Raw genomic sequence first — 49,519 nt, 5'->3', positions numbered from 1 at the left:
GGTTCGCTGGGTGGAGCGTGGACTACTTGCACCGCATCTCGAAAGCACTCGTCCAAGAAGCCATCGAGAATGAGTGTACAGCGATTGCGTTCGAGAACCTGAAACATATCAGGAAGCGCATCTCGAACGCCTCAAAGTTCCAGCAGTGGGCGTTCAAGGAACTGCAACGCCACGTCGAATACAAGGCCGAAGAACACGGTATCGACGTGGATGATGTGAATCCTGCATACACGTCTCAACGGTGTAGCCACGGCGAATGTGGGTTCACGCATGAAGATAACCGAGATGGTGACGAGTTCGAGTGCCTGAAGTGCGGGAAGCAGTTGCACAGCGATTACAACGCCGCTCGAAACGTTGGGTGGCGTCTTATCCAGCACTGGCTCAAGTCTGGTGCTGGACGAGCCACGAGTCAACTGGCTCTGAAGTCAGGGACAGTGAACGCGAACGGTCGGTTCCGACCTACTGCGCTTCGCAGTTAGAGCGGGAGTCCACTGACAAGCCTTGGGGCTTGACCCCGAGGCAGTTGACCGGAACGGGGTCTCGAGGATAAGTTTCAAGACCGGAGGGTGAGAGATAACGGTAATTGGTGACGCGCGTGAACGACGAACAGGTCGTTGGTAATCCCGACGAGGCCGAACGAACGCCCGGCGGATCCGAGATCAAATCTGACGAACGGGAGGCCCTCGAGGCGGCTGGTATCGATCCCGCCGCGGTCGCGGCCAAGGAGTGTTCGTATCGGACACTGTTGGACGACGGCGTCGACGAGTCGACCGCGGATACGCTTCGAAGGCGCTTTTCACTCCCGTGGTCGTTCCAGACGGACGGCGACCTGGATCGCCGGTCGGACGAAGTGCGCGGACTCGGCGAGGCCGAACGCGCCTGGGTCGCGGCGAGCGAGGGCGACGGGTGGCAGGCGTTCGACCACACGAAGTCTCGCGCAATCGAATCGGCAGACGAAGAAGAGACGGAACGACCGTGGCCGCGTCCGACGCCGGTTCGGACGGTCGCAGGCGTCGGCCCCGACGACGCGGAGGAACTCGCCGAGGCCGGGATCATCTCGGCAGAGCGGTTGGCGACGATCAGCGCCGCGGAAGTCGCTCGTCTTCTCGATCTCGACGTCCTCCACGTTCGAACGTGGCGGTACAACGCACGCGAACTGATCGAGTAAGCTGGCTCGTCGTCTTCTGTGAGTAGCCGGATCGCCCTATCGGTCCGTCAGCGTCGTACAGTAGTTGCCTGTGAACTCGTTTACCGACAGAGACTTACCCGACAGAGGTGTACGTGGTATCGATACGCATGTGTAACCGGTTCGAGAGCTGTTCGAACGACGGGACGTATCAACTCGTCCTCGAGAACCGGAACACCGGCATGGAGGTCGTCGAGTACTACTGCAAGGCGCACCTCGTTTTGCGGGTCTGGGAGGTCGAACGTGACGACGTACTCGACGTTCGTGATGCGCGAGCGCTCTGTGCGACATCGGAGGCCGACGACGCGGCGTCGCCGGTCGAACCGTCGGTCGATTCCACGGGAACCAGCGAGTGATCCACACCGGGATGGCGCGCTCCCAGGGAGCGCCTGCTCGTCCGGAGTGCTGTACCGACGTGTGTCGGTGCGACCGCGACCCGTTCTGCGATCACGCCGGAACTGACTGACGGCAGACGGTCTGACCTACGAGCTCCACGCCTCGAACGATCGGTAGATCTCCTTCGAGAGATAGCGCTCGCTCGAGTCGGGAAAGACGGTGACCACCGTCTCGTGAGGCGTCTCGAGTTTGCCGTCGGCGATCGAGCGGGCGACGCGTTTCGCGGCGACGCTCGCGGCGGCAGCACTCGAGGCGACGAGGTGTCCCTCCTCGCGGGCGAGCCGTCGGAGTTCGTCGTGTGCCTCCCGGTCCGAAACCGAATAAACGGCGTCGACGAGGCCGGGATCGAACAGTTCGTTGGTGTCGGTGTCGTGGGTGCCGATCCCTTCGATCTTGTACTCGCCTTCCTCGCGGTCGTCACCGAGGAGTTCGCCGTAGAGCGATCCGTGGGGTTCGACGGCACCGACGTGAGTGTCGTCGTGGACCTCGAGGGCGTAGCGAGCGAGTCCCATGAGCGTCCCTGCGGTGCCACAGCCGGCGACGACCGCGCCGACCTCACCGTCGAGTGCGTCGTAGATTTCGGGGGCGGTCGTCTCGTAGTGGGCTTCGGTGTTCAACGGGTTCGAGAACTGCTGGGGAACGACGGCGTCGTCGAGCTCCGCGGCCAACTCGTGGGCGCGATCGATCGCTCCCCCCATGCCGGCGTCGGTCGGCGTGTTGATGATCTCGGCCCCCAGTGCGTCCATCAGCTGTTGTTTTTCGACGCTGAACCGCTCGGGGACGACGAAGATGGCCTCGAGCCCGAGTTGCTGGGCGGCGATCGCGAGGCCGATCCCCGTGTTGCCCGCGGTCGGTTCGATAACGGTACCGCCCGGAGAGATTTCCTCGCGCTCGAGCATTCGCTCGAGCATGTACCGGCCGATTCGGTCTTTGACGCTCGCGCCCGGATTGAACGACTCGAGTTTCGCGTATATGCGGACTTCGTCGGGACCGTCGTGAACGCGGACGAGCGGCGTCCGTCCGATCGTCTCGAGTACCGAATCCAACGGTCGCTCGTGAGTCGTCATCGTCCTGGCAAATGTTGCCACTATTGTTAGCTCTTGCTGTTGTCTTCGACGGCCGGGAGCACAGAATCGATCCGTCCGAGCAGGTGACGGCGGGGTGTGAGTCCGGTAGTTAGCCGACAGCGAGAAGGCGAGTCGGCGACGCGGGCGATTACGCGACAGTATCCGGCAGAATCCGCTGTCGACGAGAGCCGACGGCAGCCGGATAGACGACTCTCGCGTCGTTCCTGGTGTTACTCCGCAGAAGTGGCTGTTTCCGCGTCCGATCCCTCCGTGCTTTCACCTTCGGCTTCCGTGATAGCGGCGTCGCCTTCGTCGTCGGGTTCGGCCTCGAGTTCGGCCTCGTCGATCGCGGCGTCGGCGAGGATCTGTTCGCCGTCGAGACCCTGTTCTTCGGCGATTGCGACCAACAGCGCCCGCTGTTCGGTGAGCTGATGATCGAGCCGTTTGACCGTCTCGTGGGTGTCGTCCATCTCCTCTTCCAGTCCGATGATCCGCTTTTGGAGTTGCTGTACCTGCTTGTACATCGCCTCGGCTCGATCCGAGAGTCCCTGGATCTTCTTTGCGGTGCTTCCGAGTCCCATGTTCGACAGAAGTATCGGGCGGCTAATGGGCCTTTTCCTCGTCCGCGCTGTCGTGGTATCGAGCACCAGTAGTACAGTTCCACCCGTCGGCCGATGGGTGAACCCGAACGACGGCCATCGGTTTCACCAATCAGTTCGGGGTTAGACCGCCGCTATCCGCCGTCGTCGTTGTCGTTCGCCAACCGATCGGATCCGGTGGGCTCCCCCTCGAGGACGGAGTCGGTCGCCTGGACGATATCCGAAGACGGCTGAACGCCGACTTCGTGCCACCGCTTTTCGCCGGCTTCGTCGACGACGATCGTCGCCGGATAGCCGACGACGCCATAGCTGGCAGCGAGACTCGGAGAGGAGTCGTACCCCACGTACCAGTTTCCGCCCAGGTCGGCCCACCACTCCCGAAGGTCGGCTTCCGGCATGGTTTCGGGAGTCTGGTAGGTGATCGAGAGGACGGTCACTCGGTCGCCGTCTCGCTCGAGGAGCGTCTCGCGTGCCTCGGCGAGGTGGGACATCTGTGCCTGACAGTTTCCACAGCCAGTGACGAAGAACATCGCGACGGTGACGCCGTCGTTCGGGACGGTAACGGTGCCGGCGTCGCTTCCACGGGCGTCGATCGTGCTGATCTCCGGCGGCCCCTGATCGTCTTCGTCCGGTTCATCGTCGTCCGACGATCGATCCTCACCACCGAACGTCGGCACACCCCACCGGACGACACCGCCTCCAGCTGCGAGCACACCGATACTCGCGGTTCCAGCGACGAGTTCTCGTCGCTTCATCGTGGATTTCCCCCTGGTTTTGGGGCCCAATTGGCGTTCGGAGAAGACGCCCGTGACACGACGCCATCGACGGAAACGTCCCGTCTGGCGTGCCGATTCGCGTGGTGGGCGGCTCGGTCGACCCGCGGCCGATCCGTTGGGCCAGACCAGTTGCCATGTCGGTCCCCGCTCATACGACATCCTACGTGACGAGCTACAAAGACTTCACTGGTACGAGAGGCGAACGGGTCGTTCGCGACCGGTTCGATCGTGAGTTCCGACACACTAGTCGTCGGAACCAGGCCGCGGCGGTCCGTTTCGAACGTAGCGATTCGATGGACAGTCGTAGCGGACTCGATGACGGGTGATAATGGGGACGGAGCCATGGAGCGTGTGACAGGGATCCACGGCTCCGTGTACCCGTACGTAATCCAAAACTAAAAGCACACCACACGACCGCGCAGTGCGAGATACGCCGTCGTAATTCAGTAACGGCGTATCGGATCGACGTATCGATCGAGATCTGAGGAAAGCCACCGCCGTCGCCGAGACGGCGACTTTTTCACGTTTCGGCCCCGAACCTCGACCGATTCACTGTGGTCGTCGTCACTGCGCTTGCGGGTATCGTCTTCGGTCTCGCTCTCGCCTCACCACCGGGACCGATGAACGCGATCATCGCCGAGGAGAGCGTACTTCGCGGATGGTCTTCCGGGTTTCGTGCCGGTCTCGGCGCGATGCTCGCCGACGTCCTCTTTTTCGTGCTCGCACTCGCCGGCGTCGTCGCCGTCGTCGATTCGTACCCTGCGGTTCGGCCGCTCCTCTACGTGGTCGGCGGCGTCCTCATGCTGTACTTCGCCGTTGGCGCTTTCGCCGAGGCCAGATCCGCTACGTCGTTTACCGACGCCGGCTCCGCCGACTCGACCGGCTTCAGAAAGACGTTCGTCCTCTCGCTGTCGAACCCGTATCAGATCGGCTTCTGGCTCACCGTCGGCGTCGGCCTCCTCGAGCCAGGACACCTCGATGTCCTCGCGTACGCACCCGCCGTCGGCGACCTCCTCGAGGGGACACTGGTCGTCCAGACCGGATCCCCGACGCTCCTGGTCGGGCTCTTTGCGGGGATCGCCGTCTGGATCGTCGCCTACCCCGCCGCGCTGGTCTCGGCGGGGCGTCGCGTCGACGCGTTTGCGCCGGCGGTCGCCGCACTCAGCGGGGTCGTACTGGTCGGATTCGGACTCGTGTTCCTCGCGATGGGTGCGGTTCGACTCGTGTGATACGGGGACATCCGCCGTTATCTGTCCGAGTCGTCACTCGAGTCGTCCGCTTCGCCGGTCGATCGATTCGAATCGGTCACCTCGTCCCATCCGGTCGACTCCTCCCAGGTTGACGGACCGCTCCAGGTCTCCGATCCATCGCCATCGGTGCCCGACCTGTCGGATCGCGTCTCGCCAGGGTCGTCCGTTCGGCCAGACGAATCCGTCGACCACTGCGAACCGCTGTCGGTTCCGTCCGTTCGATCGCTGCCCCACGTGGGGTCGTCGCTACTCGTACCGTCGGTGCGGCGGCGGCCGTCGTGAGTGCGACCGCCTGTCGAAGTCCCGCGGTCCGACCGAACCGCGCGGCGTTGGTCCGGGATCAGATCGAGGCTCCCGTCGGTGTCGCCGAGGATCAACAGCGCGTAGTATCGGACGTAGCTTCGAACCGGCGCTTCGACGAACGACCTGATGTAGAGGTAGACGAGGTAGGCGACGATCCCCGCTACGCCGACGAGAATCGCGAGGCCCTGGTCGCCGTCCAGTAACATCATCGACGGAAGGCCGAACACGAGCAGGCCGATCATCGAGACGAAAAAGCCGCCGATGGCGAACACCACCCACAGACAGAATCCGATCACCCACGCGACCGCGAGAAAGGCAGCGGTCCCGCCGACGTTCGACCGAATCGTCGCTGCGACGGTTCGCCAGGCCCCGATCGGCCCGCGATCCTCGAGAGCCATTACGGGAACGACGAACGCCGTCGTCAGCGTGTAGACGACCCACAATACGACGTATCCGAAAACCCCGACGAAGAGAATCGAGAGGATGAGGGGAAACGCGAGATCTCCGATATCACCGACGTCGCCGAACACAAGCGCCAGGAGAACCGGGGTCGCGATCGCCAGAAGCAACGCGGTCCACAACGCCGCACGGAACAACACCAGCCACAGTCCGTGTCGAAGGTTCGCGCGAGCGTACCGGCGAACGTGAATCGCCTCCGAGCGCAGCGACTCGAGAAAGACGAACTCGAAGAGTGCGGAGAGATATCTGAACAGGACGAAGGCGGCGAGCCCGATGGCTCCGAGCAGGTACTCGATCGGAATCCCCATCGGCCCCTCGGCGGAGTAGATCGCCATCGTCGGATCGACGTCGAACAGCTGCGAGCCGAGCTCGATACCGCTGATGAGAAGAACGACGAGTGCGATCTTGAGCCATCCGGTCGCACTGAGCGAACTGAGATACCGTTTGGTGACGTCGAAGGCGTCACTCAGATTGTCCCCGGCATACATGTTGGTAATCGAACTAGTGCCTGCTTGCAAGTACTTTCTGATACTCCGTCAGGTCACGGTACCGACTGGCCAGCCCGGAGCGAACCGCTCAGCCGAAAAAACACCGCCGGATGCGCTCGAACCCGGAAAAAGTGAGGCTACCGTGAGCCCCGACTGAGCGGCCGAAGCGTTACCCCATAGCGGCGATCTCGTCCTCGAGCCACTCGCGGAACCACTTGACGCGTTTGAGCCGCTGGTGGGCGATGCTCTCGGCGGTGTCGCTTCGAACGCGTGAGGCCGCGTCGTAGCCACGTTCGAGGACGCGTTCGATCATCTCGTCTGCGTCCATATGGGTCCGTGCCTCGTAGCCCATCCGCAACAACATCAACGCGGTACCGTTGGCGCCGATCTTGTCGAGCAGATCGGCCTCGATGAGACACTGCGTCTCGAGTGCGAGATCGTTCAGGTTGCCCTGGTAGGAGTGGTGTTCGATCGCCTGACACACCTGGTCGATGAACGACTCGGGGTACTCCGAACGCGACTCGAGGTACTCGCGGGCGACGCGAGCACCAGCCTCGGCGTGGAGCTCCTGGTCGGCCTCGAGTTTGGCGACGTCGTGAAAGAGCGCGGCGACGCGAGTGACGTCGGCGTCGGCACCTTCCTTCCGGGCGATCTCTTCGGCGAGATCGACCACGTTGAGGATGTGGTTGTGCCGATACTCCGCGGAGTGCCACGGGTACCACCGCATGCGGCCGCCTTCTTCTTCTTTCCCGACGCTCGCCGCAAGGTACTCGAAGACGAACGCTTTCATCTCTTCGAACTCGGTATCGGGTACCCTGTTTTCTTTTATTTCGACGCCCACGAGAGATCCCTCCGCAATAGACGAACGATAGTCATTGACTAATTGTTCGGTAGTTTCGCTCTTTAGCCTTTGGTTCGGTATACCGACGGAGTCGATGACTGTCAACATATCTAACATTACCCGCCGGTTCATCGGTTTCGACGGTGAAAACATGTTTTCACGGACCTGGAGTTCCGTTAGAGTCAAAGAGACGGCCGTAAAACTGTGTGTATGAGCAACGATCAGGGAGCGATCAGGTGTCTCGTCGCGAAGGTGGGACTCGACGGCCACGATCGGGGGGCTCACGTGGTCGCCCGCGCCTTCCGCGACGCTGGGTTCGAAGTCATCTACTCCGGGCTGCACAAGGCGCCCGACGAAATCGTTCAGGCCGCAGTTCAAGAGGACGTCGACGTCCTCGGTATCTCCATTCTCTCGGGTGCACACGACACGCTCGTCCCGAAAGTCATGAACGGCCTCGAAGAGTACGACGCCAAATCCGACACGCTGGTCCTGGTTGGCGGTGTCATCCCCGAGGAGGATCGAGACGACCTCTACGACGAGGGCGTCGCGGCCATCTTCGGCCCGGGAACGTCGATCGAGGAAACCGTCGAGTTCGTCCGCACGAACGCACCCGAACGATGAATTCGGACGACGACGCGTTGCTCGAGGATCTCCTCGCAGGAAAATATCGGGCGCTGGCTCGCGTCATCTCGAAGATCGAGGACCGATCGACCGGCTATCGGGAGCTGGTCTCCGAACTCTACGCACACACCGGGGGTGCCGACGTGATCGGGATCACCGGAAGTCCCGGCGCAGGGAAGTCGACGCTCGTCGACAAACTCGCCGAGACCTACCGTGAGCGGGGTGAGACGGTCGGTATCGTCGCTATCGATCCCTCCTCGCCGTTTACCGGCGGAGCCGTCCTCGGCGACCGGATTCGGATGGCCTCGACGGTCGGCGACATGGACGTCTTCGTCCGCTCGATGAGCGCCCGCGGGACCCTCGGCGGACTCTCGACCGCGACCGCCGACGCCGTCAAAGCGATGGACGCGTTCGGCAAAGACAAGATCATCATCGAAACCGTCGGCGCGGGCCAAAACGAGATCGACGTCGTCCGTACTGCGGATACGGTTGCCGTCCTCGTTCCACCCGGATCGGGCGACGAGATTCAGACGCTCAAAGCCGGCATCCTCGAGATCGCAGACGTGTTCGTCGTCAACAAAGCCGACCGTGACGGTGCCGACCGGACCGTCCAGGAACTGCGCGAGATGATCAGCCTCGACGACGGCGGCCAGGGTCACGGCTCCGATCCATCGGGCCACCACGGTCCCGGTACCGGCGTCGGCCACGGAACCGACACCGACTCGAGCACTGCCGTGGACGACGGAACAGTCGAGGAGTGGACGCCCCCGATCGTCGAAACTATCGCCACGACGGGCGACGGGATCGACGCGCTCGTCGACGAACTCTCTGCCCATCGGACCTACCTCGTGGAGTCGGGTGAACGCGCTACGAAGGCCCGAAACCGCTACGCGGAAGAGATTCGAACCCTCCTCAGAGAGGACGTACACGCGATACTCGAGGACGAACTCGAGCGCGCCGGCGGGACCGACGAACTCGCCGACGCCGTCCGTCGCGGCGAGACCGACCCGTACACCATCGCGGACGAACTGCTCGATCCCGTCGAACGCTGTCTCGAGGAACTCGACGTCGAGGGTTCAGGCGAGCCGTGAGCGTCGGCTATGCCGGGCGCGAGAGGAGGTCGTCAACGCCGTTTTCGATCGGTCGACCGTACATCTAAGAGCGTCGCCAACGAACAGCCGTCGTATGAAAGTTCGAACGCTTCTCGGCGCAGCCGCTGGTGCCGTCGGCGCTGCCGTGGTCGGAAACCGCCTTCTCGCGAAACGCGCAGGCGACCTCGAGAACCCGCTTTCCGGCGTCGAACGGACGTTCCGATGGCGCGGGATCGAGGTGCGCTACACCGTCGCCGGCGACCCCGACGATCAGGACGTGCTCTTGCTCCACGGAATCCACGCCGGTGCGAGCAGCAACGAGTTCGAACCGGTCTTCGAACGGCTCGCCGAACACTACCACGTCGTCGCGGTCGATCTCCCGGGATTCGCCCGGTCGGAGCGTCCGCCACTCGTCTACTCGCCGACGCTGTATGCGGAGTTCGTCCGGGATTTTGCGGCGGACGTCACCGACGACCCCGTCGTCGTCGCCTCGTCGCTGACCGGCTCGTTCGCAGCCGATGCCGCGGGCGAAACCGACGTGACCGCACTCGTGTTGATCTGCCCGACCGACGAGACCGCGCCGGAACGGCCGTGGCTTCGCACCCTCGTTCGGACGCCGATCGTCGGCACGACGGTCTACAACCTGCTCGCGAGCAAACCTTCGATACGGTACTTCTACGACCGGGACGGCTACTACGATTCCGCAGCAATCGACGACGCCAAAGTCGCCTACGCCTGGAAGGGCGCTCATCAACCGGGTTCCCGGTACGCGTCTGCCTCCTTCGCCGCCGGAACGCTCGACCCCGACGTCGACCTCGCTACCACACTGGCCGAACTCGAGGTCCCGACGACGCTCGTCTGGGGTCGGGACGCCGAACTCGTTCCGCTGCGTGAGGGTCGGGACCTCGCGGAGGCCGCCGACCTAGAGCTGGTCGTCATCGATTACGCGACGCAACTTCCACACGCCGAACACCCCGAGACGTTCGTCGAGTATCTGAGCGCGGGGCTGACGAGCGCCGAGACCGACGTCGGAGAGTAACTGCCGTCTCTCGTTACACCGGCTCGAGGCCGAGAACGCGCTCGTCGGTCGTCTCGGAGATCGTAACTTTGGGTTCGACCTCGAGTCCGTTCTCGACGGCGTCGGGGTCGAGACCGACGATCTGTCCGGTGATTCTGACCGAGCCGAAGTTCGCGATCGCCGTCGCGTACGGTGCGTCCTCCTCGAACGCAGGTGTCGGAACGTGTGTGACGGTGAACGTCTCGATCTCTCCGGTTTCGGGGAGATCGACACGTTCGAGATCCGTCGAACCGCAGTCGACGCAGACCCGTCGCGGTGGCAACGACCCGTGCCCGTTCGGACACTCGAGGTAGAACGCGTTGCCGTCCTCGACGGCGTCGAGCCACTCGTCGTAGCCGGCGTCCTGTACGCCACGCTCGTCGCTCATGCAACCACCTCCAGCGTCCGCGCTGGCGTCATCGCTTTCGCCTCGCTACGCTCGCTCATGCGACCACCTCCAGTACGTGAACGGTCGCACTGGCGACCGTGCCACCCGCATTGTGGGCGAGGCCGGTCGTCGCGTCCTCGACGTGCTCGCTGTTCGGGTGTTCTCCCGCGAGCAACGACGCCACCTCCGCGATCTGTGAGGCGCCGGTCGCGCCCACCGGGTGACCTTTCGCTTTCAGGCCACCCGAGAGGTTGATCGGCGTCTCGCCGTCCGCGGTCGTCCGGCCGTCTCGAGCGGCCGAGATGCCTTCGCCCACTCCCTCGATGTCGAGAGCTTCGATCGCGAGCACCTCGGCGATCGTAAAGCAGTCGTGGACCTCCGCGACGTCGATATCGCCTGCGCCGACGCCGGCGTCGGCGTACGCTTCCTCGCCCGCTTTGCGGGCTGCCGGCGAACGAGCCAGGTGTTCGCGGTCGTGAAGTGCCAGCCGGTCGCCCCCTTGCCCCGTTCCGGTGATCGCGACCGGAGCGTCGAGGTCGTTTTCCTCCGCGTACGCCTCGCTCGTCAACACGAGTGCAGCGGCACCGTCCGAGATCGGACAGGAGTCGTACAGACCGAGCGGCGTCGACACCCACGGCGCCTCGAGGGCGTCTTCGACGGTGATCGCGCTTCGGTACTGGGCCTTCTCGTTCGGCAGGGCGTTCTCGTGGTTTTTGACCGCGACGTGTGCAAGATCCTCCCGATCGCCGCCGAACTTCGAGAAGTACGCCTTGGCCATCAGCGCGTATGCACCCGGGAACGTCATCCCAGCCCGGACCTCCCAGAGGTCGTCGGCGGCGATCGCAAGCGCCTCCGTCGCGCCCGCTGTCCCGAGGTTCGTCATCCGCTCGGCACCCCCGACGAGGACGACGTCCGCTTCTCCGCTCCGAATCCGATAGACGGCGTCCCTGACCGCGACGCCGCTCGAGGCACACGCCGACTCGTATCTGGTTGCCGGCGCACGGACACCCGCGGCTTCGGCCATCAGGGGTCCCTGGTGGCCCTGGTGTTCTGCGAGTTCACCCATAAAATTCCCGTAGAAGACGGCCTCGACGTCGTCTCTGGGGACGCCGCTGTCTTCGAATGCCGCGATGCTCGCTTCGGCGAAGAGGTCCCGCCCGGTCCGTTCGGGAACGTTTCCGAACGGGGTAATCCCCGTTCCTACAACGCGTACGTTACTCATACACAGAGGTAACGTCCCGATCGGTTAATACTCCGTGGTTAATATCTCCAGGTTTCGGTTCACCAGTACGTCATCCACGGATCACGATAGGATGATGCGGACAGCACTGTTCGAAGACCGATCGCTCCCCTGGGGCGTCATCGTTGGGGACGTCCGCGAGTTCGGAACCGACACCTCACTGACTTCTCCGACAGTACGACCCACGCGTTTATCATCGAACGGCCGTCACGTCCAGTATGGATCCAGCGGAATTCGATATCGACGTTCTCGCGGAACTGACAGAAACGAGTGGCGTCCCCGGCTACGAGGATCGTATCCGTGACCTCGTCGTCGACCAGCTAGAGGAGAGCGTCGACCGCGTTCGAACCGACGCGATGGGCAACGTCGTCGGAACGCTCGAGGGGAGCTCCGAGCACGCCGTCGCCGTCGCCGCCCACATGGACGAGATCGGCTTCATGGTTCGACACGTCCGCGGAAAAGACGACGGCTTCGGCTTTCTCGAACTCGACGCGCTCGGCGGGTGGGACGCCCGCGTGCTGAAAGCCCAGCGGGTGACGGTACACACCGAAGACGGCGACCTCCCCGGAATTATCGGCTCGCCGCCCCCACACACGTTAGACGAAGACGAGCGGGAGAAGACGCCCGACGTGGAAGACGTTTTCGTCGACGTCGGCCTCCCGACCGCGGAACTCGAGGAGCGAGTGTCGCCGGGCGACCTCGTGACGATGGACCAGCGGACCGAGCGCGTCGGCGAGATGGTCACTGGCAAGGCACTCGACGATCGGGTCTGTCTGTTCGCGATGCTCGAAGCCGCCGACCGACTCGAGGCGCCCGACGCGACGATCCACTTCTGTGCGACCGTCCAAGAGGAGGTCGGTCTCCGCGGCGCGCGGGCGCTCGGCGTCGACGTCGATCCCGACCTCGCGATCGCACTCGACGTCACCGTTGCCAACGACGTCCCCGGCTTCGACGCAGGGAAACACGTCACGGAACTCGGCGAGGGTTCCGCGATCAAGCTCAAAGACTCGAGTGTCATCACGAACCCGAAGGTCCACCGGCGGATGAAAGCCGTCGCCGAGGAAGAGGAGATCGACTACCAACTCGAGATCCTGCCCGCCGGCGGCACCGACACGGCGGGGTTCCAGCACACGGCGGGTGCGAAGCCGGTCGGCGCGATCTCCGTTCCGACCCGATATCTCCACACCGTTACGGAGGCCGCTCACGTCGACGACGTCGCCGCGACGATCGACCTCCTCGAGGCGTTCCTCGAGACCGAAGACGGCGAACACGACTACACCCTGTAGGTCGTCGCCGGGGACATCTGGATCGTATCGGGATCGCCAGGATCGCTCTCAGCGGAACAGCTCGAGTACGGTAAGCGTCTCGAACGGGAACGACTCGTCGGCGACGGCGGCCGCGCTAAAGCCCTCTTCGCCTGCGCGTTCGACGACCGCATCGACGCCGGTGAGACTGCTCACGAGCAGGTAGACCGCCCCCTCTGGCGCGAGCACGCGTCCGATGTCGGCGAGGAAGGGATCGATCACTGCACGGCCGTCCTCGCCCCCCGAGAGCGCACGTTCCATCCAGTCGTCCCACTCGTTGTCCGGCTCCGTCGGGAGATACGGCGGATTGAACGCCACGGCGTCGAACGCTCCGTCGGCGAACGGTGAAACGAGATCCGCCCGAACGGGTTCGACCCCGTCACGAGCGGCCTGGCGAACGGCGTGTGGGTTGATGTCAGCCGCGATCACCCGAGCCTCCGTCTCGTCGGCGACGCGCGCGGCGACGTAGCCCGAGCCGGTCCCGACCTCGAGGACGAGCGGCCGCTCGCCGGTGTCGTCGTGGTCGTCGTCCCTGTTTCGTTCCCCCACGAGGCGCGAACAGGCCGCCTTCGCGAGCAGTTCCGAATCCTCCGCCGGCTGGTAGACGTCCGTCTCGAGGCCGCGTCTCGAGGCGAGGTCAGTCATCGTTCCTCCGTTCGGTCATCCGGTACTCGGTTCCATCGGTCGTCCGATCGTCGGCTATCTCTCCGTCGTTCGGTCTCGGTCCATCGGTTTCGTTGACGTCCGTCGGTTCGGTGTGTTCGTCGATCCGAACGTCGGTTCCGGGCCGACTCGAGAGTTCGCGTTGAGGGAACGGGATGCCGATCCCCTCGCTTGCGAACTCGCGTTTGATACCGTTGATCGCGGCGGTTCGGGCGCGCCACCGGCGCTTCGAACTCGGCCGATCGATCCAGAAGCGAACGCCCAGAACGACCGCCGAGTCGCCGAACTCCTTCGTGACGACCTGGGCCCCCGGCGCCGAGAGAGAGTACTCGAGGTCGGCGATGACCGACTTGGCGACCTCGGTCGCTCGTTCGACGTCGTCCTCGTAGTCGACGCCGACGTCGATCTCGATCCGCAGTCGGCCGCGTTTCGATCGGTTCGTCACCATACTCGAGGAGATGACGTCGTTAGGGACCATGACGTACTCGCCGTCGAACGACCGGATGCGGGTGTTGACGATCGAGATGTCGGTGACGATTCCCTCCCTGTCCTCGACTTCGATCCAGTCGCCGATCTCGAACGGTCGATCGAACATCAGAACGAAACCCGCGAGGACGGTCCCCAGAGTCTGTCTGGCGGCCATCCCGACGACGATCCCCAGAAACCCTGCCCCGACGAGCAGGCCACCCAGATCATCGATCCAGACGCCGAGAACGACGACGAGCGAGACCGACCAGATGATCACCTGCGCGATCCGGTGACTGATCTCGCGCTGGTGGGCAGTTACTGCCGAGGCCGATCCGAGCAGTTCGTCGATCACCCGCTTGACGAACCGTCTGAAGATGAGCGTCCCGACGATCAGGATGAACGAGACGATCGCTCGAGCCAGAATCTCGCCACCGAGGTCGAGTTCTGCGTATCCCTCACGGATCGTATCCGCCTGATCCCAGACGCCGACGACGACGATCAGGGTGAGCATGAACGTCGTCGTAAGCACCGCGGTCGAGATAACGTCGCCGTACAGCGGTTTAGTTCGATCGCCGATCGCCGCCTGCAGCCGACTGTACGAGAGCAAAACGATCAACAGGGTACCAACTGCTGCGACGGTAGCGGCGAGTTTCAGCTCCGTCGGCTCGACGGTTTCTGCCAACCACTCGAGCATCGCCAGTACCTCTGACATAGTGAACGTTGCCTCTCGGCCTGTCGTCCGCCCAGCTTTGAGTATCCGTCGGTCGGTGATGCCACTCGATCACTGCCGGAAGCAGACTGCTAGCCGTCGGTTTCGGGCTCACCAACCTCGAGTGCGAGACCCGCAAGCTCCGCGAACGCCGTCGGCGACATCGCGTCGGCGCGCTTTCGAAGCACGTCCTCGTCTGCCGCCTCGACGACCGCCTCCGGTTCCTCGAGTCCGGAGATGTGGGCCGTATTCCGGATCGCGTTGCGGATCGTCTTCCGGCGCTGGGTAAACAGCGCCTTGACGAACCGGAGGAAGAACTCCTCGTCGGCGACCTCGTAGGCCGGCTCACGAGGCACTGCCCGAACGACGGCGCTCTGGACGGCCGGCGGCGGCGAAAACGCTTCCTTCGGGATCGACTCGACGATTTCGACGTCCGCGTAGTGCTGGGTCGACACCGACAGCCGGCCGTAGGCCGAGGTGCCCGGTTCGGCGACCATTCGCTCGGCGAACTCCTGTTGGTACATCAATACCAGTGGTCGCTTCTCTGGAAGGAGCCGAAAGGTAATCTCACTCGAGACGCCGTAGGGCAGATTCGAGACGGACGCGGTGAACTCGGGCAACTCGACCGAGAGCGCGTCGCCCTCGATCACCGTCAGCCGACCTTCGTCGACCTCCTCGGCGAACTCCTCGCGTAGAAACGCCGCGAGATCGCGGTCGCGTTCGACGACCGTCACCTGGCCGTCGTCTCCCGCTTTCGCGAGCAGTCGGTCGGTCAGCCCACCGGTGCCGCCGCCGACCTCGAGAAGGTGGCCGATCTCCGCATCGTCGGGTAGATAGGTCGGGAGCCGATCCAGGACGCGATCGTCGACGAGAAAGTGCTGGTCTCGATCCGGATCGCCACGGACGCCCGCCCTCGCGAGCAGTCGATCGGGGTCTCTCATTACCCGCGGTTGAGCGCCAACGCGGGTAAACGCACCGTCTCCGTCCGATCGCGAGTGGGTGACGAAAATCAGTACCGAAGCCCGTTCGTACGGACTGTCGCGGCCGATCACAGACCGGCGAGCGATCGACCGGCGATCAGTATCACAGACCGTATCAGGCAGTTCCCTGCCGAACGTACGTCACCGGACAGGGCGCGTTGAGCATCACCTGCTGGGCGGTGCTACCGAACACCGCCTTCCCGGTCGGCGACCGTCGCCGACCGCCGACGATGACGTTGTCCGCGTCGACTTCGTCCGCGAGGGAGACGATCTCGTCGGCCTGATCGCCAACGATACCACGGATCTCGACGTCGACGCCCGCCGCCTCGAGTTCCTCGGCGATCTCGCCGACCGGTTCGGTCTCCTGTGCCAGCGACTCCGGCGGGACACCTCCTTGCTCGAGATCGAGCCCCATCCGATCGATGGCGTCGTGGTAGCTCTGGACTTCGTCTTCGTACTCGTCGGCTGAGATAACGTGTGCGAGAACGACTGTTGCACCGGTCGGCTTGGCGATGTCGATCGCCTGTTGTGTCAGTTCTTCGAACCGGTCGCCGTCGCCGGATCCGACCGCGAGCAGAATGGTTTCGATCATCACTCTCCGTTCAGTTCCAACGGGCTTAAATGTAATGTGAGAGGAAATTCCCGCCTCTCGTATCGACCGAGTGTTACTCAGCTTACACTGTCTGCGTCCTGTCCGGCAGTATCGTACGGTTTCCTATCCGTCAGTGTCGGCGCACCCACGACCCGTGGTCGGATGTGCCGGTCCATCGGGACAGCAATCCGTATCAGTCGTTGCTCTGGCCGACGAACGTCTGGTATTTGAGGTCGTCGTCGCGAAGCTCTTCGAGAATGCGTTCGACGAGGATCTCGTCGGGGTCGTGGAGCCCCGAGACGCGCTCGGAAAGCTCGTCGAAGCTCTCGAACGGTTTGCGTTTTCGTTCGTCGAGGATACCGTTTCGGAGTTTCTTCCCGATCCCCGGTAACAGATTCAGCTGGTGGAGCCGCAGGGTGATCGGCTGTGCCTCGTTGTAGAAGTCGACGAACCGCTCCTCGTTCTCGTCGACGACGTCCTGGACGACGTACTCGAGCTCCGATTGGGCCCCCGAAGAGAGGTCGTCGTACTCCACACGGTGGCTCTCGGTGACGACGCCGCGTTCGTCGGCCGGTTCGACGATCACTTCGTTTCCGATCGTCAACCGCTCGTCCTCGTCGAATGCAACCTGGTAGAGTTCGAAGCTCTCGACGTCGAGTGCGTACCCTGCCGGTGATTTCTCGTACTGGGGTCGTCCGTCGTCCGACAGACCGTGTGCGAGGTAATCCAACACGACTGCGCGCCGAACGTCCGTCCCGTCGCTGTCGGCTTCGCTCATTGTCAGTTGATACGGCGAGGCCATACTTAAATAGTCGGCTCGCTCTCATCTCCACGCGAGACTCGCGGTCCGTTCAGGCGTAGCGGGCGACGACGTTGAGAATTTCCTCGAGTTCGTCGCCGGACAGCGAGTACCGCTGTTGGGCGTAGACGGACCGCAGTTCGTCCCGATTGCGCGGCAGGAGGTTCGCGATCTTGTACGCCGTCGGTTCGTCGACCTTCTCTAGGTCCTGCAGGTCGTCGACGAGCTGTTGGGCCTCTGCCGGCTCGAGGACGGCAAAGCGGTTCGCGTGCTCGATCGCGCGCGCGAGTTCGTACGGCAGCTCCCGGTCCTCGTCCAGTGCGCGTTCGGCTTCGATGTCGGCGAGTAGCTCCTTCGTCTCCGAAACCGTGAGGAACTCCTCGTCGACGATCTCCTTGAAGATCGTCATCCGTTCTCAGACGCGGTCTTCGGAGCGGTCCTGGGCGCGCAGGTGGGCCGCAGTGACGATCAGCGTTTTCTCCTTGCCGCCGTCGTTGATGCTGACTTTGAACGCGTTCCCCTGTTTGCCGACCACTTCGCCGGTTCGGCCGTCGAAACGGGGGTGGAACCGACCCTTGTGTACGCTCGGGTCGATCTTGAGGTGGACGTTCTCACCTTCTTCGTACTCCTGAATCGCACGCTGTGGCGGGGACGAACCCCGATCTCGAGGATCATTCGAGAGTTTCTTCCGGGTTCCCTGCCGAGGTCCACTAGAGTTGGGCATAGTCGTACGACCCTCTTACTTGGTGATGGTTATAAAACGCACGTTCCGCGTTCGCCAGTCTCTGCTCGGGACGGTCGCTCTTTCATCCGTCGTCATTTATGTGCGACGAACGGCTATCGCCCGACTCGAACTGCCAAACCACGGCTATCCGAGAAAATCCAGTCGATTGTGTGACGTACGTCGGCTTCAAACTGTGGTTTTTCGCCACGAGCGCTGTTCGAATCGTCTTCGGCTACGATGCACCGTCGAGTCGATACTCGAACCCAGGGCAAACGTAACGTGTATCGGCGCTCTCGGTGCGTGTATGGACGAGTTGGACGGCGGCCGCGACCGAGAGGAGGACCACGACCAGCACGGCGACTACCGGATCGAAACCCGATCGATCCATGCCGGCCAAGAGCCAGACCCCGAGACCGGTGCGTTGATGACGCCCATCCACGCCAACTCGACGTACGAACAGGACGCGCCGGGCGACCACCGCGGCTACGAGTACTCCCGGACCGGAAATCCGACGCGGACGGACCTCGAGGAGAACCTCGCGAGCCTCGAGAACGCAGACTACGGCCGCGCGTTCTCGAGCGGGATGGCCTCGATAAACACGGTACTCAACCTGCTTTCCGCGGGCGATCACGTCGTCACCGGCAACGACGTCTACGGCGGCACCCACCGCATCTTCACCCAGGTCTACGAGGAGTACGACCTCGAGTTTTCGTTCGTGGATATGACGGATCTCGAGGCGATCGAAGCGGCGTTTCGCGAGGAGACCAAGTTGCTGTGGCTCGAGACGCCGACGAACCCGCTCATGTCGATCGTGGACATCGAGGGTGCAGCCGAAATCGCCCACGCGAACGACGCGCTGTGTGCGATCGACAACACCTTCGCGACGCCGTATCTCCAGCGGCCGCTCGAACTCGGTGCCGACATCGTCTCGCACTCGTTGACGAAGTACCTCGGCGGTCACTCCGACGTCGTCGGCGGGGCGCTCCTGACGAACGACGCCGACCTCGACGACCGGTTTGGCTTCTATCAGAACGCTGTCGGCGCGACGCCGGGCCCCTTCGAGTGCTTTCTCGTCCTCCGTGGGACGAAGACGCTCCCGGTGCGGATGGACCGCCACTGCGAGAACGCCCGCGCGCTCGCCGAGTGGCTCGCCGAGCATCCCGACGTCGACCGGGTGTACTACCCCGGCCTCGAGTCGCACCCGGGCCACGAGATCGCCCGCGAGCAGATGGACGACTTCGGTGGCATGCTGAGTTTCGAACTGGATGCAAGCTTAGAGGAGGCGAGCAAGGTCGTCTCGAGCACCGAGGTCTTCACGCTTGCCGAGAGCCTGGGGGGCGTCGAGAGCCTGATCGAACAGCCGGCGCCGATGACCCACGCCGCCATTCCGCGGGAAGAACGCCTCGAGGCCGGCCTCTCCGACGGGCTGATCCGCGTCTCCGTCGGTATCGAACACGCAGACGACCTGACCGCCGACCTCGAGTCGGCGATCGACGCCGTGCTCTCGTAACTGGTCAGTCGGGAAGACCGATCAGCTTCCGCGGCGGGCAACGTGAGATCGGAGTATCGTCTCGAACCCGTCGAGGTACGACTCGACGTCGATACTCGAGAACTCGCCGTCGAACCGTTCGGCCTCCCGGTACTCCGAGCGCCAGCGCTCGAGAAGCGAGGCTTCGACCCCTGATTCGTCGATCGCACGAACGACGGATTCGACGTTCATCTCCGTGGGATTTCGTTCGATACGCTCGAGGTCGTCGGTCGAGACGACGTTTCGACGTCCGCGGGAAACGTCTGTTCTCGGACGTCGGCAACGGGATCGGTGTCTTCCTCGAGTGCCGAGAACGAGTTTGTTCCGTGCATGGCTTTTCTGAACGATCTGGGACGGTAATCGTATTTGAATCTGCGTCTCGGTCGACAGTATCGGCGATGTGGTCTGGATAGTCAGTGGCTACTATACGCACTCGGTGTGAACGGTGACGTATGCCAGACCGAGAGGATCCGGGTGTCCACGTCCTTCCGCTCTCCGTCGAACACGGCGGGCGTGAGTTGACGGTGTCGCCCACGGCAGTCGAGACCGAACGCGGACTGGTGCTGATCGACGTCGGGCCACGAGGTGCAGTCGGCTCTCTTACAGTCCACCTCGAGAGCCTCGGATACGAACTCGCGGACGTCTGGTTGGTCGTCCTCACGCACCACGACCCCGATCACGCGGGCGCGCTCGCGGATCTCCTCGAGCGGACCGACGCGGCCGTCGCGACTCACCGGGCGGAAGCCCCGTTCGTGACCGGCGAGCGCGATCCGTTGAAAGGAAGCGCGGACGGTGACCGGTACCCACCGGCATCCGTCGACCTCGAACTCGTCGGCGGCGTTCGAATTCCGACGCTCGCCGGGCCGATGGAGATCCTCGAGACCCCCGGTCACACGCCCGGACACGTCTCGTGTTACTTCTCGAAGGGGGCGCTCCTGGTCGCTGGGGACGCGCTCGTCGCCGACGGTGACGAACCGCTCTCGGGCCCAAAACCCGAGTACACGCCCGAGATGGACCGCGCGCTCGAGTCGGTCGCCGAACTCGCAACGCTCGACGTCGAGCACACGGTGTGCTACCACGGCGGCTACATCGATCGTGGCTCGGATCGGATCCGGGAGATCTCCGAGCACGCGAGCGAATAGACGGGTCGTACACCTCTCGAAACCGCCGAACGCGGATTTACCGATCCCGAGCGGTACGTGGGACTCGATAACACCTGTCGTGGTCGACACACCGCCGGGACGGAAGCCACGTCCCAACTGGATGACAATCCGACTCGGTTCTGCTCCGATCCGTTCGGATCGGTCGCATCCGGTCGCGACCGTTCGCCCAGGTCGTCCGGTTGGCACCCGAAGCGGAATTCTCATCGGCCTCGAGTGACAACGTTCACTAATGCGAATCGAACTCCGCGTCTGCCAGCACTGTCTCGAGGGCGACCACGGCAGCGGTCACCACAAAACCGCGCTGTTACAGGACATGGTCAACTGTGCCGAGCGGATCAAGGAGTACAAGGACGTCATCGACCTCGATGCGGTCCACATTCGGCGGGTTCGAGACGACGAGCCCGGCAAACCCGAGGCGCTACCGGTCGTCGCGGCGACGATCCAGAACGACCAGATCGTCCTCAACGATACGCAACTCGTCGCCGAGGGACAGGACGGCAACATGCTCCTGTACGCGCATCCGAACGACATTCTGACCGTCCTCGCAGGCAACGTCGACGAGATCAGCAAAGCTGTTCCCGGAGACGTCACCGTCGATTTGTCGGAACCGGGCGCGAAGATCGTCTCAGAGGCGAACCTCGGTGCCAATCGGAACCCGGACGGATAACGTCGCTCGCCCTATTCGTGAAACGTTCGCACGGATGAGATCCGCCGCGAGGGTGAATCGCCCACGAAGACACTCCAGAGACGACTCGAGTCGATCGCGAACGCCCGACTCACCTCCGCATCTCCTGTTATGTCCCGTCGACGATCGACGCCGATGCTCGAGACACGGTACGTCGACGGGGAGGACGGTTATGCTCCGGCGTCGATTCGGCGATGCAACACGAGCGAACAGCAGAACGCGACGGCGACGGACCCCGCGAGCAGGCCGAACGCGAGTCGGTAGCCGAACTCGGTGTAGGCGACGGTTCCCCCGACGGTGTCGCCCGTCCGGTAGGCGTCGAGTATGATGCCGATCAGGGTCGGAAGGACGGTCGCGCCGACGAAGCCCGCGCCGTTGACCGTGGCTGTCGCGACGCCGCTTGCACCCGCCGGATACCGTTCTTTGACGATCGACAGCGAGAGCATGACGGCTCCGATCAGGAATCCAGAGACGAAGTACGCGACGCCGACGGCAGGGAGCGGCGGTCGACCGGTTGCGGGGACGATCGAGAGGACGAGGGCGAACAGACCGAGCCCAGTTACGAGCGGGAGCGTCCGCCGTCCGAGCCGATCCGAGATCCAGCCGACCGCCGGCGCGCCCACGAGCATCCCGATCGAACCGAGCAGCGTGAAGTACGAGGCAGTCGTCACCTCGAGGTCGTAGACGACGACGAGATAGGGAACGCCCCACAGCCCGATCAGCGTCAGGATCGTCCCGTTGCCGGCGAAGAAGATCATCGACAACAGCCACTGGTCGGGATCACGGGCCAGCCGACGCAGGTACTGACCGGTCTCCGCGAGGGTGATCGACGGCTGTTCCGGAACGCCTTCGATCGGCTCGAGGCCGGCGTCGGCCGGGGAGTTCCGCGCCAGGACGTACACCCCGGCGGAGCCGAGGAAGCCGACGACCGCCAGTCCGAGGACGGTCGGTCGCCAACCGAACGAGTCGACGGTGATCGCGAGCGGCGTGGTTGCGAGGATGGCACCGAGGCCCGCGACACCGGCGGTCAACCCCGTCATCGTCGCGAACTCGCCCGCCCGATACCAGTTCGCACAGAACCGGAGGATGGAGATGAAGATGACGCCGCTTCCGAGACCGATCAGCGCCCGAGAGGCAAGTGCGAGCACGTAGCCGTCGCTGACGGCGAAGCCGATCGCGCCGACGCTCAACACGACGCCGCCGATCGACCCAACGTGGCGCGGCCCGACCCGATCCGCGAGCACACCGGTCGGGATCTGAATCGCCGCGTAGATCAGGAAAAACGACGCGTGAAGCGTTCCCAACTGGGCCGCTGTCGTGGCGAAATCCGCCGTCAGCCGCTCGGAGAGGACGGCCGTCGAGAGTCGGTGAAGATTGACGAGCAAGAAGACGACCGCGAGCGCTCCCCATGCGAGCCACCGACGCTTTCGCGGGTCCGACAGCGCGTTCACGCTCGAGTCGTTTCCCGTTCGCGACAGTAAGAATTGTGATCGGATCGGGGAGTCCAGGTTCGGTGTGCCCGAACGGTCCGCTCGGAGAGATTGATCAGCTCACTCCCGGTTCGGCCGCGATGACACGTAAGGAGCGCAAACTCACCCGTTCACAACCACGTAGTACAGACTGGAAGCGGTGTCCCTCGAGCGGTGAAAAACGGCTGTCCGATCAGATACGGCCGACGTTCTCGACGCCGACGCTCTCGACGCCTTCGACGCCCGTGAAGTTCTCTTCGACGGTTTCGGTTCCGCCGGAGCCGTCGGGGACGATCACGGTGGGGTAGAGCGCGACGAGGCCGAACGCGACCTCCTCCCGTTCGACGCCGTTGATCTTCGCTCCCTCGGGAAGCGAACTCTCGAGACGTTCCTGGAGCGCGTCGAGGTCGATCTCGGGGCTGTTCGGCATGACCTTGATTTTGGCAGCTACTTTTCCCATAGTAATCGTCTCACGGACCCATGAATCCGCAGTCGGGGCACTCGTAGAGGTTACTCTGCTTGCGGCACTTGGCACAGCGGTAGATCTGGGCCCCACAGTCGGGACACTTGAACGCGGCGGCGTTCGTTCCGGCGATATTGATCCCACAGGAGACGCAGGATCGCGTCCCTTGGTCGTCGGTCGTACTCATACTCCTCCCTTTCCGCCCGTCGTTTTTAACCGTTGTCTTTTGCGAGCTCTCGACGCCGGCACCGCCGGCGAGCCGATATATCTCGAGACGGCCGTTGACTCTGGGTTCAGGGTATTTTCTGAGCCAGAAAACACCCTTATAGGTATTTTATCTCCCGTTCGAAATGTGTGGGTGCGGCCCACCACGTCGGTGAAGCGCCGATCGCCGATCGGGCCGTGCCTCTGACACTTCTGTCGTGGATCGAGTGATACGACAACGATCCGTATCAGTCATCGCAGACTGATGAGGAGCTAGGAGTACCGACCGTGTTTGTACTATCGGTGAGCCGAGTGGCGTTCGAAGCCGGAACTCAACATTCAAGCGGTCCGCCACCCTACACCGACCGAATGCGCCTCGACGACTACATCGAGGAACTCGAGCCCGACGAGGAGGCCGAGCGCCGTCGTCTCGCAAAGGAGAAATCCTACGCGATTACGGACCATTTGGCGGACTTCGAGCGCCGGTTCGACGACGCGCTCTCGGGCGATGCCCTCGTCGGCTCGACGTCGCCGTCGATCTTCGTCGGGCGATCGAACTATCCCGACATTCCCGTCGGATTGCTCTCGCCGGTCGGCGACGAGGAGGCCGCCGAGGAGTACGTCACGGATGGAAACTGGTATCGTCAGGGGTACGCCATCGACGACGTCCTCCAGCGCAGAACCGGACTGTTGAACTCGAGCAAGCGTGCGAACGTCGACTCACCGGGGATCGCGAGTCGACTCACGCCCTCCGTTCACGACACCTGGGACGGCTTCGTCGGCGTCCAGCGGGAGGTCGCCATCGCGGACCGGCCGGTCGACCTCGAGATCGGTCTGGACGACAAACCCGACCTCGGACTCGAGGCAGGAACGGACGTGGCGACCCCGCGTGGCCCCCGCGCCAATGCTCGCAACGCCGAACTGCGGGAGAATCCGTACGTTCCGAAGCCGGTCAAGAAGACCTTAGAAGACGACGACTGGCAGGCCCAGGGGGCGATGACCTACCTCTACCGGCGGGGATTCGACGTCTACGAGATCAACTCGATCCTCTCTGCGGGCGCGCTGGGCGAGGCGAAACAGCGGCGACTCGTTCCGACGCGGTGGTCGATCACGGCGGTCGACGACACCGTCGGGCAGTTCCTCCGGGGGCGCATCCGAAACGCGCCGAGCGTCGACGAGGTACAGGTGTGGGCAAACGAGTATATGGGGAATCGGTACTGGGTGATCCTCGCCCCCGGACGCTGGGAGTTCGAACTCGTCGAGATGAAAGCGCCGGGTAGCATCTGGAATCCGGATCCCCACGACGACGTCTGGATGGCCAGCGCCAGCGAGGGCTACGAGGGCCGGACGAGCTACGTCGAGGAGACTGCCGGCGCGTACTACGCCGCCCGCCTCGGCGTCTTCGAGTACCTCGAGTCGATCGGTCGCCAGGCGAAGTGTCTCGTCTTACGTGAGGTGAGCGACGACTACTGGGCCCCGGTCGGCGTCTGGCAGGTCCGCGAGAGCGTCCGAAACGCCTTCGAGGGGGAGTACGGCGAAGCCGAAACCTTCCACGACGCCGTCTCGGAGGTCGCGACCCGACTCCCGGTTTCGCACGCGCGCTTGCGCCGGAAGTCGGAGCTGGCCGCCGGCTTGCAGTCGAGTCTGGACGCGTTTGCTCGCTCGAAGGAGCCGTGATCGGGTCATCACATCGTCCGAATTCGGGCGATGGCTGTGGCGGTATCCGTCGGCGCACTCGAGGAAAACGCCTTTAATCGATCGGCGCCGAGTCACCTTATGGCGCTCCCACCCGATCTCATCACGCTTCTGGCAGCGCTGTTCATGCTCTTTGGCGTTCCGCTGATCCTGTTCTCGATCGTCTTGCTGTACACCGGCTACGTGCGCTACGACGCCGAACAGTATCTCGAGGAACTCGAGGCTGAAGCGGAGGAAGGGGTCGACGAGCACGGGGACGAGGGCGTTGCTGAGTCGAACGACCAGTAGATCGGACGGATCGACGTTCGTCAGTTCTCGTGGAACCGAAACGCTATCTGTGGCCTCCGTCACAATCGTCCGCGAGTTGCGGTCGGGCCGGCCGTCGACCGGTACCGACTAACAGTAAACCGTATCAATCGGTTGCGCTCGGCGAGCTGTCCTCGGCGAGTGGTTCTCCCGTCTTGACCGCTCGGTCGGATTCGGCACCAGCCGCTGTGAAGTCGTACCGGCTAAAGACGTTCAGGCCCGCTTTGAACACCGCGAGCAGGACGGGGCCGAGAAACAGCCCCATGATTCCAAGCAGATAGATCCCGCCGATGACGCCGACGATGACGACGGCCGGATGGAGCCCCGAGTCTCGGTCGACGAAGATCGCTCGCAGATAGTTGTCGACGAGCGAGAGGACGGTGACGCCATAGAGGAACAACGCGAGGGCTGGAACCGGGCCACTGGTTATCGCGAGATAGCCCACCGCGGGTGCCCAGACGAGCCAGACGCCGACGGCTGGGAGAAACGCGACGACGGTCATGATGATCGTCCAGAACGCGACGTTCGGAACGCCGAGCAGGTACAGTCCGAGTCCGCCGAGAACCCCTTCGACGATCGCGACGAGGACGTGACTCTTGATCACCGCCCAGGTGACGACGTTGATCTCCGCGAACAGCTCCTCGCGGACCTCCTCCTCGAGCGGGACGACCTCTCGGAGCCAGACGACGAACGTCTCGCCGTCGGCCAGCAGATAGTACAGGAGAAAGACGAAGACGATCAGTCCGAGCCCCATCTCGATGCTCGTGTTGACGAGACTGAGTAACTCGAGCAACGCGAGTTCGGCGGCGTTCGACAGCGACGAGTCGATCTCCGTGAGGACGGCCATTTCGAGTGCCTGAATCTGTTCGACTTCGAGGCCGAACTCGTCTCGAGCGATTTCGCGACCCCGTGTGACGAGGCTCGCCCCGTCGATGTCGCCGAGAAAGGAGGCGACCGTCTGGAGAACGATCAGCGAGACGAACAACAGTGGAACGACCGCTCCGACGACCGCGAGGATCGTCAGTGCAAGCGCAGCGATCTTCGAGCCCAGACGTGGCTCGAGACGTTCGTACGCGGGGAAGAGTACGAACGCTAGCAGTGCCGCGGCCAGTACGTACTGTAACAGCGGTGCGATCATCAGCGTCGCGATCGCACCGAGGACGACGAGCAGGAGGGCGAAGAAGGCGGTTCGGACGTCCATGCTCCGTTATCCCAGAGCGGATACGTAAACGTTGACAATTCCGCGAACCCGCCGATGGTGGAAACTCGAGGCGATAGATGGGAATCGGTTTGGGTGGTCTCGAGGATTCGAGAATAGACAGAACCTTACTCGCGCGTCTCGCGTTCGACCGAGTCGAACCGATCGAAGGCCTCCTCCGTGAGGTCGCCGGTGGTGTCGATAATCTCTTCCCAGGCTTCGTTGTCGGGTGCAGTTCCGAGCAGGCGGGCGATGCGCATGATCGAGACGTGGTAGACGCGCTGTCGACCCGGCTCCTCCTGGTAAACGATCATGTTGCAGGGAAAGAGGCCGCCGATTCGCATCGTCTCGTCGAGCGCTCGGTCCGCGATTTCGGGGTTGCAAGCCCCGAGCACGTAGTAGGGGTCGTGGTCGGCGTCGACTTTCTCGTTTAGGAGTTCGGAGGGTGAGAACTCGACCGGGATACCGAAGCCAACGTCCTCACAGACCTCGCGGACGTGCTCGATCGCCTCCTCGTGGTCCATCTCGAGGACGGCCTGTTTCTCGCCGAAGGCGTCGGGATCGATCGTCTCGGGGTCGATCGGGAGACTCATACACGAGGGTTCGTCGTCCGACGCCTTATAGGATTGCTGTACCGTGTTACCGCTGAAACCACAGACCGGTCGCGGGCTCGACGGAACCGATTGACAGTAACCCGTATATACTGCCGGTCGGCGGTTCGGATCGATCGGTCCGAACGCGACGGTGATCACAGCGGGATCGGGAGCCACTCGAGGTACCGTAACGCGGCCGTGGGATCGAACAGCGGGTCGTGCAGGACGAGCCAGTCGAGCAAGACGAGTCCCGCACCGTGGGCGATCACCGACGGGAGGATGGAGTTCGATTTGTAGTCGACCGCGCCGAAGAGGACGTCAGTCGGCCCCGACAGCAGGAACTCGATCGGGGGCTTCGAGGAGTGGTGGATCATGTAGACGATAGGACTGATGAACACCGCCTTGAATCCGAGTTCCTTGACGCCAACACAGAGCAGTCCCCGGTAGTAGGTCTCGGTCGCCAACGCGAGCACGAACAGCTGGATCGCGTGTGGGACGAACTCGCCCGGTGCGGCGGAGGCCTCCCAGATCGGGTAAAACGCACGGATCGTCGGAAGCGTCGAACCCACGAGATAAAAGGGGAGAACGAACATCGAGAGCAAGACGGCGTTTCGGACCGCGATGCGGTTGACGTTCCAGCCGATGTGTCGACCGTGAGTGAGTCCGAGCGCGAGCGGCCCGCCGATCATCAAGATCGATTCGAACACGACTCGACGATCGAGTTCGCCGGGGACCCAGTGCATCCAGACGATCGTCAGAACCGCGCCGGTCAGAAGCGACTTCTGTACCCAGGAAAGTCGATCGAACTGGTCACGAACGCCCTCGAGAACGCCCCCCTCGCTCTCGGTCGCCACGGCTGATTACTCGTCCGCGGTCGGAATCGGTCCGGTGCCGACGACCTCGCGGACGTGGGTTTCGAACTCCTGGTGGCGTTCGAAGTACGTCTCCTCGACCTCCTCGAGGATCGACGCCAGCTCTCTCGGTCCGTCGGGCGTTCGGATCACGCTGTCCCCCTCGAGGCGATCGATCTCGCTTTTCTCCTTTGGCCAGGTGAGCCGCGAGGTGACCCGTGCGAGGGGCGCGCCCTCGACCGGCGTATGTTCTCCGAGTGAGACGGCGGGTTCCTCGTCCTCGTCGTCGCTCATGATCGCCGGTTCGCGAGCGCGGCGATTCAAGGTTTCGCTTCCGCCGAGTCGGTCCGGGCGCCCGAAGGCCGTCTCCCGCTACCACCACCGGTTCTCGAGCAACCGATCGATCGCCTCGTCGATGGTCGACTCGTTTCGCGAGAACGTAAACCGGACCCAGTCGGCCTCGGCGTCGGGATCGGTGTAGAAGCTGCTGCCGGGAACCGGCGCGACGCCGGCCTCTCGAATGAGCCGATAACAGAACTCGAGGTCGGTCTCGTCGGTCGGGTAGCGAGTCATCACGTAGTAGGCGCCGTCGGGTTCGACGGGCTCGAGACCGGCCTCACGGAGACCCGAACAGAGCTGATCGCGACGCCGTTCGTACGACTTCGAAAGCTCCGCGTAGTACGAGTCGGGGAGCGACAGCGCCTCGACGCCAGCGCGCTGGAACGGCGTCGGCGCGCAGATGCTCGTGTAATCGTGGACCTTCCGGAGTTCCCGGGAGAGGTACTCGGGAGCCAGACAGAACCCGATCCGCCAGCCGGTGACGCTGAACGTCTTCGACATGCCCGTACAGACGACGGTTCGCTCTGCGAGGTCGCCGACCTCGACCGGGCTGACGTAGTCGTCCGTGTAGACGATGTGCTCGTAGATTTCGTCGGTGAGGACGATCAGGTCGTGCTCGAAGACGATCTCCTCGATCCGCTCGAGTTCCTCGCGGGTAAAGACCTTCCCGGTCGGGTTCATCGGCGTGTTGAGTACGAGGATTCGCGCCCGCTCCGCGGCTTCGGCGAGTGCCTCGTAATCGGGCTCTACGCCGTCGGTCATGTCCAGCGGGATCGGGTTCGCGCCGGCGAACTGACTCGCGGGGATGTAGCTCTCGTAGACGGGTTCGAAGTAGATCACCTCGTCACCGGGGCCCGCGAGTGCGAGCATCGTCGACATGATCGCCTCGCTGGTCCCGCTGGTGATGGTCACCTCCGTCTCGGGATCGTATTCGATCCCCTTCCACTCGGCGTAGCGCTCGGAGACCGCCTCCCGGAGTTCGGGCAGCCCCCAGGTGATGGTGTACTGACTGTCGGTGTCGATCGCCTCCTTCGCGGCGCGTTTGATCTCGGGCGGCGTCTCGTCCTCGTCGGGGATGCCCTGTGAGAGGTTGATCGCGCCCCGGTCGATCGCCTCGCGGGTCATCTCGCGGATGACCGATTCGGCGACGCCGGTGGTCCGGCCGGTGCCGACGACGCCGTCGGGAAGTCCGCCGTTGTGTGGTGTGTCCATGATCTGTGCTCACTCCGCGAACGCGCGCTCGAGCAACGTTACGAGGAGATACGCCGCGAGCCGTTGGGTTCCTTCGGTCGAGTCGTACCGCGGCGAGACCTCCATCAGATCGGCACCGGAAACGGCGTCGTGTGCGCCGAGGACCTCCATCGTCTCGAGAGCTTGCTGTGCGGAGAGTCCGCCGGGGATCGGCGTTCCAGTTCCCGGTGCGACGCTGGGGTCGACCGCGTCGATGTCGAAGCTGACGTAGACCGCGTCGGTGCCGTCGGCCGCGGCCTCGACGGCGTCGGAGACGACGTCGCCGATTCCACGGTCTTCGACCTCGCGCATCGTGTAGAGATTGAGACCGGTTTCGTCGGCGAACTCGAAGAAATCGGGGGATTCGTAGCCACGGATCCCGACCTGGCTGACGTTCTCGTAGTCGACGTACGGAGTGTCGGCGATCTGGGCCGTACTCGATCCGTGGAACTCGGTGCCGAAGACGGGGCTCTCCGAGACGGTGTCGGTGTGGGCGTCGATCTGGACGAAGCCGACGCTGTCGTATCCCCTGCCTTCGGCGAAGCCGCGGACCGAGGGGAACGTACAGTAGTGGTCGCCACCGAGCAGGACCGGGAACGTCTGTGCGGCGAGCGCGGCGACGTGGGCAGTGATGCTCTCGGCGGTGGTCTCGTGGTCCATCGGGAAGACGGGAACGTCGCCGCAGTCGGCGACCTCGAGGTTCCCGAAGTCGACGTTCTTCCCGGTCTGCATGTTCGTGAGTCCGCCCTTGTAGTCGGAGATGTAGGCCCACCAGCCGCTGGCCTCCCGGATCGCCGCCGGACCGTACCGGGCGCCCGGCCGATTGGAAACCGCGCCGTCGTAGGGGACGCCGACGACCGCCGCGTCGACGTCGTCGACGTCGTCGAATGCGCGTTCCTCGCCTTTGAGGAACCGATCGAAGCCGGCGTACGCGAGTTCGACGTCAGCGCCGGTCACCGACTCACGAAACGCCCCGGCTCGACCGCGCTCACGCATTCGTCTCGACCTCCGCCTCGAGCGCGGCTTCCAGTGACTCCACCGCTCGCTCGAGCTGGTTCCGTGTGATCGTCAACGGCGGCTGGAACCGCAAGATGTTGCCGTAGTAGCCGCCGACGCCGATGACGATTCCCTCTTCGCGCAGGCGTTTCGAGACGGCCTTCGCGAGGTGGTCGTCCGGGGCCGCCGCGACGCCGAGTGGTCCCTTCTCGTCGGGATCGACGAGTTCGATCCCCTGCATCAGGCCGAGACCGCGGGTCTCGCCGACGACGTCGAACGACGACTCGAGCGCCCCGAGTCGATCGGAGAGCCACTCGCCCTGTTCGCGTGCGTCGTCGACGATTCCGCCCTCGAGTTCGTCGATCGTCGCCAGCGCGGCGGCGCAGGCGACAGGGTTGCCACCGAACGTCGAGAGGTGATCACCGGATTCGAAGCTGTCCGCGATCTCTCTCGGGGCGGTGAACGCACCGAGCGGGAGCCCGTTCGCGATTCCCTTCGCCTGGGTGACGATGTCCGGTTCGACGTCGAAGTGCTCGACGGCGAACAGCTCGCCGGTTCGGCCGTATCCCGACTGAACTTCGTCGGCGATCAGGAGTCCGCCGTGGTCGTGGGCGACCTCCTGGACGCGCTCGAGCCATCCTTCCGGCGGAACGACGATCCCCCCCTCGCCCATCACCGGCTCGACGACGATCGCGGCCAGATCTCCCGAGGTATGGGTGCCGATGACGTGCTCTATGCGGTCGGCACACGCCGTCGTACACTCGCCGTCGCAGGACGAACACCGGTAAGCGTACGGTGCCGGCGCGTGGGCGACGTCGTTGATCGTCGGTGCCATCTCCTTTTTGTACGCCTCGTTGCCCGTCAGCGCGAGACTGCCGAGCGTCCGGCCGTGAAACGCCATCTCGAGGGCGACGACCTCCGTGTTGCCCGTGTGTTTCCGGGCGAGTTTGATCGCGCCCTCGACCGCTTCGGTCCCCGAATTACAGAAGAAACTCTTCTCGAGGTCGCCCGGCGTGATCTCGGCGATCCGTTCGGCGAGTTCTGCGACCGGCGCGTTCGGGTGGACGTACGAACAGCCGTGGACGAACTCCTCGAGTTGGTCCCGTGTCGCTTCGACGACTGCTGGATTGTTATGGCCAACGTTCGCCACCGAAATTCCCGAAAAGAGATCGAGATACTCGTTTCCGTCGAAATCCTCGAGCGTACAGCCCTCGGCCCGCTCGACGGGCACGTCGAGGTCTTTCCACACTGACATCACGTACTCGTCGTACCGTGACTCGACTTCCCGATTATTCGTGAACGTCGTATTGGGTGCCATTGTCACACAGTATGGCAATTTGTTGCCACCCTATGCGACGGTCCACAGGAAATAAAAGCTTACCCACGATCACGGATCCGTCGCGGAGACGGTGCCACGGCGAGTGTCCGATGCGAGCCGTTTGTCCGGCGAGAACGGATAGCTCCTCTATCGCCACCAGTGACGGTCGTGTTCCGGTACCGAACACAAACATTAGTGTATCCCGTCGCCATTTGTTCGCCTGAATGCCCCCGGATCTCGATCGACGAACGTACGACATTCTCAGGCTCGTCGACCGCCACGGCCCGATCGGCAGCATTCAGCTCGTCGAACTGATGCAGGTTCACGGCTACGAGATCAAAGGCCGGACGATCAGGCTCACACTGTCGGAGCTCGACGATCTGGGGCTGACCACGAAGGTTCCGGGACGCGGCCGTCGACTCACCGAGAAGGGGCGACGAGAACTCGAGCAAGGCCACGTCAGCGGCCGACTCGAGCAGATCCGAGCGCGAATCGCACAGCTCACGAGTCGCGTGACCTACGATCCGACCGAAGACGCCGGAGTACTCATCGCGTCGGGCGCGTTCCTCGCGGAGGACGACGTGGCAGACGCGCTGTCATTGCTCGCACGGCTCGACGCGCGATCGTTCGGCCCGATCCCCGCGTCGTTCGAGGAAAGCGCCGAGAACGAGCCCGGCGACTACCGTCTGCTCGTCCCCTCGAGTATCTCACTCGACGGTGTGTTACTCACCCACGGAATCAACGCGACGCTTACGAACGCCGCCGTCCTCGAGTACGAGCCCCCGGCGGACGGGACGGACGACTCGAGCGACCGAGACGGTCGAATCGTTCGCCACGTCGACGTCCTGAACGGGAAGGGGTCGTCGATCGACGTCATCACGCTCCTCATCGAGGCGAACCGAAGCGACGTCGAAAGCGTCCTCGAGTCGTCGGAAACCGGATTCCTGCTCGGCGACGATCGGGAGTTTCCGATCAACCGATTCGAGGAGGCTCGCGACCTCGCCGAATCGACGCGTGGGGAACTCGGCGGCGTCGTCGACTTTCAACGGCCACGCGAGCGAACCCAGTTTCAGGATAGCAACTCGGGATGGGCGTTCGGCTCGATCACGTACGCCGGGACGGGGGAGCTGTTGTTGTCGTCGCTGTACGAGTACGATCTTACGACCTCCTGGGAGACGCTGTACGGGATGGTCTCCCGGCACAAACTCGAGCCAGTACAGTCGATCACTCGCGTCCCAGAGCCGAACGGCTAGTACTTACAAGTCGTAGACGTCGGGTCGACGGTCCGCGAGCACGTCGTCGCGGTCGGTCAGCGATTTGTCCCGCGCCCGCGAGAGATCGCAGTCGGCCTCGAGGACGTACTCGCCGTCGGCCGGCGCGGGTCCGGCAAGCGGTCGCCCGTTCGGATCGAGGACGACGCTCTGGCCTTCGAACGGAACGTCGCGCTCGAGGCCGGCGCGGTCCGCACAGGCGACGAACACTCGATTGGCGTTGGCGTGTGCGACCGCCTGGTGAACGCCCATCGTCCAGTCGGCAGGTCGGTTCTCCCTCGCCACACCGGGATCGGGGACCCAGTTCGTCGGCACGGCGATCAGGTCAACACCGCGTCGGGCCTGCGTGATCGTTGCCTCGGGAAACCACAGGTCGTTGCAGATCTGGACCCCGAGCCGGCCAAACGGCGCGTCGAACACCGGCAGCCGGTCACCCGCCTCGAACCAGCGGTTCTCCTCGTTCCAGAGATGGACCTTCCGGAAGACGCCTTCTAGGCCGTCCGGCGAGACGACGAAGGCGCTGTTGTAGTACCGGTCGTCCGCTCGCTCGGGAACGCCGCCGACGATCCACGTTTCAGTCTCCGCGGCGACCGCGGACCACGCTCGAGCGGTCTCCCCGTCCCGGGGTTCGGCCATCGACGCCAGTTCGTCGGTCGACTCGAACACGTAGCCCGACGTCGCGAGTTCCGGAAGCACGACGAGATCGGCCGTCGGATGGGAGCGGACGATCTCGAGCGTTCGTTCGCGGTTGTCGGCAACGGCCCCGAACTCGGGGACCGTCTGAGCGACGACGATTCGGGTTTCGTCCGCCATCAGCCACTCATCTCCATTCGAACGGACATTACTCCCAGATCCCTCCGGAGAGCCGATCGATCGCCGTCATCACGACGACGGTGAGGCCGATGAAGACCACGCTCGCGGCCGCGATAGTCGGCGGATAGGAGTATCGGAGCTGGTTGAAGATCTCGATCGGGATCGTCTCGACGAGGAACAACGAGAGCAGCCACGCGATGATGTACTCGTTGAGCGAGAGGATGAAGGCGAACAACGCCCCGGAGATCACGTTCGCGCGCAAGAGCGGGTAAGTGATCGTCCGAATCGTCCGCACCGGCGACGCTCCGAGGTTCATCGCGGCCTCCTCGTACGTTCGGTCGATCTCTCGAAGCCCCTGAGAGATCAGGATGAACGGGAACGGCGCGTAGAAGATCCCGTGTGCGACGACGATGGCCGTCCGCGAGCCGGCGAGGCCGACCTCGAGGAAGAACACGAGGAAGGCGACGCCGATGATCACGGGTGGAACGAGGATCGGGAGGACGCCGAGCGTGCCGTAGATCGTGCCAAAGCGGTAGTCGAATCGATCGAGCGCAAACGCGAGACCGCCACCGATCGTCGTGCTGAGGATCGCCGCACCGAGAGCGATCCCGAGGCTGTTCGCGAGTGCGCCCATCCAGCTTGTGTCGGTGAAGAACTCGACGTACCACCGTCCCGAGACGCCACCCGGTGGGAACGTCAGGAACTCCTCGGGCGTAACCGAGACCGCAACGATGATCGCGAGCGGAACGGCGATAAAGGCCATCGCCGCCGCGACGTACGCTCTGAACGTCACCCAGATGATCGATTCCCGGGTCGAGGAGTCTACCGTCGTCACGAGCGAGTCGACGCCCCCCGCGATTCGGGCAACGACGTACGTGAGACCGACAACCGAGGCCGCGTCGACGACTGCAGACCGGATGCGCATCCCTATGGGGGAACTCGAGGAGCCGACCGCCGGTGTAGCCTCGGATCCGCCGTCGGTTGCGATTTCGTCGCTTCCGCTCAGGCTTGCGGTCGTCACGTTGGTAAAGCGAACCATCACCCAGAGGAACGCGAGCACGACCACGATCAGCCCGATACTCATCGCAGCGCCGAACGGGTAGTTGCTCTCGCTCATGATCTGCTGTTCGATCAACACCGGCAGGGTCCGTTCGGCGGAACTCCCCAGCAGTCGCGGCAGGACGTACGAACCCAGCGCGAGGATGAAGACGAGTGCGGTGCCGCTCGCGATGCCGTTTTTCGACAGCGGGTACGTCACCTTCCTGAACGTCCTCGCCGGCCCTGCGCCGAGATTCCTCGAGGCCTCGAGCAGTTCGTCGTCGATGTTGCGGATGCTACTGTACAGCGTGAGGATCATGAACGGCAAGAAGACGTACACCATGCCGACCACCAGCCCCCAGTAGCCCGGGTAGAACGACCGGGGTTCAGAGAGGATTCCGACGGCGACGCCGAAGGAACTCAGAAAGCCGCCCGAGGCGAGGATAACCTGCCAGGCGTACGCCCGGATGACGTACGTCACCCACAGCGAGGAGATGATCGTGAGCAACAGCAGACTCCGCAGCCACGGACGGTTCATCCGCGCGAGGTAGTAGGCGATCGGGTAGCCAAGCACCAGCGAGAGGATTGCAGTGACGAGCGAGAGTTCGATCGTCAGCCACGTCTGGCCGAGATAGAGGCTGCTCGTGAGGAACCTGACGTAGTTCTCGAGCGTAAAGCCCATCTCGTATTGCCCGCCGGGGATGTTTACCCAGAAGCTGAACACGACCAGCATGGACAGCGGGATGAGGAAGACGGCGACGAGCCAGAACAGCGGGTACGAGAGGACGTACCACTTCGCGTTCGCCTTCAGGCCCGCACGGCCCGACTCGCCGGCACCGTCGTCCGTGGGCGTCTCCGTCGCCATCTACGCCTCCACGAGCCGGCAGTCCTCGGCGTCGATAGCGACCGTCGTCCGGTCGCCGGGCTCGAGTTCGTCGAGCCCGCTCCGGCGGACGACGACGATCTCGCGACCGCCGTCGGTCTCGAGGCGGAACTCGACGCTGCTGCCGAGGTGTCGTTTGAACGTGACTTCTCCCTCGAACACGTTGGTCCCGTCGGCGTCGAGACCGACGCCGCCGTCGGTGCTCGCGTCCCGAAGTCGGAACCGCTCGGGTCGAACGACGACCGAGACCTCAGTTCCGGCCTCGACGCCGGCCGGATTCGTCGACTGGAGTGTCACGTCGGGACAGTCGACGGTCGCGTAGCCGTCTTCGACGGACGCGACGGTGCCGTCGAAGATGTTGGCGGTGCCGAGGAAGTCGGCGACGAACCGGGAGTCGGGATCGTCGTAGACCTCCTCCGGTGGTCCGATCTGTTCGAAGCGGCCGTCGTTCATCACCGCGAGGCGGTCGGACATCGTCAACGCCTCCTCCTGGTTGTGCGTGACGAACACCGTCGTGATGCCGATCTCCTGTTGGATTCGGCGTAACTCGACTTGCATCTGCTCGCGAAGCTTCTTGTCGAGGCTCGCGAGTGGCTCGTCGAGCAACAGCGCCTTCGGCTTCGGAGCGAGCGCGCGAGCCAGCGCAATCCGCTGTTGTTGGCCGCCAGAAAGCTGGTCGGGCGTCCGATCGCCGACGTCGGGGAGTTCGACTAACTCGAGCATCTCGGCGACGCGTGCGTCTATCTCCTCGTCGGTGTACTCGCCCGCCGCCTCCATCCCGTAGGCGACGTTCTGGTCGATGGTCATGTGGGGGAACAACGCGAAGTCCTGAAAGACCATCCCGGTGTCGCGCTCGTAGGGCGGCGCGTCGGTAACGTTCTCGCCGTCGATTCCAACCGTCCCGTCGGTCGGCGTCTCGAAGCCGGCGATCATCCGTAACGTCGTCGTCTTTCCACAGCCCGACGGGCCGACGAGCGTGACGAACTCGCCGCTTTCGATGTCGATGTCGACGCCCTTGACGGCGAGGACGCCGCCCGGATACCGCTTCGTCACGCCCTCGAGTGAGATTCCGCTCATTCTGGCTTAGCCGATGATGAACTCCTCCCAGCGTTCGCTCACCCAGTCTTCGTCCTCGACGTAGAGTTCGTACTTGGGTGAGATTGCGGCGTCCGGTCCGGGGCCGGCGATCTGTTCGTACAACTCGCCGTCGATCTCGGAGTACTGTTCTTCGACCGTCGGACTCGTATACAGATTTTCGGCGAGGAGGTCCTGTACCTCGGGCTGGCTCGCATAATCGATGAACTGCCGTGCCTCCTCTTTGACCTCCGAGGTCTCGAGTGTAACCCAGAGTCCGGAGTCGAGGATCGACCCCTCTTCGACGAAGTTCGACTGGACCGGCGCGCCGTCGTCTTGCATGACGAGCGTAATGTCACTGTAGAGCATCCCCGCCGGCACTTCGCCGTCCCGAAGTCGCTGTTGGAACTCCGCTTCGTTCTCGTACCAGAAGTTCGCCTGGTCGGTTACGCCCTCGAGTTCCTCGAAGACCTCCATCACGCCGTCGCGGTCGTCGAGGATCTCCTGGCCGCCAAAGTGTAACTCTGCTGTGACCTCGAGTAAAAACGAGTTCGAGGCGTAGCCCAGCAGTCCGAGCGTATCCTCGTACTCCTCGTCCCACAACGCCTCCCACGTGTCGACTGGCTCTTCGATGACGTCCGTGTTCTGGACGAGGTTGATATACCACGACAGCGCACCGACGCTCGAGATTCCACCGTCGGCCTCGCCGACGAGGTCGTCGCTGATGTACTCGACGTTGTCGAAGTCGTCGTGGTCCCAGATGTGCCACAGATCGGAGTTCAGACCCTGCATGACGCCGGTCTGAGCCATGATGGCGACGTCGACGGGCGCTTCCCCCGCTCCCACGGCGTTTTCGTACTGGGTGAGCGCCTCCTCGGAGGTCGGCTGCGCTTCGGATTCGACCTCGAAGTCGACCTCCTCTTCGAACGGAGCGAACAGCTCTTCGTCCATCACGTCCTGAAACACGCCGCCGTAGACGGCGACCGTCAGCGTGTCGTCTTCGAGGACCCCTGTACACCCTGCGAGCCCGGCGAGCGTGACCGCGCTTCCGCCGGCGGCCGCTCGCTCGAGAAACGTCCGTCGTCCGTGTGTTTGTCCTGGCATACTCTTGCCACCGTATCACACTATCTACGTTTCCAATACATAAACCTTCTCACGGTACTTCAGAAATTGTTTATATATTAATTGTGGATCGCGGTTCGAGGGCAACTTACCCCACAACTAGGTGTAATTCCTTGAAGATAACCATACCTAATCACTCATGGGTGAGAGTGGAACGCGGTCGGAGCCCCCGAAGTGTCTCCCACTCGAGTGCCAAGTCAGCCTCTACACAAGCCGAAATGACGCATTCGGATCCTCCGGCGTAGGTGAGTGAGCCGAACGCCCAGCCCGGATCTCCCCAGGGAAACGGGCCCGACTCACGCGGTCGACGAACGTCCAGTGAACCACCGAGTGCGTTGCGGGTTCCGACCGCGAGTTCGCGGGCAGTTTCGTAATGTGCGAGCGGAAACTCCCTGTTGTCGGCGACCAGCAACCCGACCTCTCCGTCGAGTGCACTCGTCACGTCGGTCCGGTGAGCTTCGATCAACAGGGAGACGACGTCGAGCGTCGCTCGTTCGTCGCCGATCACGTCCGTGTACCGTCGGATCGCCCCACCGTTTTCCGCCTGATCTGGACCCTCGTACGGAACGTCGTCGGAGTCCGGGTCGTACTCGACGACACCGATCGTATCGGGGTAGCTTTCGATCCCGTGTGAGAGAAAGACGCCGTCGATCGTCACGCTCGAGGGGACGGCCACCTCGAGACAGTCGGTTCCGTTCCGGTCGACGGGTTCGATACCGGCGGCAACCGGCCCCAGCGGGGAGTCGTCGATCCGTTCGAGCACCGCCTCGAGTTCGTCGCGTTTCGCCCGCGGGACGGTGACGGTGCCGGCGATAACGTCACCGGTATCGGTCGACGGATCGTAGGTAACCCGACTCGTCATGTCGGCCAGTTTCTCCCGCACCTGTTCGACCCGGCCACGGACGCCGCCGCGCTCGAGTTCGGCGCGTCCGTTCGCGGTGAGTCGTCGGCCCTTGCCGCCGACCTTCTCGGTCAGGCCAGCGTCGTCCAGGTCGGCGAGCGTGAGCCGAACCGCTCGCTCGGTGATCGAGTAGCCCCGCTCTCGGAGGTGGTCCGTGAGGCGGACGCTACCGATCGGCTCGTGCTCTGCCAGCAGCCGAAGCACGTCGTACGTCCGCCGGTCGGGATCGTTCGTCATCGCCCGACTAGTGTTGGGCGTCGGATAAATGCGTGGCGAGATCCGCGAACGCGTCGACGTGGGCGTCGACGTCCTCGGCAGTGTGTCGAACGCTTACCGTCCACTGCTGGGAGGCGTCGTGGGGGTGTGGAAGAACGTCTCTGTTTACCATCCCGATCCAGTAGGCTTCGTGGAACTCCTCGTCGACGTGCGTCCAGTCGCGGAAGGTACGAATCGGCTCCTCGGTGAAGTGGACCATCCCCTGAGAGCCCACGGCTTTCACCTGGGCCTCGAGGCCGGAGTCTTCGATGACCTCGCGATAGCCGGTGGCCAGCCGAGCATTGAGGTCGGCGACGTGGTCGTAGGCCTCGTCTGTCAGGATTTCCCGGAGCGTGACACCGACGGCGCGAAGCGACAGTGGGTTTCCGTTGTACGTCCCGTAGTGTGCCGCGCCGGTCGCGACGCCGTCGTTCAGATCGTCGGCGATCAGCTCCATGATCTCGCGTCGGCCGCCGAACGCGCCGACCGGGTAGCCGCCGCCGATGGCTTTCGCGAGCGCGACGAGGTCCGGCTGGACGCCGTAGTACTCCGCACCGCCACCGGGCGCGAGTTTGACGCCGGTTTTCACCTCGTCGAAGATCAACACCACGTTGTACTCGTCGGCGAGTTCGCGCAGGCGCTGTAAAAATCCGTCCTCCGGTTCGACGAGCCCGAGGTTGAGACAGGCAGGTTCGACCAGGATTGCGGCGATCTCCGATCCGCGTTCGCGTAACAACCCTTCGACGCTCTCTGCGTCGTTGTACTGAGCGAGAAGGACGTCGTCGGGAACCGACGACGGGATCCCCTGAGACTCGCGGACCGGCCGCGGATCGCCTGCCGGACCGGCCTGCTCGAGTGGCGGCATCTTGCTTACGAGCGCCGGGTCGTGTGCGCCGTGGTAGGCTCCCTCCATTCGAACGATCTTCTCGCGTCCGGTGTACGCGCGTGCGAGACGAGTGGCGTGCATCACGGCCTCCGTTCCGCTGTTCGTAAAGCGGACCTGTTCGATCGCTTCCCACCGATCGATCAGCGGAGTCGCTGCGAACTCGAGCAGCTCGCTCGGCCGGGTGTAGAGTGTCCCTCGTTCGATCTGATCGGTGGCGACGTCCGTCAGTCGTGGATGGGTGTGACCGACGAGCTGGGTTCCGTTGTTCAGCGCGAAGTCGAGGTACTCGTTGCCGTCGACGTCGTGAATCGTCGTACCCTCCGCACGCTCGGCGTGGAACGGGTACGGATCGTACGCCCGGAACGTGCTGCAGACGCCGGCCGGGACGATCTCTCGGAGCTCGTCGGCCATCGTCTTCGAGTTCGGCGTCCGCTCTCGATACCGTTCGTACTCGCGAGCGAGCAGTTCGTCGATCGCTGGGTCGGGGCTCGAGTTCCTCTCGGTCATCACGAAACCCGGAAATATACTTCCGGTTATCTGCTCTATTGACGTGGATCCTCATATAGCTATCGCAGGCAGCGATCGTATCGATCGACCGTCTTCCCTCGATACCGCCGCCACAGTCGTTCAACCCACCGTCTATTCGATCGCTCGAGTGACGGGCGCGACGGCTATTGCGGAAGTACACTTCCGCAATCGGTACACCTAACTCGTCGGTCGTCTCTGTTCAGAGACGATGGAGGTAACCGCACTCTGGGACGAGCGGTTTCTCGAGCACGAACCGCCAGCAGGAGAGGGGGAAGCACCGTGGACGGGACGACTCGCGGTCGAACAGCCCCACCCCGATCGGGCGGTCCGCTTGCGAAACATCCGCCACGTCCTCCGTCACGAACTCGAGGACCGGGTTCGGTGGCGCGACGCGCCGGAAGCGACGGACGAGCAGCTTCACCGCGTCCACGATCCGTCTCACGTCGAGGAGTTACGCACGTTCTGCGCTGGGGGCGGCGGCCGAATCACCGGCGGGACCGGCGCTAACAAGGCGACGTACAGGGCCGCCCGGTACGCCGCGGGTGCCGCCGCCGAAGCCGCCGACTACGCCATCGCGCACGGACTCGAGGACGTCCCGTACGCGGCCGTCAGACCGAGCGGACACCACGCCCAGCCGGCACAGGTCGACGGCTTCTGCTTTTTCAACAACGTCGCGGTGGCAGCCGAGGAGGCGCTCACACACGGGGACATCGACCGCGTCGCGATTCTCGACTGGGACGTCCACCACGGCAACGGCACGCAGGAGATCTTCTTCGATCGCGCGGACATCCTGACGATCAGCCTCCACAGCGAGCACGTCTCGTGGAACCCCGAGGCTCACCCCCAGACGGGCAACGTGGACGAACACGGGACGGGCGACGGCGTCGGCTACAACGTCAACGTTCCGCTTCCGCCGGGGACCGGCGACGACGGCTACGCGGTGACGTTCGACCGCCTCGTCGACCCCATCGTGGGCCAGTACGACCCCGACCTCCTGCTGGTCAGCGCCGGTGGGGACCCCGGAACGGTCGATCCGCTCGGACGGAACGTCGTGACGAAAGCCGGGTTCGAATCGTTCGGTCAGCGAGCGCGTCGGATCGCCGAAACCTCCGCGAGCGGTCGGCTCGCACTGATCCAGGAAGGCGGCTACCACCCCAGCCACCTCGCGTACGCGACACTCGGCACGATCGAGGGCGTACTCGGCATCGACTCGACGATCGACGACCCGTTCGTCTGGCTCGAGGGAGATACCGACTCTGCGGTCGCCGCGGTCGACGAGGTCGTCGACCACTACGCGGCGTGGTGGGATCTCGAGTAGCGCTCGCAACCGGTGAGAGACGCGTCCGACGAACGCCCGTTCCCCTCTGTGAACTGACCTGTGTCTGACGTACCGTTTTGTGGAGGGAGGTCGAATGACCCCGCATGACAAGCCTGACGGACGTCTACGAGGGGAACGCACGGGGAGTAACCACTCCCCGGCGGTTGTACGCGGGAACGGCGCTCGTCCTGGTCGGCGCGCTCCTGGCCGTCGTCGCCGTCCTCCTGGCGGCGACCGATCTCTTCGGCGGGTTCGTCGGCTCGCTGGGCTGGGAGATGGGCGAGACGTACGCGTCGGTTCGCATCGGCGGTCTGCTCGCCGGCCTCGGCGTTCCCGTCGCGCTCGTCGGCGTCTTCACAGTGTTACCCGCGGGCCGTCGCGTCCGGGCGGCTGCCGCGATCAGCGCGAGTCTCTGTCTGTTGGGCGTCGCACTGTTCTGGTACGCCTACCCCTACCACTGGCGTGGCGTCGGCGACGACCTTACCCTGCAGGTCTCGGCCGTCTACCTTCTCGGCCTGTTCACCGCCGTCTGGTGTCTGTTCACCGCCGTCGTCAACTTCAAGACGCGAAACGACCCTGGCGGCATGCTCGAGATGAACGTCACCCGCCGAAACCAGACGATCGTCGAAGTCCCTGAAGAAGAGCAGTCGTCTGGCGGATTCGGCGGTATCGGTCTACTGGGCGGAACGCCCGACGGCGATGTCGAGACGCAGACGAACGCCGATTCGACTGGATCGAAAGGGACGACCGAGACGGCGTCGAGAGCCGACGACGGAACTGTTCTCTCCGCCGACGACGACGGTTCCCAGTCTGCTCGCTCGAGTCCGTCTTCGACGGGCGGGACGTCGGGTCGTTCTGCCGGAAACGGCATCGCTACGCCGACACCGACCAGCGACGGCGGGTCGACAACTGACAACGTCTCCTCGCCCATGGACGGTGGCGACGACGCCGAGATCGTCGACGCCCCGGCCGAACCCGACCCCGATCCGACCGACCGCTACTGTGGGAACTGCCGACACTTCGAGTACGTTCGGTCCTCCTCGGGCATGGTTCCGTACTGCGCCCGCCACGAACGGGCGATGGACGACATGGACGCCTGCGAGCAGTGGGTTCCGAACAAGCGGTAGCGTCGGTCCGTTTCGTTTTCAGATCCCGAGCGTCTGGCGACCGACCTCGAGTCCCCACTGGGGCACGTCGAAGACGATCGCCGCTGCGACCGCCAGTTCGACACCCGTCACGAGCACCGTGACGATCGTCGCGTACCGGCTGCTGACGGGGACGCCGGTCGGAAGATCGTACTCCGTCGAGAGCAGCGGGTAGAACAGCGCGATGCCGCGTCTGCTCCCGGCCATGTCGAGGACGTAGTGGGTCAGGACGCCGATCCAGACGTACTCGAGGTTCCCGAAGTAAAACGGGAACGCGACGAACCCGATCAACAACGGGAGATTGTGGAGCGTCTTTCGGTGCGTGCCGAAGGCCGTGTCGATGTCCGGAACCATGGCACCGAGCGTGACCGGAACCGTGATCGCTACCATCGTCCAGAGTGTTTCCGGTACCGCCGACAGCTCCGTCGCCGGCTCGAGGATATACCCCAGCCCGATGCTCAACAACACGGCGTTGAGCACGTGTCCCTTCTTGTTCATCCACCCCCTACTCGTGAACCGACGGACGAATACCTTTCTCTCGAGAGTGTTCCCCGAGTGGAAAGCTCTTCGAACCCGAACCGTTTATTCGCGGTCGCGCTCGTCGATCGCCGCGAGCAGGTCCTCGAGCGCCTGGTCGACCGTTCGTGCGCGGATCTCCGCACGGTCGCCGTCGAACTCGTACCGCGTGGCGGTCGCAAACGAGGACTCGCTCCCCCAGGGACCAGCGTAGGCGACGCCGACGTAGACGGTGCCGACGGGATTCTCCGCCGTTCCGCCGGTCGGCCCCGCGATTCCAGTCGTGGAGAGCCCCCAGGTGACGTCTGCGACGTCACGGACGCCGCGGGCCATCTCGCGAGCGACCGGCGCGGAGACGGCGCCGTGTTCGTCGAGTGACTCGCGGCTGACCCCGAGGAATCTCCGCTTTGCGCCGTAGGCATAGGCCGTCACCCCCGAATCGAAGAAGTCGCTCGCGCCGGGAACGGCGGTGATCGCGGCCCCGATCAGCCCGCCGGTACAGGACTCGGCGACCGCCAGGGTCTCGTCCGTCTCTCGAAGCGCGTCGGCGACCGCCACGGGGCGCTCGCGATCGATCTGATCGGTCATCGTCCGAACGAACGGCGTCGGTCGTTGTCAATGGTCGGGACCCGACGCCAGCACCGACGATAGTCTCGTTTGACGTTCCGATTGGATTATATAGGAAATCGAATGACTTCTACTGGATGAACCGTCGAGGTCTTCTCGGATCGATCGGCGTCGCCGGCATCGGGCTAACCGCGGGCTGTCTCGACGTCGATTCCCTCGAGGAGGACCTCGACGTCGGGTTCTATCTGGAAGACGGCCCGACGGTCGCCTGGAAACGCGACGTCTCCGCCGACGTGGTGGCAATCGAGGCGACTCCGAATCTGACGGTCGTCGCGACCGAGCGCGAACTGCTCGTACTCTCACGATCGAACGGCGGTCCCGTCCGACGCCACGTCCACGGACCGATCCGGGGAATCGAGGAAGACGACTCGGGGTGGTACGCCTACGGCGACGGTGGCGTGCTCGCGGTCGATCGCTCGAGTGGGGACGAACTGTGGCACACGGAGGGGAGCTACCAGCGGCTGTTCCGGGCCGACGACGCGGTCGTCTGTTATGCGTCGAACGGGCGCGAGACGGTCGGGTTCGATCCCGAAACGGGCGACGAACGCTGGCGGTGGGAGGGGAACATGATCTACACCTACTCCCCGTCGTTTGGACTCGTTCCAGGTGACGGCTACCGCGCCTTCGACCTGAGCGAGGGGACCGTCGAGTGGTCGTTTCGCGACGGGGACCGACACACGCCGATCGCGGTCGTCGACGACGTGGTCGTCCTGTCGGTCGAACCCGACCGGTCGGAGCACAGGTCGGTCGTCGCGCTCGATCGCGAAACGGGAGCCTCGGATGGGAGGGCAACATGCGAGTTGTCCCGCGGGTCAGTAGCCCGATAACCGGGGAACTCGTCTACACGCCGCCGGAGATCATCACTTTCGAGGACTCCTTCGCCGCGGGATTCGTCGGGACGAACGGGCTCGAGTTGTGGGACGAAACGCGGGGACGACGCCGCTGGCGACACCGGTTCGAGGGGACGATCGATGGGCTGTTCGCCGCCGCCGGCGATCTCTACGCGCTCGTCGACGGCACACTGGCCTCGATTTCGATCGATTGATCGCTCCGTGGCGTCGAAACGTGCGGTCGGCGGTCGATCACTGCAGTCGGACGACCGACGACCGGCGAGAGCGCCGTACGCTGTCAACGGAAAGAACGACGTATCGCCGGCGACAGTATCACGCATGGAGTACGAGACGCCGCTGTTCTTCCGGGTCATGAAGTACGCCTCGAGTGTGGATCGTGACGTGATCGACATGGTGAGTGGCAACCCCGACTGGGAGCCACCCCAGGCGCTGCGCGACGGACTCTCCGAGTACGCCGACCTCGAACCCGCCGCGTTTCAGTATCCGCCGAGCGACGGACTGCTCGAGCTTCGGAAGGAGATCGCCGCCCGTCGCGGCGTCGACGTCGAACAGGTCGTGGTGACCAACGGCGCGGGCGAGGCGAACTACCTCGCGATGGCACGGGCGCTCGAGCGCGATCGTGGGGAGGACGTAATTCTGACGGACCCGGTCTACCCCTACTATCCGGGGAAGACGACGATGCTCGGCGGCACTCAACGGTTCGTCGCGACCGACGACGAGGGCCAGCTCGATCCGGCGGACGTCCGTGCGGCGGCGAGCGAGGAGACGGCGGCGATCGTCGTGAACTCGCCGAACAACCCGACGGGGGCGGTCTATTCCGCCGAAACCGTCCGCGAACTCGTGGCGATCGCCGAGGAGTACGACGCCCTGTTGATTAGCGACGAGGTGTACGACAACTTCGACCTCTCGGGGGAGTTCGCGAGCGCCCTCTCGGTCGACTCCAACCACCGGATCGTTACGAACGCCTTCTCGAAGTCGCTGGCGATCACGGGCTTTCGCGTCGGCTACGCGATCTTCCCGCCCGAGCTTGTCGAGAACGCGAGGAGCCGGCACATGCTGGTCAACGTCGCCGGCAGTCGTCCCTCACAGTACGCCGTCTTGAACGCGCTCCGGGAGACCGAACCCGACTACTACGAGCGAAACCGCGAACTCCTCCGCGAGCGGGTGGACGCGTTCACCGACGCACTCGAGGAAGCGGGTGCCGAGTACACGACACCGAAGGGCGCGTTCTACGTGATGGCGCGCTTCGAGGGGTATCCGGGAACGCTCGAGAACGTCTTCGAACTGATCGACGAAGCCGGTGTCGCCGGTATGCCCGGCGAGGCGTTCGGCGACTCGCGGACCGAGTGGCTCCGGTTCGCACTCGTCACGCCTCGAGTCGAGGAAGCCGCCGAGCGGTTGGCGACTCGATTCGTGTAGGTTGTGTGTGTATGATTCGGAGCGTGAGCGGGAAGAATCGTGTCATCGACTCCGAAAGCTGCGTGCTCCTCGAGTTACCGGAGCGATCCGGTCCAGCAACAGTCGGTACAGGCGAACAGGCCTGCACCGTTGACTGTCGATTCGCCACAGACGGGACAGTCGGTCGTTCCTGTCGTCCCCGTCGGTTGGTTCTCGTCTTCGGACCGGAGGACACCGCGGGTGGTTGGCGTCGGAAGCGCGACACCGGTGGCGGGCGTTTCGTACGGGAACGATTCGGTGTTGCCCTGGCGGGTCGGTGTGGTCTCCTCGAGTGTCGATTCCGTCGCCGTCCGTTGCGTGGTTTGTAGTGACATGGTAGTGAGGCGTGTTGTCGGTGACCCGATCTCGGATCGGATCTCTTGACCGAACGAACGGCGATCTCGTATTTAATGATGTGGCTTAAACGATAATATGCCGACTAAATATATAATGGTGTTAAATCACCATCCCAAGTGTCGGTAATTCGAACGGTCTCGAGTAGCGGTAGATCCGGCCGGGTACCGTGGGCGGCGCTCGAGGTGTCGTAGCCACTGCACGTCATTGCGCACCTGACCGATCCGGACCGACGAATACAGGTGTTGGGACGAGGTATCACGACCATGAGCGGAATCGACGTCGAGCCGGTCGAGGAGAACGCAGACGATGGCGACGGCGGTGCACACACCATCGAGGTCACCCCGACGGACGACGCTGGCTCCGTCGACGACCGCGAAACGATCGAGGTCGAACCCTCAGACGAGCCACTCGAGGGGCCGGAGTACGTCCTCTACGGCGGGAAAGGCGGTGTCGGGAAGACGACGATGGCCGCGGCGACCGCGCTGGACAGCGCCCGCGGCGGTACCTCGACGCTCGTCGTCTCGACGGACCCGGCACACTCGCTCTCCGATACCTTCGAGACCCCCGTTCCCACGGAACCCGGTCGCATTCGGGAGGACGTGCCCCTCTACGGGGTCGAGATCGATCCGGACGCGGCGATCGAGGGCGGGAAGGCGGCGTTCGGCGGAGCCGGAGGCGGAGGCAGTGAGGCCGGAGGGGCCGGCGGTCCCGAGATGCCCGGCGATCTCGGCGGCCTGGGCGAGATGCTCGGCGAAGGGAATCCGATGGACGCTCTCCTTGGCGGCGCGATGCCCGGTGCCGACGAGGCGGCGGCGATGCAACTGCTTCTCGAGTACCTCGACGACCCCCGATTCGAGCGGGTCGTCGTCGACACGGCACCGACGGGCCACACGCTTCGACTGCTTCAGTTGCCCGAACTCATGGACACCATGACGGGCCGTCTCCTCCAGTTTCGCCAGCGGATCGGCGGGATGTTCGAGAACGTCAAGGGGATGTTCGGCGGCGAGGAAATACCTGACGAGGAAGGCCTCGAGGATCTGGAGGTGCTTCGCGAGCGGATCGAGCGTCTTCGAGCCGCACTCCGTGATCCGAAGCGGACGGACTTCCGGATCGTGATGATCCCCGAGGAGATGAGCGTCCTCGAGTCCAAGCGACTTCGCACGCGTCTCGACGAGTTCGACATTCCGGTCGGGACGATCGTCGTCAACCGCGTCATGGAGCCACTCTCGGACGTCACCGACGACGTCGAGGGGGAGTTCCTCCAGCCGAACCTCGAGGACTGTGCGTTCTGCCAGCGTCGGTGGGACGTCCAGCAATCAGCACTCTCGGAGGCACAGGAACTGTTCCGGGGGACCGACGTCAAGCGCGTCCCGCTGTTCGCAGACGAGGTTCGCGGCGAGGGGATGCTCGAGGTCGTCGCCGCCTGTCTCCGGTAATCGAAATATCGTTTCGAAAGGATTTTCCCGGCCGTAACTGACTATTCGGTCAGTGACTGCGGTTCCCGCCTCCGGCCCCTCTCCAACCAGTCGAGGCACATCCTGTGGTGTCCGCACTCGGGATGGCCGCGAACTGACGCGGGCCTTCGGGTACGGACTCGCCGACGGCGTTTACGCATGAGTTCAGACGATCCAACCTCCGACCCCGACGATCACTCCGACTCGAGTGGCGAGTTCGAACGCGACACGGCGGATGAGGGGTTGGACGGGGGGTCGGAGTCTGCGTTCGACGATCCGACCGAGTCGATCACCGAGGGGAGTCTCATCCGCCCGTTGTTTCACCTCGCCTGGCCGATCGTCGTTATTCAGCTGTTGCAGGTCACCTACAACGTCGTCGACACGCTCTATCTCGGCCGACTCTCCGCGGACGCTGTCGGCGCGATCAGTCTCGCGTTCCCGCTCGTCTTCCTGTTGATCGCGATCGCCGGCGGGTTCACGACCGCCGGAGCGATCCTCGTCGCCCAGTACATGGGCGCCGAAGGGAACCGGTCGGCCGGACTGGTCGCCGGGCAGACGGTTTCGTTCGTCGGGCTACTGTCCGTCGTGATCGCGATCGGTGGCTACTTCTACACCCGGCCGGCCCTCGAGATTCTGCCGAGCGATCCCGAAACGTCCGCGGCAGTCATCCCACTCGCAGCGGACTACATGGAAGTGTTCTTCCTCGGAATTCCACTCATGTTCGGTTTCTTTGTCTTCTCCGCGCTGATGCGTGGCTACGGCGATACGCGGACGCCGATGCTGGTGATGGTCGTCTCCGTGATCGTCAACGTCGTCCTCGATCCGTTCTTGATCTTCGGCTTCCAGGAGAATCCGCTGTTCGGCTGGCTCGGGCTCCGAACGCTCGAGGGATCGCTGTTCTCGGCGACCGGCTTTACGGGCTGGGGGATCGAGGGAGCGGCGGTCGCGACGATCGTTGCGCGTGGCGTCGGAACCGGCATCGGGTTGTGGTTACTGTTCGGGAC

At 63.9% G+C, this 49,519-nt stretch carries 56 protein-coding genes (1 of these 56 only partly in view); 21 read left to right on the top strand and 35 right to left on the bottom strand.

The features are described from left to right. From FYC77_RS03430 to FYC77_RS03420, 3 genes are all read left to right on the top strand, one after another. The coding region (locus FYC77_RS03430) for an RNA-guided endonuclease InsQ/TnpB family protein (RefSeq protein ID WP_149080112.1) at positions 1–479 on the top strand (479 nt) is incomplete at its 5' end. Positions 480–595: 116 nt separating this feature from the next. After that, positions 596–1,168, top strand: a complete 573-nt coding sequence (locus FYC77_RS03425) for a hypothetical protein (RefSeq protein WP_338016481.1) — start codon at positions 596–598, stop codon at positions 1,166–1,168. 128 nt (positions 1,169–1,296) lie between these two features. Continuing rightward, positions 1,297–1,542 (top strand): hypothetical protein, encoded by a 246-nt coding sequence (locus tag FYC77_RS03420; protein WP_149080110.1) that lies wholly within the window; start codon positions 1,297–1,299, stop codon positions 1,540–1,542. 126 nt (positions 1,543–1,668) lie between these two features. Here FYC77_RS03420 and FYC77_RS03415 read toward each other — a convergent pair whose 3' ends face one another. The 3 genes from FYC77_RS03415 to FYC77_RS03405 form a co-directional block, all read right to left on the bottom strand. After that, positions 1,669–2,649, bottom strand: coding sequence for a PLP-dependent cysteine synthase family protein (locus FYC77_RS03415; protein ID WP_149080109.1), 981 nt, complete (start codon positions 2,647–2,649; stop codon positions 1,669–1,671). 230 nt (positions 2,650–2,879) lie between these two features. Continuing rightward, the gene (locus FYC77_RS03410; protein ID WP_149080108.1) at positions 2,880–3,230 is read right to left on the bottom strand and encodes a DUF5798 family protein; all 351 of its coding nucleotides are present in this window, start codon (positions 3,228–3,230) and stop codon (positions 2,880–2,882) included. Between the two features lie 152 nt (positions 3,231–3,382). Further along, the gene (locus tag FYC77_RS03405) at positions 3,383–4,003 is read right to left on the bottom strand and encodes a TlpA family protein disulfide reductase (RefSeq protein WP_149080107.1); all 621 of its coding nucleotides are present in this window, start codon (positions 4,001–4,003) and stop codon (positions 3,383–3,385) included. 575 nt (positions 4,004–4,578) lie between these two features. On the opposite strand from FYC77_RS03405, the gene FYC77_RS03400 reads away from it, so the two are divergent. After that, positions 4,579–5,253, top strand: a complete 675-nt coding sequence (locus FYC77_RS03400; protein ID WP_149080106.1) for a LysE family translocator — start codon at positions 4,579–4,581, stop codon at positions 5,251–5,253. Between the two features lie 17 nt (positions 5,254–5,270). On the opposite strand, the gene FYC77_RS03395 is transcribed toward FYC77_RS03400, so the two are convergent. Both FYC77_RS03395 and FYC77_RS03390 read right to left on the bottom strand, forming a co-directional pair. Further along, positions 5,271–6,524, bottom strand: coding sequence for a DUF7544 domain-containing protein (locus tag FYC77_RS03395; RefSeq protein ID WP_149080105.1), 1,254 nt, complete (start codon positions 6,522–6,524; stop codon positions 5,271–5,273). 169 nt (positions 6,525–6,693) lie between these two features. Next, positions 6,694–7,365, bottom strand: a complete 672-nt coding sequence (locus tag FYC77_RS03390) for an HD domain-containing protein (RefSeq protein WP_149080104.1) — start codon at positions 7,363–7,365, stop codon at positions 6,694–6,696. A 210-nt stretch (positions 7,366–7,575) separates the two neighbouring features. Between FYC77_RS03390 and FYC77_RS03385 the strand changes: the two genes are divergently transcribed. The 3 genes from FYC77_RS03385 to FYC77_RS03375 all read left to right on the top strand — a co-directional run bounded on the left by FYC77_RS03385 (position 7,576) and on the right by FYC77_RS03375 (position 10,116). After that, complete coding sequence (locus FYC77_RS03385; protein WP_149080103.1) at positions 7,576–7,986, top strand: cobalamin B12-binding domain-containing protein; 411 nt, start codon at positions 7,576–7,578, stop codon at positions 7,984–7,986. Then, on the top strand, positions 7,983–9,077 hold the full coding sequence (meaB, locus tag FYC77_RS03380) for a methylmalonyl Co-A mutase-associated GTPase MeaB (RefSeq protein ID WP_149080102.1): 1,095 nt from the start codon (positions 7,983–7,985) through the stop codon (positions 9,075–9,077). Before FYC77_RS03385 ends, meaB begins: the two co-directional genes overlap by 4 nt. A 94-nt stretch (positions 9,078–9,171) precedes the next feature. Continuing rightward, positions 9,172–10,116 (top strand): alpha/beta fold hydrolase, encoded by a 945-nt coding sequence (locus FYC77_RS03375; protein ID WP_149080101.1) that lies wholly within the window; start codon positions 9,172–9,174, stop codon positions 10,114–10,116. Between the two features lie 13 nt (positions 10,117–10,129). On the opposite strand, the gene FYC77_RS03370 is transcribed toward FYC77_RS03375, so the two are convergent. Continuing rightward, positions 10,130–10,522 carry a Zn-ribbon domain-containing OB-fold protein gene (locus FYC77_RS03370; protein WP_149080100.1) on the bottom strand — a complete coding sequence of 131 codons (393 nt, stop codon included), beginning with the start codon at positions 10,520–10,522 and terminating at the stop codon, positions 10,130–10,132. A gap of 55 nt (positions 10,523–10,577) precedes the next feature. After that, positions 10,578–11,744 (bottom strand): thiolase domain-containing protein, encoded by a 1,167-nt coding sequence (locus FYC77_RS03365; RefSeq protein WP_149080099.1) that lies wholly within the window; start codon positions 11,742–11,744, stop codon positions 10,578–10,580. A 236-nt stretch (positions 11,745–11,980) separates the two neighbouring features. Here FYC77_RS03365 and FYC77_RS03360 point away from each other — a divergent pair, with 236 nt between their 5' ends. Then, entirely contained in the window at positions 11,981–13,048 is a 1,068-nt protein-coding gene (locus tag FYC77_RS03360; protein ID WP_149080098.1) for a M42 family metallopeptidase, read from the top strand. Positions 13,049–13,096: 48 nt separating this feature from the next. Here FYC77_RS03360 and FYC77_RS03355 read toward each other — a convergent pair whose 3' ends face one another. From FYC77_RS03355 to FYC77_RS03325, 7 genes are all read right to left on the bottom strand, one after another. After that, positions 13,097–13,711, bottom strand: coding sequence for a HemK2/MTQ2 family protein methyltransferase (locus FYC77_RS03355; protein ID WP_149080097.1), 615 nt, complete (start codon positions 13,709–13,711; stop codon positions 13,097–13,099). Then, complete coding sequence (locus FYC77_RS03350) at positions 13,704–14,909, bottom strand: mechanosensitive ion channel family protein (protein WP_149080096.1); 1,206 nt, start codon at positions 14,907–14,909, stop codon at positions 13,704–13,706. The genes FYC77_RS03355 and FYC77_RS03350 overlap by 8 nt, the downstream gene beginning before the upstream one ends. Positions 14,910–14,998: 89 nt before the next feature. Next, complete coding sequence (locus FYC77_RS03345) at positions 14,999–15,847, bottom strand: 16S ribosomal RNA methyltransferase A (RefSeq protein WP_149080095.1); 849 nt, start codon at positions 15,845–15,847, stop codon at positions 14,999–15,001. Between the two features lie 154 nt (positions 15,848–16,001). Then, positions 16,002–16,478, bottom strand: coding sequence for a universal stress protein (locus tag FYC77_RS03340; RefSeq protein WP_202911764.1), 477 nt, complete (start codon positions 16,476–16,478; stop codon positions 16,002–16,004). A 193-nt stretch (positions 16,479–16,671) separates the two neighbouring features. Continuing rightward, the gene (locus FYC77_RS03335; protein WP_149080093.1) at positions 16,672–17,256 is read right to left on the bottom strand and encodes a DUF655 domain-containing protein; all 585 of its coding nucleotides are present in this window, start codon (positions 17,254–17,256) and stop codon (positions 16,672–16,674) included. A gap of 73 nt (positions 17,257–17,329) precedes the next feature. Further along, on the bottom strand, positions 17,330–17,686 hold the full coding sequence (locus tag FYC77_RS03330) for an RNA polymerase Rpb4 family protein (RefSeq protein ID WP_149080092.1): 357 nt from the start codon (positions 17,684–17,686) through the stop codon (positions 17,330–17,332). Between the two features lie 6 nt (positions 17,687–17,692). Beyond that, entirely contained in the window at positions 17,693–18,001 is a 309-nt protein-coding gene (locus FYC77_RS03325) for a 50S ribosomal protein L21e (protein ID WP_149080091.1), read from the bottom strand. 304 nt (positions 18,002–18,305) lie between these two features. On the opposite strand from FYC77_RS03325, the gene FYC77_RS03320 reads away from it, so the two are divergent. Then, positions 18,306–19,511, top strand: coding sequence for a cystathionine gamma-synthase (locus FYC77_RS03320; RefSeq protein WP_149080090.1), 1,206 nt, complete (start codon positions 18,306–18,308; stop codon positions 19,509–19,511). Positions 19,512–19,532: 21 nt separating this feature from the next. Here the strand turns inward: FYC77_RS03320 and FYC77_RS03315 are convergent, their stop codons facing one another. After that, a complete protein-coding gene (locus tag FYC77_RS03315) occupies positions 19,533–19,721 on the bottom strand; it encodes a hypothetical protein (protein WP_149080089.1) in 189 nt (62 codons plus the stop codon). Next, positions 19,718–19,861, bottom strand: coding sequence for a hypothetical protein (locus FYC77_RS20095; protein ID WP_162354467.1), 144 nt, complete (start codon positions 19,859–19,861; stop codon positions 19,718–19,720). Before FYC77_RS20095 ends, FYC77_RS03315 begins: the two co-directional genes overlap by 4 nt. 120 nt (positions 19,862–19,981) lie before the next feature. Between FYC77_RS20095 and FYC77_RS03310 the strand changes: the two genes are divergently transcribed. Together FYC77_RS03310 and FYC77_RS03305 are read left to right on the top strand one after the other, a co-directional pair. Further along, positions 19,982–20,671: an MBL fold metallo-hydrolase gene (locus FYC77_RS03310; protein ID WP_149080088.1), complete on the top strand. Its 690-nt coding sequence runs from the start codon at positions 19,982–19,984 to the stop codon at positions 20,669–20,671. A gap of 250 nt (positions 20,672–20,921) precedes the next feature. Then, positions 20,922–21,359, top strand: a complete 438-nt coding sequence (locus FYC77_RS03305; protein ID WP_149080087.1) for a hypothetical protein — start codon at positions 20,922–20,924, stop codon at positions 21,357–21,359. Between the two features lie 188 nt (positions 21,360–21,547). Here FYC77_RS03305 and FYC77_RS03300 read toward each other — a convergent pair whose 3' ends face one another. The 3 genes from FYC77_RS03300 to FYC77_RS03290 form a co-directional block, all read right to left on the bottom strand. Continuing rightward, positions 21,548–22,828: an MFS transporter gene (locus tag FYC77_RS03300; protein ID WP_149080086.1), complete on the bottom strand. Its 1,281-nt coding sequence runs from the start codon at positions 22,826–22,828 to the stop codon at positions 21,548–21,550. 211 nt (positions 22,829–23,039) lie between these two features. Beyond that, positions 23,040–23,306, bottom strand: coding sequence for an elongation factor 1-beta (locus tag FYC77_RS03295; RefSeq protein ID WP_149080085.1), 267 nt, complete (start codon positions 23,304–23,306; stop codon positions 23,040–23,042). Positions 23,307–23,316: 10 nt separating this feature from the next. Further along, the gene (locus FYC77_RS03290; protein ID WP_149080084.1) at positions 23,317–23,496 is read right to left on the bottom strand and encodes an HVO_2753 family zinc finger protein; all 180 of its coding nucleotides are present in this window, start codon (positions 23,494–23,496) and stop codon (positions 23,317–23,319) included. 386 nt (positions 23,497–23,882) lie between these two features. Here FYC77_RS03290 and nreA point away from each other — a divergent pair, with 386 nt between their 5' ends. Both nreA and FYC77_RS03280 read left to right on the top strand, forming a co-directional pair. Continuing rightward, on the top strand, positions 23,883–25,190 hold the full coding sequence (gene nreA, locus FYC77_RS03285) for a DNA repair protein NreA (protein WP_149080083.1): 1,308 nt from the start codon (positions 23,883–23,885) through the stop codon (positions 25,188–25,190). 99 nt (positions 25,191–25,289) lie between these two features. After that, positions 25,290–25,496: a hypothetical protein gene (locus FYC77_RS03280; protein WP_149080082.1), complete on the top strand. Its 207-nt coding sequence runs from the start codon at positions 25,290–25,292 to the stop codon at positions 25,494–25,496. A 124-nt stretch (positions 25,497–25,620) separates the two neighbouring features. On the opposite strand, the gene FYC77_RS03275 is transcribed toward FYC77_RS03280, so the two are convergent. The 7 genes from FYC77_RS03275 to FYC77_RS03245 form a co-directional block, all read right to left on the bottom strand. Continuing rightward, positions 25,621–26,715: an AI-2E family transporter gene (locus tag FYC77_RS03275; protein ID WP_149080081.1), complete on the bottom strand. Its 1,095-nt coding sequence runs from the start codon at positions 26,713–26,715 to the stop codon at positions 25,621–25,623. Positions 26,716–26,840: 125 nt separating this feature from the next. Beyond that, a complete protein-coding gene (locus FYC77_RS03270; protein WP_149080080.1) occupies positions 26,841–27,305 on the bottom strand; it encodes a DUF302 domain-containing protein in 465 nt (154 codons plus the stop codon). A gap of 155 nt (positions 27,306–27,460) precedes the next feature. After that, the gene (locus tag FYC77_RS03265) at positions 27,461–28,159 is read right to left on the bottom strand and encodes a CPBP family glutamic-type intramembrane protease (protein WP_149080079.1); all 699 of its coding nucleotides are present in this window, start codon (positions 28,157–28,159) and stop codon (positions 27,461–27,463) included. Between the two features lie 6 nt (positions 28,160–28,165). Further along, positions 28,166–28,450 carry a DUF5789 family protein gene (locus FYC77_RS03260; protein ID WP_149080078.1) on the bottom strand — a complete coding sequence of 95 codons (285 nt, stop codon included), beginning with the start codon at positions 28,448–28,450 and terminating at the stop codon, positions 28,166–28,168. A gap of 78 nt (positions 28,451–28,528) precedes the next feature. Continuing rightward, entirely contained in the window at positions 28,529–29,707 is a 1,179-nt protein-coding gene (locus FYC77_RS03255) for a pyridoxal phosphate-dependent aminotransferase (RefSeq protein WP_149080077.1), read from the bottom strand. A 9-nt stretch (positions 29,708–29,716) separates the two neighbouring features. Beyond that, positions 29,717–30,721 (bottom strand): agmatinase, encoded by a 1,005-nt coding sequence (gene speB / locus FYC77_RS03250; protein ID WP_149080076.1) that lies wholly within the window; start codon positions 30,719–30,721, stop codon positions 29,717–29,719. Next, positions 30,714–32,039, bottom strand: coding sequence for an aspartate aminotransferase family protein (locus FYC77_RS03245; protein ID WP_149080075.1), 1,326 nt, complete (start codon positions 32,037–32,039; stop codon positions 30,714–30,716). Before FYC77_RS03245 ends, speB begins: the two co-directional genes overlap by 8 nt. A 224-nt stretch (positions 32,040–32,263) precedes the next feature. Between FYC77_RS03245 and FYC77_RS03240 the strand changes: the two genes are divergently transcribed. After that, entirely contained in the window at positions 32,264–33,292 is a 1,029-nt protein-coding gene (locus FYC77_RS03240) for an NrpR regulatory domain-containing protein (RefSeq protein ID WP_149080074.1), read from the top strand. 3 nt (positions 33,293–33,295) lie between these two features. Here FYC77_RS03240 and FYC77_RS03235 read toward each other — a convergent pair whose 3' ends face one another. The 6 genes from FYC77_RS03235 to FYC77_RS03210 form a co-directional block, all read right to left on the bottom strand. Further along, positions 33,296–34,123 (bottom strand): nitrilase family protein, encoded by an 828-nt coding sequence (locus FYC77_RS03235; RefSeq protein ID WP_149080073.1) that lies wholly within the window; start codon positions 34,121–34,123, stop codon positions 33,296–33,298. Positions 34,124–34,151: 28 nt separating this feature from the next. Then, positions 34,152–36,026, bottom strand: coding sequence for an ABC transporter permease subunit (locus FYC77_RS03230; RefSeq protein WP_149080072.1), 1,875 nt, complete (start codon positions 36,024–36,026; stop codon positions 34,152–34,154). Beyond that, on the bottom strand, positions 36,027–37,121 hold the full coding sequence (locus FYC77_RS03225) for an ABC transporter ATP-binding protein (protein ID WP_149080071.1): 1,095 nt from the start codon (positions 37,119–37,121) through the stop codon (positions 36,027–36,029). It abuts the gene before it with no gap. Positions 37,122–37,127: 6 nt separating this feature from the next. Further along, positions 37,128–38,222: an ABC transporter substrate-binding protein gene (locus tag FYC77_RS03220; protein ID WP_149080070.1), complete on the bottom strand. Its 1,095-nt coding sequence runs from the start codon at positions 38,220–38,222 to the stop codon at positions 37,128–37,130. 151 nt (positions 38,223–38,373) lie between these two features. After that, a complete protein-coding gene (locus FYC77_RS03215) occupies positions 38,374–39,378 on the bottom strand; it encodes an NrpR regulatory domain-containing protein (protein WP_149080069.1) in 1,005 nt (334 codons plus the stop codon). Between the two features lie 7 nt (positions 39,379–39,385). Beyond that, positions 39,386–40,789, bottom strand: a complete 1,404-nt coding sequence (locus FYC77_RS03210) for an aspartate aminotransferase family protein (protein ID WP_149080068.1) — start codon at positions 40,787–40,789, stop codon at positions 39,386–39,388. A gap of 229 nt (positions 40,790–41,018) precedes the next feature. On the opposite strand from FYC77_RS03210, the gene FYC77_RS03205 reads away from it, so the two are divergent. Continuing rightward, the gene (locus tag FYC77_RS03205; RefSeq protein ID WP_149080067.1) at positions 41,019–42,128 is read left to right on the top strand and encodes an arginase family protein; all 1,110 of its coding nucleotides are present in this window, start codon (positions 41,019–41,021) and stop codon (positions 42,126–42,128) included. Positions 42,129–42,232: 104 nt separating this feature from the next. Further along, entirely contained in the window at positions 42,233–43,255 is a 1,023-nt protein-coding gene (locus FYC77_RS03200) for a DUF7139 domain-containing protein (RefSeq protein WP_149080066.1), read from the top strand. Between the two features lie 18 nt (positions 43,256–43,273). Here the strand turns inward: FYC77_RS03200 and FYC77_RS03195 are convergent, their stop codons facing one another. After that, positions 43,274–43,771: a metal-dependent hydrolase gene (locus FYC77_RS03195; RefSeq protein ID WP_149080065.1), complete on the bottom strand. Its 498-nt coding sequence runs from the start codon at positions 43,769–43,771 to the stop codon at positions 43,274–43,276. Positions 43,772–43,855: 84 nt separating this feature from the next. Continuing rightward, a complete protein-coding gene (locus FYC77_RS03190; protein ID WP_149080064.1) occupies positions 43,856–44,377 on the bottom strand; it encodes a CinA family protein in 522 nt (173 codons plus the stop codon). A 116-nt stretch (positions 44,378–44,493) separates the two neighbouring features. Between FYC77_RS03190 and FYC77_RS03185 the strand changes: the two genes are divergently transcribed. The 3 genes from FYC77_RS03185 to FYC77_RS03175 all read left to right on the top strand — a co-directional run bounded on the left by FYC77_RS03185 (position 44,494) and on the right by FYC77_RS03175 (position 46,686). Continuing rightward, positions 44,494–45,243 (top strand): outer membrane protein assembly factor BamB family protein, encoded by a 750-nt coding sequence (locus tag FYC77_RS03185; RefSeq protein WP_149080063.1) that lies wholly within the window; start codon positions 44,494–44,496, stop codon positions 45,241–45,243. Next, positions 45,210–45,461, top strand: a complete 252-nt coding sequence (locus tag FYC77_RS03180) for a hypothetical protein (protein WP_149080062.1) — start codon at positions 45,210–45,212, stop codon at positions 45,459–45,461. Before FYC77_RS03185 ends, FYC77_RS03180 begins: the two co-directional genes overlap by 34 nt. A gap of 124 nt (positions 45,462–45,585) precedes the next feature. Beyond that, on the top strand, positions 45,586–46,686 hold the full coding sequence (locus FYC77_RS03175; protein ID WP_149080061.1) for a pyridoxal phosphate-dependent aminotransferase: 1,101 nt from the start codon (positions 45,586–45,588) through the stop codon (positions 46,684–46,686). A 74-nt stretch (positions 46,687–46,760) separates the two neighbouring features. Here the strand turns inward: FYC77_RS03175 and FYC77_RS03170 are convergent, their stop codons facing one another. Beyond that, positions 46,761–47,039, bottom strand: coding sequence for a hypothetical protein (locus tag FYC77_RS03170; protein WP_149080060.1), 279 nt, complete (start codon positions 47,037–47,039; stop codon positions 46,761–46,763). A gap of 285 nt (positions 47,040–47,324) precedes the next feature. Here FYC77_RS03170 and FYC77_RS03165 point away from each other — a divergent pair, with 285 nt between their 5' ends. Next, positions 47,325–48,497 (top strand): ArsA family ATPase, encoded by a 1,173-nt coding sequence (locus FYC77_RS03165; protein WP_149080059.1) that lies wholly within the window; start codon positions 47,325–47,327, stop codon positions 48,495–48,497. 177 nt (positions 48,498–48,674) lie between these two features. Beyond that, positions 48,675–49,519, top strand: the 5' portion of a protein-coding gene (locus tag FYC77_RS03160) for an MATE family efflux transporter (protein WP_149080058.1). Its footprint extends 745 nt past the window's final position; only the first 845 of its 1,590 coding nucleotides appear in the window; it begins with the start codon at positions 48,675–48,677; the stop codon falls past the right edge of the window.

Origin of the sequence: Natrialba swarupiae, from assembly GCF_008245225.1 — an archaeon.
GTDB lineage: Archaea > Halobacteriota > Halobacteria > Halobacteriales > Natrialbaceae > Natrarchaeobius > Natrarchaeobius swarupiae.
Note: the sequence above shows the minus strand (reverse complement) of the source record. Positions and strands in the feature narration are given on the sequence as shown.

Coding starts and splice junctions, on each gene's coding strand:
- FYC77_RS03420 (WP_149080110.1), top strand. CDS start 1,297: ATGTGTAACCGGTTCGAGAGCTGTTCGAACGACGGGACGTATCAACTC.
- FYC77_RS03415 (WP_149080109.1), bottom strand. CDS start 2,649: ATGACGACTCACGAGCGACCGTTGGATTCGGTACTCGAGACGATCGGA.
- FYC77_RS03410 (WP_149080108.1), bottom strand. CDS start 3,230: ATGGGACTCGGAAGCACCGCAAAGAAGATCCAGGGACTCTCGGATCGA.
- FYC77_RS03405 (WP_149080107.1), bottom strand. CDS start 4,003: ATGAAGCGACGAGAACTCGTCGCTGGAACCGCGAGTATCGGTGTGCTC.
- FYC77_RS03395 (WP_149080105.1), bottom strand. CDS start 6,524: ATGTATGCCGGGGACAATCTGAGTGACGCCTTCGACGTCACCAAACGG.
- FYC77_RS03385 (WP_149080103.1), top strand. CDS start 7,576: ATGAGCAACGATCAGGGAGCGATCAGGTGTCTCGTCGCGAAGGTGGGA.
- meaB (WP_149080102.1), top strand. CDS start 7,983: ATGAATTCGGACGACGACGCGTTGCTCGAGGATCTCCTCGCAGGAAAA.
- FYC77_RS03375 (WP_149080101.1), top strand. CDS start 9,172: ATGAAAGTTCGAACGCTTCTCGGCGCAGCCGCTGGTGCCGTCGGCGCT.
- FYC77_RS03370 (WP_149080100.1), bottom strand. CDS start 10,522: ATGAGCGACGAGCGTGGCGTACAGGACGCCGGCTACGACGAGTGGCTC.
- FYC77_RS03365 (WP_149080099.1), bottom strand. CDS start 11,744: ATGAGTAACGTACGCGTTGTAGGAACGGGGATTACCCCGTTCGGAAAC.
- FYC77_RS03360 (WP_149080098.1), top strand. CDS start 11,981: ATGGATCCAGCGGAATTCGATATCGACGTTCTCGCGGAACTGACAGAA.
- FYC77_RS03355 (WP_149080097.1), bottom strand. CDS start 13,711: ATGACTGACCTCGCCTCGAGACGCGGCCTCGAGACGGACGTCTACCAG.
- FYC77_RS03350 (WP_149080096.1), bottom strand. CDS start 14,909: ATGTCAGAGGTACTGGCGATGCTCGAGTGGTTGGCAGAAACCGTCGAG.
- FYC77_RS03345 (WP_149080095.1), bottom strand. CDS start 15,847: ATGAGAGACCCCGATCGACTGCTCGCGAGGGCGGGCGTCCGTGGCGAT.
- FYC77_RS03340 (WP_202911764.1), bottom strand. CDS start 16,478: ATGATCGAAACCATTCTGCTCGCGGTCGGATCCGGCGACGGCGACCGG.
- FYC77_RS03335 (WP_149080093.1), bottom strand. CDS start 17,256: ATGAGCGAAGCCGACAGCGACGGGACGGACGTTCGGCGCGCAGTCGTG.
- FYC77_RS03330 (WP_149080092.1), bottom strand. CDS start 17,686: ATGACGATCTTCAAGGAGATCGTCGACGAGGAGTTCCTCACGGTTTCG.
- FYC77_RS03325 (WP_149080091.1), bottom strand. CDS start 18,001: ATGCCCAACTCTAGTGGACCTCGGCAGGGAACCCGGAAGAAACTCTCG.
- FYC77_RS03320 (WP_149080090.1), top strand. CDS start 18,306: ATGGACGAGTTGGACGGCGGCCGCGACCGAGAGGAGGACCACGACCAG.
- FYC77_RS03315 (WP_149080089.1), bottom strand. CDS start 19,721: ATGAACGTCGAATCCGTCGTTCGTGCGATCGACGAATCAGGGGTCGAA.
- FYC77_RS20095 (WP_162354467.1), bottom strand. CDS start 19,861: ATGCACGGAACAAACTCGTTCTCGGCACTCGAGGAAGACACCGATCCC.
- FYC77_RS03310 (WP_149080088.1), top strand. CDS start 19,982: ATGCCAGACCGAGAGGATCCGGGTGTCCACGTCCTTCCGCTCTCCGTC.
- FYC77_RS03305 (WP_149080087.1), top strand. CDS start 20,922: ATGCGAATCGAACTCCGCGTCTGCCAGCACTGTCTCGAGGGCGACCAC.
- FYC77_RS03295 (WP_149080085.1), bottom strand. CDS start 23,306: ATGGGAAAAGTAGCTGCCAAAATCAAGGTCATGCCGAACAGCCCCGAG.
- FYC77_RS03290 (WP_149080084.1), bottom strand. CDS start 23,496: ATGAGTACGACCGACGACCAAGGGACGCGATCCTGCGTCTCCTGTGGG.
- nreA (WP_149080083.1), top strand. CDS start 23,883: ATGCGCCTCGACGACTACATCGAGGAACTCGAGCCCGACGAGGAGGCC.
- FYC77_RS03280 (WP_149080082.1), top strand. CDS start 25,290: ATGGCGCTCCCACCCGATCTCATCACGCTTCTGGCAGCGCTGTTCATG.
- FYC77_RS03275 (WP_149080081.1), bottom strand. CDS start 26,715: ATGGACGTCCGAACCGCCTTCTTCGCCCTCCTGCTCGTCGTCCTCGGT.
- FYC77_RS03270 (WP_149080080.1), bottom strand. CDS start 27,305: ATGAGTCTCCCGATCGACCCCGAGACGATCGATCCCGACGCCTTCGGC.
- FYC77_RS03260 (WP_149080078.1), bottom strand. CDS start 28,450: ATGAGCGACGACGAGGACGAGGAACCCGCCGTCTCACTCGGAGAACAT.
- FYC77_RS03255 (WP_149080077.1), bottom strand. CDS start 29,707: ATGGACACACCACACAACGGCGGACTTCCCGACGGCGTCGTCGGCACC.
- speB (WP_149080076.1), bottom strand. CDS start 30,721: ATGCGTGAGCGCGGTCGAGCCGGGGCGTTTCGTGAGTCGGTGACCGGC.
- FYC77_RS03245 (WP_149080075.1), bottom strand. CDS start 32,039: ATGGCACCCAATACGACGTTCACGAATAATCGGGAAGTCGAGTCACGG.
- FYC77_RS03240 (WP_149080074.1), top strand. CDS start 32,264: ATGCCCCCGGATCTCGATCGACGAACGTACGACATTCTCAGGCTCGTC.
- FYC77_RS03235 (WP_149080073.1), bottom strand. CDS start 34,123: ATGGCGGACGAAACCCGAATCGTCGTCGCTCAGACGGTCCCCGAGTTC.
- FYC77_RS03230 (WP_149080072.1), bottom strand. CDS start 36,026: ATGGCGACGGAGACGCCCACGGACGACGGTGCCGGCGAGTCGGGCCGT.
- FYC77_RS03225 (WP_149080071.1), bottom strand. CDS start 37,121: ATGAGCGGAATCTCACTCGAGGGCGTGACGAAGCGGTATCCGGGCGGC.
- FYC77_RS03220 (WP_149080070.1), bottom strand. CDS start 38,222: ATGCCAGGACAAACACACGGACGACGGACGTTTCTCGAGCGAGCGGCC.
- FYC77_RS03215 (WP_149080069.1), bottom strand. CDS start 39,378: ATGACGAACGATCCCGACCGGCGGACGTACGACGTGCTTCGGCTGCTG.
- FYC77_RS03210 (WP_149080068.1), bottom strand. CDS start 40,789: ATGACCGAGAGGAACTCGAGCCCCGACCCAGCGATCGACGAACTGCTC.
- FYC77_RS03205 (WP_149080067.1), top strand. CDS start 41,019: ATGGAGGTAACCGCACTCTGGGACGAGCGGTTTCTCGAGCACGAACCG.
- FYC77_RS03200 (WP_149080066.1), top strand. CDS start 42,233: ATGACAAGCCTGACGGACGTCTACGAGGGGAACGCACGGGGAGTAACC.
- FYC77_RS03195 (WP_149080065.1), bottom strand. CDS start 43,771: ATGAACAAGAAGGGACACGTGCTCAACGCCGTGTTGTTGAGCATCGGG.
- FYC77_RS03190 (WP_149080064.1), bottom strand. CDS start 44,377: ATGACCGATCAGATCGATCGCGAGCGCCCCGTGGCGGTCGCCGACGCG.
- FYC77_RS03185 (WP_149080063.1), top strand. CDS start 44,494: ATGAACCGTCGAGGTCTTCTCGGATCGATCGGCGTCGCCGGCATCGGG.
- FYC77_RS03180 (WP_149080062.1), top strand. CDS start 45,210: ATGCGAGTTGTCCCGCGGGTCAGTAGCCCGATAACCGGGGAACTCGTC.
- FYC77_RS03175 (WP_149080061.1), top strand. CDS start 45,586: ATGGAGTACGAGACGCCGCTGTTCTTCCGGGTCATGAAGTACGCCTCG.
- FYC77_RS03170 (WP_149080060.1), bottom strand. CDS start 47,039: ATGTCACTACAAACCACGCAACGGACGGCGACGGAATCGACACTCGAG.
- FYC77_RS03165 (WP_149080059.1), top strand. CDS start 47,325: ATGAGCGGAATCGACGTCGAGCCGGTCGAGGAGAACGCAGACGATGGC.